At 42.9% G+C, this 57,671-nt stretch carries 52 protein-coding genes and 1 pseudogene (1 of these 53 running past the window's edge); 27 read left to right on the top strand and 26 right to left on the bottom strand.

Annotation, left to right across the window (positions count from 1 at the left end):
• The 5 genes from B2866_RS13005 to sohB form a co-directional block, all read right to left on the bottom strand.
• A protein-coding gene (locus B2866_RS13005) for an SDR family oxidoreductase (protein WP_296195093.1) crosses the window boundary here: on the bottom strand, positions 1-544 show its 5' portion. It extends 326 nt beyond the left edge of the window; the window shows 544 of its 870 coding nt (coding positions 1-544); it begins with the start codon at positions 542-544; its stop codon lies off the left edge, out of view.
• 251 nt (positions 545-795) lie between these two features.
• Complete coding sequence (locus tag B2866_RS13000) at positions 796-1,554, bottom strand: histidine phosphatase family protein (RefSeq protein WP_296195089.1); 759 nt, start codon at positions 1,552-1,554, stop codon at positions 796-798.
• A 90-nt stretch (positions 1,555-1,644) separates the two neighbouring features.
• Complete coding sequence (locus B2866_RS12995; RefSeq protein WP_296195087.1) at positions 1,645-2,940, bottom strand: phosphotransferase family protein; 1,296 nt, start codon at positions 2,938-2,940, stop codon at positions 1,645-1,647.
• 140 nt (positions 2,941-3,080) lie between these two features.
• Positions 3,081-4,331, bottom strand: a complete 1,251-nt coding sequence (locus tag B2866_RS12990; RefSeq protein WP_296195195.1) for an acyl-CoA dehydrogenase family protein — start codon at positions 4,329-4,331, stop codon at positions 3,081-3,083.
• A 308-nt stretch (positions 4,332-4,639) separates the two neighbouring features.
• A complete protein-coding gene (sohB, locus tag B2866_RS12985) occupies positions 4,640-5,620 on the bottom strand; it encodes a protease SohB (protein ID WP_296195085.1) in 981 nt (326 codons plus the stop codon).
• Positions 5,621-6,043: 423 nt separating this feature from the next.
• On the opposite strand from sohB, the gene aspS reads away from it, so the two are divergent.
• The 10 genes from aspS to B2866_RS12935 all read left to right on the top strand — a co-directional run bounded on the left by aspS (position 6,044) and on the right by B2866_RS12935 (position 17,263).
• The gene (aspS, locus tag B2866_RS12980) at positions 6,044-7,870 is read left to right on the top strand and encodes an aspartate--tRNA ligase (protein WP_296195192.1); all 1,827 of its coding nucleotides are present in this window, start codon (positions 6,044-6,046) and stop codon (positions 7,868-7,870) included.
• Positions 7,871-7,937: 67 nt separating this feature from the next.
• Complete coding sequence (locus B2866_RS12975) at positions 7,938-8,897, top strand: lysophospholipid acyltransferase family protein (RefSeq protein WP_296195082.1); 960 nt, start codon at positions 7,938-7,940, stop codon at positions 8,895-8,897.
• A 151-nt stretch (positions 8,898-9,048) separates the two neighbouring features.
• The gene (locus B2866_RS12970; RefSeq protein WP_296195079.1) at positions 9,049-9,849 is read left to right on the top strand and encodes a glycosyltransferase; all 801 of its coding nucleotides are present in this window, start codon (positions 9,049-9,051) and stop codon (positions 9,847-9,849) included.
• Positions 9,850-9,878: 29 nt separating this feature from the next.
• Positions 9,879-10,727 carry a hypothetical protein gene (locus tag B2866_RS12965; RefSeq protein ID WP_296195077.1) on the top strand — a complete coding sequence of 283 codons (849 nt, stop codon included), beginning with the start codon at positions 9,879-9,881 and terminating at the stop codon, positions 10,725-10,727.
• A gap of 263 nt (positions 10,728-10,990) precedes the next feature.
• Positions 10,991-11,689, top strand: a complete 699-nt coding sequence (locus B2866_RS12960) for a putative nucleotide-diphospho-sugar transferase (RefSeq protein WP_296195075.1) — start codon at positions 10,991-10,993, stop codon at positions 11,687-11,689.
• Positions 11,690-11,830: 141 nt separating this feature from the next.
• Positions 11,831-12,925, top strand: a complete 1,095-nt coding sequence (locus tag B2866_RS12955; protein WP_296195073.1) for a glycosyltransferase family 8 protein — start codon at positions 11,831-11,833, stop codon at positions 12,923-12,925.
• 243 nt (positions 12,926-13,168) lie between these two features.
• Positions 13,169-14,779, top strand: a complete 1,611-nt coding sequence (locus B2866_RS12950; RefSeq protein WP_296195071.1) for a glycosyltransferase family 39 protein — start codon at positions 13,169-13,171, stop codon at positions 14,777-14,779.
• Positions 14,780-14,839: 60 nt separating this feature from the next.
• Positions 14,840-15,943 (top strand): glycosyltransferase family 2 protein, encoded by a 1,104-nt coding sequence (locus B2866_RS12945; protein WP_296195068.1) that lies wholly within the window; start codon positions 14,840-14,842, stop codon positions 15,941-15,943.
• Complete coding sequence (locus tag B2866_RS12940) at positions 15,936-16,385, top strand: GtrA family protein (RefSeq protein WP_296195067.1); 450 nt, start codon at positions 15,936-15,938, stop codon at positions 16,383-16,385. Before B2866_RS12945 ends, B2866_RS12940 begins: the two co-directional genes overlap by 8 nt.
• A complete protein-coding gene (locus tag B2866_RS12935) occupies positions 16,382-17,263 on the top strand; it encodes a ChbG/HpnK family deacetylase (RefSeq protein ID WP_296195066.1) in 882 nt (293 codons plus the stop codon). Before B2866_RS12940 ends, B2866_RS12935 begins: the two co-directional genes overlap by 4 nt.
• Before the next feature lie 129 nt (positions 17,264-17,392).
• On the opposite strand, the gene B2866_RS12930 is transcribed toward B2866_RS12935, so the two are convergent.
• Positions 17,393-18,322 carry a branched-chain amino acid transaminase gene (locus B2866_RS12930; RefSeq protein WP_296195063.1) on the bottom strand — a complete coding sequence of 310 codons (930 nt, stop codon included), beginning with the start codon at positions 18,320-18,322 and terminating at the stop codon, positions 17,393-17,395.
• 305 nt (positions 18,323-18,627) lie between these two features.
• Positions 18,628-21,477: a bifunctional [glutamate--ammonia ligase]-adenylyl-L-tyrosine phosphorylase/[glutamate--ammonia-ligase] adenylyltransferase gene (gene glnE, locus B2866_RS12925; protein ID WP_296195060.1), complete on the bottom strand. Its 2,850-nt coding sequence runs from the start codon at positions 21,475-21,477 to the stop codon at positions 18,628-18,630.
• 326 nt (positions 21,478-21,803) lie between these two features.
• On the opposite strand from glnE, the gene tusD reads away from it, so the two are divergent.
• The 4 genes from tusD to B2866_RS12905 all read left to right on the top strand — a co-directional run bounded on the left by tusD (position 21,804) and on the right by B2866_RS12905 (position 23,455).
• Positions 21,804-22,247: a sulfurtransferase complex subunit TusD gene (gene tusD, locus B2866_RS12920; RefSeq protein WP_296195057.1), complete on the top strand. Its 444-nt coding sequence runs from the start codon at positions 21,804-21,806 to the stop codon at positions 22,245-22,247.
• 94 nt (positions 22,248-22,341) lie between these two features.
• A complete protein-coding gene (locus B2866_RS12915) occupies positions 22,342-22,665 on the top strand; it encodes a hypothetical protein (protein WP_296195053.1) in 324 nt (107 codons plus the stop codon).
• Between the two features lie 86 nt (positions 22,666-22,751).
• Positions 22,752-23,105 (top strand): hypothetical protein, encoded by a 354-nt coding sequence (locus B2866_RS12910; protein ID WP_296195050.1) that lies wholly within the window; start codon positions 22,752-22,754, stop codon positions 23,103-23,105.
• Positions 23,105-23,455: a TusE/DsrC/DsvC family sulfur relay protein gene (locus tag B2866_RS12905; RefSeq protein ID WP_296195189.1), complete on the top strand. Its 351-nt coding sequence runs from the start codon at positions 23,105-23,107 to the stop codon at positions 23,453-23,455. Before B2866_RS12910 ends, B2866_RS12905 begins: the two co-directional genes overlap by 1 nt.
• A 110-nt stretch (positions 23,456-23,565) precedes the next feature.
• Here the strand turns inward: B2866_RS12905 and B2866_RS12900 are convergent, their stop codons facing one another.
• A complete protein-coding gene (locus B2866_RS12900) occupies positions 23,566-24,138 on the bottom strand; it encodes a tRNA (cytidine(34)-2'-O)-methyltransferase (RefSeq protein WP_296195047.1) in 573 nt (190 codons plus the stop codon).
• Between the two features lie 253 nt (positions 24,139-24,391).
• On the opposite strand from B2866_RS12900, the gene B2866_RS12895 reads away from it, so the two are divergent.
• Positions 24,392-24,532 (top strand): entericidin A/B family lipoprotein, encoded by a 141-nt coding sequence (locus B2866_RS12895; protein ID WP_289050264.1) that lies wholly within the window; start codon positions 24,392-24,394, stop codon positions 24,530-24,532.
• A gap of 70 nt (positions 24,533-24,602) precedes the next feature.
• Here the strand turns inward: B2866_RS12895 and hemW are convergent, their stop codons facing one another.
• Positions 24,603-25,910: a radical SAM family heme chaperone HemW gene (gene hemW, locus B2866_RS12890; protein ID WP_296195037.1), complete on the bottom strand. Its 1,308-nt coding sequence runs from the start codon at positions 25,908-25,910 to the stop codon at positions 24,603-24,605.
• 284 nt (positions 25,911-26,194) lie between these two features.
• Here hemW and B2866_RS12885 point away from each other — a divergent pair, with 284 nt between their 5' ends.
• The 5 genes from B2866_RS12885 (at position 26,195) to accC (ending at position 31,867) form a co-directional block, all read left to right on the top strand.
• Positions 26,195-26,686 (top strand): EVE domain-containing protein, encoded by a 492-nt coding sequence (locus B2866_RS12885; RefSeq protein WP_296195034.1) that lies wholly within the window; start codon positions 26,195-26,197, stop codon positions 26,684-26,686.
• Positions 26,687-26,835: 149 nt separating this feature from the next.
• Positions 26,836-27,876 carry a hypothetical protein gene (locus B2866_RS12880; protein ID WP_296195033.1) on the top strand — a complete coding sequence of 347 codons (1,041 nt, stop codon included), beginning with the start codon at positions 26,836-26,838 and terminating at the stop codon, positions 27,874-27,876.
• 348 nt (positions 27,877-28,224) lie between these two features.
• Positions 28,225-29,592 carry an MATE family efflux transporter gene (locus B2866_RS12875; protein WP_296195030.1) on the top strand — a complete coding sequence of 456 codons (1,368 nt, stop codon included), beginning with the start codon at positions 28,225-28,227 and terminating at the stop codon, positions 29,590-29,592.
• A 326-nt stretch (positions 29,593-29,918) separates the two neighbouring features.
• Entirely contained in the window at positions 29,919-30,347 is a 429-nt protein-coding gene (gene accB, locus B2866_RS12870) for an acetyl-CoA carboxylase biotin carboxyl carrier protein (RefSeq protein WP_296195026.1), read from the top strand.
• A 158-nt stretch (positions 30,348-30,505) separates the two neighbouring features.
• Positions 30,506-31,867, top strand: a complete 1,362-nt coding sequence (gene accC, locus B2866_RS12865; protein WP_296195023.1) for an acetyl-CoA carboxylase biotin carboxylase subunit — start codon at positions 30,506-30,508, stop codon at positions 31,865-31,867.
• A gap of 113 nt (positions 31,868-31,980) precedes the next feature.
• Here the strand turns inward: accC and B2866_RS12860 are convergent, their stop codons facing one another.
• Both B2866_RS12860 and leuA read right to left on the bottom strand, forming a co-directional pair.
• Entirely contained in the window at positions 31,981-32,598 is a 618-nt protein-coding gene (locus tag B2866_RS12860) for a hypothetical protein (protein WP_296195018.1), read from the bottom strand.
• A gap of 288 nt (positions 32,599-32,886) precedes the next feature.
• A complete protein-coding gene (leuA, locus tag B2866_RS12855) occupies positions 32,887-34,671 on the bottom strand; it encodes a 2-isopropylmalate synthase (protein WP_296195014.1) in 1,785 nt (594 codons plus the stop codon).
• 228 nt (positions 34,672-34,899) lie between these two features.
• Between leuA and B2866_RS12850 the strand changes: the two genes are divergently transcribed.
• A complete protein-coding gene (locus tag B2866_RS12850) occupies positions 34,900-35,388 on the top strand; it encodes an Lrp/AsnC family transcriptional regulator (RefSeq protein WP_296195011.1) in 489 nt (162 codons plus the stop codon).
• Between the two features lie 49 nt (positions 35,389-35,437).
• Here the strand turns inward: B2866_RS12850 and B2866_RS12845 are convergent, their stop codons facing one another.
• The 5 genes from B2866_RS12845 to B2866_RS12825 form a co-directional block, all read right to left on the bottom strand.
• Positions 35,438-36,787 (bottom strand): YbfB/YjiJ family MFS transporter, encoded by a 1,350-nt coding sequence (locus B2866_RS12845; protein ID WP_296195008.1) that lies wholly within the window; start codon positions 36,785-36,787, stop codon positions 35,438-35,440.
• Between the two features lie 116 nt (positions 36,788-36,903).
• Complete coding sequence (locus B2866_RS12840) at positions 36,904-38,259, bottom strand: ABC1 kinase family protein (RefSeq protein WP_296195006.1); 1,356 nt, start codon at positions 38,257-38,259, stop codon at positions 36,904-36,906.
• Positions 38,260-38,326: 67 nt separating this feature from the next.
• A complete protein-coding gene (locus tag B2866_RS12835; RefSeq protein ID WP_296195004.1) occupies positions 38,327-39,121 on the bottom strand; it encodes a HesA/MoeB/ThiF family protein in 795 nt (264 codons plus the stop codon).
• A gap of 102 nt (positions 39,122-39,223) precedes the next feature.
• A complete protein-coding gene (gene prmC, locus B2866_RS12830) occupies positions 39,224-40,132 on the bottom strand; it encodes a peptide chain release factor N(5)-glutamine methyltransferase (RefSeq protein WP_296195001.1) in 909 nt (302 codons plus the stop codon).
• 65 nt (positions 40,133-40,197) lie between these two features.
• Complete coding sequence (locus B2866_RS12825) at positions 40,198-42,114, bottom strand: AmpG family muropeptide MFS transporter (protein ID WP_296194997.1); 1,917 nt, start codon at positions 42,112-42,114, stop codon at positions 40,198-40,200.
• 474 nt (positions 42,115-42,588) lie between these two features.
• Here B2866_RS12825 and B2866_RS12820 point away from each other — a divergent pair, with 474 nt between their 5' ends.
• The 3 genes from B2866_RS12820 (at position 42,589) to B2866_RS12810 (ending at position 45,048) form a co-directional block, all read left to right on the top strand.
• On the top strand, positions 42,589-43,518 hold the full coding sequence (locus tag B2866_RS12820; RefSeq protein WP_068408688.1) for a LysR substrate-binding domain-containing protein: 930 nt from the start codon (positions 42,589-42,591) through the stop codon (positions 43,516-43,518).
• Between the two features lie 327 nt (positions 43,519-43,845).
• Positions 43,846-44,847 carry an LLM class flavin-dependent oxidoreductase gene (locus B2866_RS12815; RefSeq protein ID WP_144296907.1) on the top strand — a complete coding sequence of 334 codons (1,002 nt, stop codon included), beginning with the start codon at positions 43,846-43,848 and terminating at the stop codon, positions 44,845-44,847.
• A gap of 48 nt (positions 44,848-44,895) precedes the next feature.
• A complete protein-coding gene (locus tag B2866_RS12810) occupies positions 44,896-45,048 on the top strand; it encodes a hypothetical protein (protein WP_190295496.1) in 153 nt (50 codons plus the stop codon).
• Positions 45,049-45,167: 119 nt separating this feature from the next.
• Here the strand turns inward: B2866_RS12810 and B2866_RS12805 are convergent, their stop codons facing one another.
• The 6 genes and pseudogenes from B2866_RS12805 to ispF all read right to left on the bottom strand — a co-directional run.
• Entirely contained in the window at positions 45,168-46,127 is a 960-nt protein-coding gene (locus tag B2866_RS12805) for an AEC family transporter (RefSeq protein ID WP_144296906.1), read from the bottom strand.
• A gap of 223 nt (positions 46,128-46,350) precedes the next feature.
• On the bottom strand, positions 46,351-46,554 hold the full coding sequence (locus B2866_RS12800) for a ChaB family protein (protein WP_191690910.1): 204 nt from the start codon (positions 46,552-46,554) through the stop codon (positions 46,351-46,353).
• A gap of 192 nt (positions 46,555-46,746) precedes the next feature.
• Entirely contained in the window at positions 46,747-48,642 is a 1,896-nt protein-coding gene (gene mnmG, locus B2866_RS12795) for a tRNA uridine-5-carboxymethylaminomethyl(34) synthesis enzyme MnmG (protein WP_289048286.1), read from the bottom strand.
• Between the two features lie 258 nt (positions 48,643-48,900).
• Complete coding sequence (locus tag B2866_RS12790; protein WP_296194981.1) at positions 48,901-49,449, bottom strand: hypothetical protein; 549 nt, start codon at positions 49,447-49,449, stop codon at positions 48,901-48,903.
• 201 nt (positions 49,450-49,650) lie between these two features.
• On the bottom strand, positions 49,651-50,001 hold the full coding sequence (grxD, locus tag B2866_RS12785; protein ID WP_068408679.1) for a Grx4 family monothiol glutaredoxin: 351 nt from the start codon (positions 49,999-50,001) through the stop codon (positions 49,651-49,653).
• Positions 50,002-50,218: 217 nt separating this feature from the next.
• Positions 50,219-50,695, bottom strand: a pseudogene (gene ispF / locus B2866_RS12780) (2-C-methyl-D-erythritol 2,4-cyclodiphosphate synthase); the annotation flags it as partial.
• 289 nt (positions 50,696-50,984) lie between these two features.
• On the opposite strand from ispF, the gene mnmA reads away from it, so the two are divergent.
• Positions 50,985-52,211, top strand: a complete 1,227-nt coding sequence (gene mnmA, locus B2866_RS12775; RefSeq protein WP_296194976.1) for a tRNA 2-thiouridine(34) synthase MnmA — start codon at positions 50,985-50,987, stop codon at positions 52,209-52,211.
• Between the two features lie 10 nt (positions 52,212-52,221).
• On the opposite strand, the gene B2866_RS12770 is transcribed toward mnmA, so the two are convergent.
• Together B2866_RS12770 and B2866_RS12765 are read right to left on the bottom strand one after the other, a co-directional pair.
• On the bottom strand, positions 52,222-52,995 hold the full coding sequence (locus B2866_RS12770) for a hypothetical protein (protein ID WP_296194973.1): 774 nt from the start codon (positions 52,993-52,995) through the stop codon (positions 52,222-52,224).
• Positions 52,996-53,133: 138 nt separating this feature from the next.
• On the bottom strand, positions 53,134-53,490 hold the full coding sequence (locus B2866_RS12765) for a hypothetical protein (protein ID WP_296194967.1): 357 nt from the start codon (positions 53,488-53,490) through the stop codon (positions 53,134-53,136).
• A gap of 197 nt (positions 53,491-53,687) precedes the next feature.
• Here B2866_RS12765 and purB point away from each other — a divergent pair, with 197 nt between their 5' ends.
• Positions 53,688-55,079 carry an adenylosuccinate lyase gene (gene purB, locus B2866_RS12760; RefSeq protein WP_296194964.1) on the top strand — a complete coding sequence of 464 codons (1,392 nt, stop codon included), beginning with the start codon at positions 53,688-53,690 and terminating at the stop codon, positions 55,077-55,079.
• A 145-nt stretch (positions 55,080-55,224) separates the two neighbouring features.
• On the opposite strand, the gene B2866_RS12755 is transcribed toward purB, so the two are convergent.
• Complete coding sequence (locus tag B2866_RS12755; protein ID WP_296194962.1) at positions 55,225-55,416, bottom strand: NF038104 family lipoprotein; 192 nt, start codon at positions 55,414-55,416, stop codon at positions 55,225-55,227.
• Between the two features lie 158 nt (positions 55,417-55,574).
• Between B2866_RS12755 and B2866_RS12750 the strand changes: the two genes are divergently transcribed.
• On the top strand, positions 55,575-56,747 hold the full coding sequence (locus tag B2866_RS12750; protein WP_296194959.1) for a cupin domain-containing protein: 1,173 nt from the start codon (positions 55,575-55,577) through the stop codon (positions 56,745-56,747).
• A gap of 82 nt (positions 56,748-56,829) precedes the next feature.
• Here B2866_RS12750 and B2866_RS12745 read toward each other — a convergent pair whose 3' ends face one another.
• Entirely contained in the window at positions 56,830-57,306 is a 477-nt protein-coding gene (locus tag B2866_RS12745; RefSeq protein WP_296195180.1) for an amidohydrolase family protein, read from the bottom strand.
• Positions 57,307-57,671 lie beyond the last annotated feature (365 nt).

The following is a 57,671-nucleotide window of genomic DNA, read 5'->3' as shown; positions in this document are numbered from 1 at the left end:
CTGACATACTTGATATCACCACCAGATGACCGCTATTTTGGGCCCGGAAGATATTCATCGCTGCTTCACATTGCGCAAGCGCTGAGATGAAGTTGATCTCTACGGTTTTGCGATTGGTATCAAAGCGCCCTTTGCCAATCCGGCGGCTATCGCCAACGCCAGCATTGACTACCACGCGATCGATATGACCAAAATCCGCTGCGAACGCATCAAATACGTCGAATATCGCATCGTAATCACTGACATCTAAGACGCGATATTCAATACGAATATCAGAATACTGAGCCGTTAGCTCGGTTTTTAGGTTCTCTAAACGCTCCGCACGGCGAGCACAAATAGCAAGGTTATAACCAAGTTTTGCAAATAACTTTGCCATACCCTCACCCAATCCTGAGCTTGCGCCAGTGATTAAAATCGTTTTGCCACGCCCAACCTGCTGCTTATTTAAACCTTTCAGATAGCGCGCCGGCTGAATGGCACTAAATAGCTGATTTTTATGGTGGTTAGCGCTACTGGTCACTAAGTTTATTAATTTATTTTTCATAAACCATCCTGTTGGTATTCATATAAATGACGTCGACTGTCTATCATAGCGTAAATCTATAGAGTAAGTTTAGCAGTTATAGTGTAAAACAAAGACGCAAGCTACTTAAAGCTGCGTAGAATCAAACTACTTTTACGCGGTAATGATTGATTTTAAAACCATAAAAAGCGGCTACCTAGCTACAGTAACCGCTTTATGATGTTTTTAAGTAGCTTCTTAATTATGGCTTTAAGATTTCATTTACTACTTTTTTAGCGCCAAGTCACAAAGCGTTTGCCCTCAGAAAATAAATGACTGTATTCGTTCAAAGACAACAGGCGACTCCGTTCATTTTTAAGCGTCAGCGATGTCACGCCGGTGTTAACCAAGCTTTTATTGATTTGATACGCGGTCGAGCTGCCTTGTTGCAACAACTGCGCGGTTATCGCAGCGATGATACCGCCTGAGGTAAACACCAAAACCGTACTATCAACGCCTAACTGCAAATTAGCAACTTGTTGACGTACTTGCTCAAGCGCCTGCTTGGCACGCTCATTAAACTGTAGCCAGCTTTCGATATAATCACTGTCGTTTTCGCCCGCATGCCAACGCTGCATTGCATCATCAAACAATTCTGCCAGCCGTGTGACTGGCACCTCGGCTTTAGCAATCTCAGCGGCAATTGCCACACGGCTAGCAAAAGCAGGATTAGATTTTATCAGTACATCTTTATGATTAAACTCATCAAACTGCGGCAGTACATAGCTATCAGGCTCATCTAAATTGATGGCAGCCATGCTTGGTTTTTCGTTACTCTCGCCAAAAGATGACTGATAACGTTGCCAAAAATGGCGGGCAGAATCCTGCTGCCTAACCAAACTACCGCTAAAAATTGCATCGATTCGGCGCTGGGTCGTTGCATAATGTTGTCCCAGCATTTGCGCCTGGATACTACCAAGCTCTGAGAGTTGGTCATAATCCTCTTGCCCAAATGACGCTTGACCATGACGTGCTAAAAGTATGGTTGTCATAAAACATTGCCTTATTAATCGTACTTTTTTAAATTTTTTAGATTGAATCAACGGCTATAAATTTGTGCATTTGATATGCGTTTAAAGCGCTTATTCTTTAGCTTTAGAATGACTTTGTCCAAAATAACTTTTTGGTAAAATGCCCTTGATAACCGTTTGAATCGGACTTGGCAGTTGCTCGATCATCGACGCATCGACGCCCATATCTTGCAGGTGTGGTTGCACGTGGCTTATAAATAAAGCCTCGCCTTCATACTGAGCAATCAGCTTAAGACATTTAGCATGTAAGACATGGACGATAATCCAAAAGTTCTTAAAAGCTGGATTGCTGGTTTGTTTATTATAATAACGATAATAAATCTGCTGCACGATGCCTGCTAGACGGAACAGCCCAAACACTTCATAAAACGTCCAGTTGTCTATCTTAAGACCGGTCTTTTCAAGATAATAGGCCACCACTTCATCGCGGGTCATCATACCTTTTAAGTGCGTTGGCTGGCGGCGAGATTGCTGCATGATGATGTTATCATCTTCTTCAATCCAGTACGCTAAAGCGCTGCCCAAATCCATCAAAGGATCACCCAAGGTAGCCATTTCCCAGTCAAGCACACCGATGACCTTGGTTGGATCATCAACCGCCAAAACCACATTATCAAAGCGCCAATCATTGTGAATAAGGCAGGTTTTGCTATCGGCAGGCGTATGTTTACCAAGCCATTGTCTTACCAAGGCAAAGCTTGGCACATTGGGCGTTTTGGCTTTGACATAACGCTTATCCCAGCCTGACACTTGGCGCTCGCAGTAGCCCTCGCCGCGTCCAAGATTTACCAAATCAGGGTGCTTGGTATAATCGACTTCATGCAATTCAATCAAAGCGTCGATGACATTGGTACATAAGACGCGCGTTTGCTCTGGATCTAAATCAACGCCTTTTGGCAAATTGGCACGCGGAATGATACCTTCCATACGTTCCATGACATAAAAATCTGCGCCAATAACGTCTTCATCAGTACAGAGCGCGACCATTTTTGGTACGTACGGATAAGCGTCCTTTAAAGCTTTTTGCACGGTATATTCGCGCACCATATCATGTGCCGATTTGGCTTTGGTGCCTTTTGGCGGACGGCGTAAAATTAAATCTTGACCTTTACCATCATCGTTATTTTTACTGCCATACTGCAAACGATAGGTCCAGTTTGAAGCGCCACCTGAGAATTGAGTAACGGTTGGCTGACCTTCTATATCAACGCCTTGCTCGCGTAACCAGTCGCTGACTGATGTGGCGTCGAGCTCTTCACCCTCGCGCACTTCGCCGCCTTTATCTAGGACTTTATTAACGGTTTGATTGTCAGCATCAGTATGGTTGGCATGATGTTCAGTTGCCATAAGACATTCCTTATCGTGTGGTCGTTTATTTTTTACCAGTTACTTGTTGTTTATAAAAGCTTAAGAGTTAAAAATTCACTATCAAATAATCGATAGTGAATTTTTGGTCATGCAATTTAAATGACAATTTAGCCGAGTTTTTAAGACTTAGCAGGTTTAGACGAACGGCTAAAACCTTGGCGTTTTAATTCTAATTTGGCAATCATGGTTTTATGTACTTCATCAGGACCATCGGCTAAACGTAGCGCTCGTGCTTGGGCAAAGAAAGCAGGCAACATCGTATCTTGACAAACACCCATGCCACCGTGGATTTGAATCGCCATATCAACCACTTCTTGCAAAACAGTCGGTGCAACGACTTTAATGGCAGAAATTTCAGTTAGGGCCGCTTTGGTCCCCTTCGCGTCCATTTTTTGCGCCGCGTATAGTGTCAATAAACGTGCTTGGTCAATTTTGATACGGGCGTCAGCAATACGCTCAAAGTTACCGCCTAATTGCAGTAGTGGCTTGCCAAAAGCGGTACGCTGCATACCGCGCTTAACCGCTAGCTCAAGAGACTTCTCAGCAGCACCAATACAGCGCATGCAATGGTGAATACGACCTGGTCCTAAGCGACCTTGTGCAATCTCAAAGCCCATACCTGGGCCACCGATAAAGTTACCAGATGGCACACGCACATTGTTAAAGCTGACTTCGCCATGACCGTGCGGTGCATCATAATCACCAAACACTTTTAACATACGCTCGATGTTAACGCCTGATGTTTTTGCTGGCACCAAGACCATCGAATGCTGATGGTGACGGTCTTTATTCTCATCAGGAGTATAAGCCATGACAATCAAAACATCGACGGCAGGGTCACCAAGACCCGATGACCACCACTTACTACCATTGATAACAATCTCATCGCCATCGACAACAGCAGTCGCCTGCATATTGGTTGCATCACTTGACGCCACATCCGGCTCAGTCATACAAAACACCGAACGCGTTTTACCTTCTAATATCGGCGTGAGCCACTTGTCTTGCTGCTCCTCTGAACCATAACGCCATAACAGCTCCATATTTCCGCTATCAGGGGCATTACAATTAAAGACATAAGGCGCGAGCAAACTGCGACCGGTGAGCTCGGCAATCGGTGCATAATCGGTAACCGAAAGCCCAGCGCCAAGCTTATCATCAGGCAAAAACAGATTCCATAAACCCGCCTCGCGTGCTTGTTTACGTAGACTCTCGTACTTTTCTGGCCAATGCCATTTGGTCCAATCGCCGTCTGGATTTTGCGCATGACAATCCGCCCAAAACTGTGCTTCTATTGGTTCGATTTGGGTTTCGATAAATTCTTTGACTTTGGTATGCATGGCTTGACCATGTTCGCTGGCGGTAAACATTAATGTGTCGGTAGACATAGTTGACATCCTTTTCTTTACTGATGATTAATGGCTCTTATAAAATTCACATCAAGATTCTATATATCAATACTTTATATATCGAGATTTCATAAAAAGATTAATGAGACTTTATAGTGTACGTGCGTATACTCTGTTTTATCTGTCCCATTTATAACACAGCATTTGGGATTAAACAGCAAAAAAGGCGCGACCCGCTAGGACACGCCTTTTACAAAATACAAACAATGCACGATTCAGTGTTGGAATGTTAAAACGCTAACTATCAAGCAACCTCATGATATTTAGACTTATTTTAGGATATTTAAACGAGTGTCTAAATCAAAACGTGCCAATGCATCTGGTAGCTTATCAATCGCCATGCTGAGTGTTGCTTCTGCGGCTTGTGACAAACCCAATTTTTCAGCAAGCGTTGGCTTTTGACGTGAATGCAGCGCATACACTTCATTATTTTCCATACGCTCTAAAATATAACTGTCAGAGGTTTGCAAGCTATCAATTAGGTTAAGTTTTAGCGCATCTTCCCCATACCAATGCTCACCAGTAGCGACTTTAGCGACATCCAATGTTGGGCGATAGGTATTAACGAAGTGTTTGAATAACTCGTGCGTCTGCTCCAGTTCTTCTTGATATTTAGCGCGGTCTTCGGCGTCATTTTCACCAAACACGGTCACGGTACGTTTATAATCACCCGCAGTAAACATCTCGTAATCAACATCATGACTTTTGAGCCATTTATGAAAGTTTGGTAATTGCGAGACCACACCGATTGAGCCAATCACCGCAAAGGGTGCGGCAACGATATTGTCGGCGACGCATGCCATCATATAACCGCCACTGGCCGCGACTTTGTCAACACAGACGGTAAGCTTTAGACCGGCATCTTTTAAACGAGCCAATTGTGCCGCTGCCAAGCCATAACCATGAACCAAACCGCCTCCTGACTCTAAGCGTACGACAACTTCATCGCCTTTATTAGCAGTACTGATGAGTGTGCTAATTTCTTCGCGTAAATGTTTCACCGCCGTGGCTTTGATATCGCCATCAAAATCAAGCACAAAAACTTGCTGCTTTTCTTCGCCATTTTTCTTTTTACTTTTACTTTTTACTTTTAATGCTTGCTTGGCTTTTTTCGCCATGGTCTTTTTAAGTTGTTTAAGCGCCGCTTTACCTTGCGTCGCCTCCATCAGATCTTCACGACGTTGCTTTTGGCTTTTATTGAGATGAATAACTCTTAGCTCAACAGGATTTTTAGAAGGATGAAAAAGCATAAGCAGGATTCCTTGATAGTTGAAATAAATAATTTTAATAGATAATTGAAGTGGTTTTAATACGGTCTAATAAGTTAGCTTGATATGCGCACAGTGGCTAGTATTTTCAAGCAAAATGACAATATTTAACCCAAGACAAATATTACTGAATAAATACGTCTACTACTGATACGTCCCTGCACTTCGTTTGAACACTACTGATTGGACGCCACAGGTTGTATAACAAAGGCAGATTAGGCATAATATGCGTTTACACCAAATTTTCTGCAGCCAACGTGATGACCATTTGTCTTATATCGCGTTATTCGTGCTTTTTTAGCTAAATGCTCAAAGGCACGGCGCTTATATTACACGCTAGCGGCTGCATTATTATATTTCGAATTGGGCTGACAACTGGATAATTATATTATGACGCAAAGCACTATGACGCATAGCGAATACCGAGACGAATATTGCGGCGCTGTAACCGAAAGCTTACTTGAGCAAACCATTAGCATCGTAGGCTGGGTACATCGTCGTCGCGATCACGGTGGCGTGATTTTCTTAGACATGCGTGACCGCGCGGGTATCTTGCAGGTCGTCGTTGACCCAGATACGCCAGAAGCGTTCGCGACTGCTGATGCGGTACGTCCTGAATATGTTTTAAAAATTACCGGTCGCGTTCGCCGTCGTTACGAAGGTACTGAAAACGCTAATATGACCAGTGGTCAAATTGAGCTATTGGGCAAAGAGATTGAAGTATTGGCGAAATCTGAAACACCGCCTTTCCCATTAAATGATGAGAAAACCACGGTATCAGAAGATTTGCGTTTAAAATATCGCTACCTTGATATGCGTCGTCCGCAAATGCAAGAGCGTATGGTTTTTCGTGCTAAAGCCACCTCAACGATTCGTCGTTATCTAGACGACCATGGTTTCTTAGACGTTGAAACCCCCATCTTGACTCGTGCCACACCAGAAGGCGCACGCGATTATCTGGTGCCTTCACGCACTCGCCCGGGTAACTTCTTTGCCCTGCCGCAGTCACCACAGCTATTTAAACAGTTATTGATGGTGTCAGGATTTGATCGTTATTATCAAATCGCTAAGTGTTTCCGTGACGAAGACTTACGTGCTGACCGTCAGCCTGAATTTACCCAAGTCGATATTGAGACTTCTTTCTTAAATGAAGAAGAAATCATGAATATCAACGAAGGTCTTATCAAACATCTATTTAAAACCATGCTGGATGTTGAGTTTGAAGACTTCCCACGTATGACTTACGCGGAAGCCATGCGCGACTATGCCTCAGACAAGCCTGACTTACGTATTCCATTAAAACTGGTCGACGTTGCTGATTTAATGAAAGACGTTGATTTTAAAGTCTTTGCTGGACCTGCTAACGATCCTAAAGGCCGCGTTGCTGCCCTACGTATCCCTGGCGGCGCTTCGCTCAGCCGTAAGCAAATCGATGCTTATACCAAGTTTGTTGGTATTTATGGTGCGCGTGGTTTGGCTTATATTAAAGTCAACGACGCCAGCAACATCAACAACGGCGTGGATAAAGAATCTGGTCTACAGTCGCCTATCATCAAAAACATGACTGATGACGTATTGGCAAGCTTGATTGAGCGTACGGGTGCAGAGAGTAATGATATTATCTTCTTCGGTGCTGATAAAGCCAGTGTCGTCAACGATGCCATCGGTGCGTTACGTCAAAAAATTGGTCTAGACTTAGACATGCTGACCTGCGAATGGGCGCCTCTTTGGGTGACTGACTTCCCAATGTTTGAAGAAACGGATGATGGACGCTGGACGTCAATGCACCATCCGTTTACCAAACCAAAAGGGTCTGTTGAAGAATTAAAAACCAATCCTGAATCAGCGCTTTCTATCGCTTATGATATGGTGTTAAACGGTACTGAAATCGGCGGTGGTAGCTTACGTATCAATACCCTTGAGATGCAAAAAGCGGTATTTGAAGCGCTAGGTATCGATGAGGCTGAGGCCGAAGAGAAATTTAGCTTCTTACTTGATGCCCTAAAATTCGGTGCGCCGCCGCATGGTGGCTTAGCCTTTGGTTTGGATCGCCTTATTATGCTGATGGTCGGCGCAAGCTCTATCCGTGACGTGATTGCCTTCCCTAAAACCAAAACGGCTGAAGACCCATTGACGCAAGCGCCTGCGCCGGTAGATAGCAAACAGCTACGTGAACTTGGTATCCGTGTACGCGAAAAGGCTCAGCCTGATACCAATAAACCTGCACAATAAATGGTTTAGTCATGCGCAGATATTCTTTATATTGCCCATTATGTGATTCATCACCATGTGAATGGTCATGAATCCATATCATATCTTCAAATTCGTGCCACTGTCTGTTTTGCAGATGCTGGCACGTTTTGTTGCCTGGATAATACTAAAGATGCCAAACGTTAGCATTATGCGTACTGTGCGTATCAATATCGCATTAGTTGCGCCGTCGTTATCTGCTCATCAAAAACGCGTATTAACCAAAAAGATTATTTATCATCAATGTTTAACCAGTATCGAATCTATTAAAAGCTGGGCGATGCCACCGCAGTGGAGCATTGCCCAGATTCGTGACGTGCATAATAAAGAGTATTTATCAGAAGGGCTTGCCAATCCTAATGGTATGCTGGCGATTGTCCCGCATTTGGGTACGTGGGAGATGATGAACGCGTGGCTTAATCAGTTTGGCGCGCCAACGATTATGTATAAGCCAGTTAAAGGTGAGCTTACCAACGACTTTGTACTGCAAGGTCGCTCGCGTCTTAATGCGACACTGGTTCCGACCGATGGTAGTGGCGTCAAAGCGGTCTTTAAAACCTTAAAACAAGGCGGTTTTAGTATTGTGTTGCCTGATCACGTTCCTGAACCTTCAGGTGGCGTAATTGTGCCCTTTTTTGGTATTGAAACCTTAACCAGCACATTGGCGTCAAAACTTGCCAGTAAAACCAAGTGTGCGTTAGTTGGTTTATCTTGTATTCGCCGCGATGATGGACAAGGTTTTGACATTTATTGTTATAAGTTAGACGACCCTGCGCTATACGATCGCAATACTGAAACCGCTGCTCATGCGCTCAATATTGCCATGCAGCATATGATTGAAGCCCATTACAGTCATTATATGTGGGGTTATCGCCGTTTTAAACAAATTCCTTTATTAGACAACCCTTATAGGGCTGACGAAAAAGCTTTGGCTGATTTTATCAACGACAATATCCAAAAACCTGCCTTACATACTGATAAGCAAGTTTCTAATAATCCTGAAGTTTAATTCTAATGAGCAACATTCGTACAATCAGTTAAGCATCTAGAAATATCGTTAATGATAGCTATGCTAATATGAGCAAGCGGTCATCTATTAGGATATTTTTTGACTGAATAGTGACTGAGCAACTCTTCATTAACTTTAATATGAGTACATTATGGCGACTGACGTAACCAGCCTTTCATCGACCGAGCAAATACAAACCGATCATAGCACTGCCGAGCAGCGTTATATTATTTGTATGAAATGGGGCGATAAATATGGTCCTGAATACGTCAACCGTCTTTATAATATGGTCAGCCGTCACTTAACCCTTGATTTTCAGATGGTCTGTCTCACCGACGATAGTATGGGCATTAACCCTGCAGTTGCTTGTTACCCCATACCTGAAATGGATTTACCAGCAGGCCCTGAACGTGGCTGGAAAAAACTGACCACTTTTAAGCCAGAGTTATATGATTTAAAAGGCGTTGCCTTATTCTTAGACATCGATATCGTTATCGTCGATAATATTGATGCTTTTTTCACTTATAAAGCTGAGTATGAAGACAGCGTGATCATTATTCGTGACTGGAAAAAGCCATGGCGCATGATCGGTAATAGCTCGGTTTATCGTTTTAACATCGGTATGGGTAACTATCCTGATTTGCTCGCAAACTTTGAGCGCAACTTTGAAACTATTCGCACACAGGTTCGTCATGAGCAGGCATATCTTTCTAACTATCTGCGTGAGCATCATCACCTAGAGTACTGGGATAAAAACTGGTGTGTCAGTTTTAAATATCAGTGTATGGCACCTACTCCTTTAAATTTCGTACGTGCTCCGACGCTACCTGATGGCGCAAAAATTGTCATTTTTCATGGTGAGATTAATCCGCCAGACGCCATTAAAGGTGGCGGTGGTAAATGGTATCGTCATGTGAAGCCTAGCCCTTGGTTGCAAGAGTATTGGGTGTAATTAAGTTATAGAAACATCTGGAACCAAACATGGAACTACCTCCTAGCGCCACCTTTAATATTGACAATCAAAGTGTCTCTATTTCTGCTTTTGATGCAAGAGAAGCCGAACAAAATCTTCATCAGCAAGCAGTCAATATTATTGCTTCTGGGCCATCGATTGCAGATTTAGCATTTGCGGACTTAGTAGATACGGCAACTATTTTTGTGAATGGTAGTATTAGCCTAATGACTCAATACAATTTTGCCAATATAGTCGGTTATGTCATTAGTGATGCGCGCTTCGTCAAACATCAACCAGATATTCTAAACAAGTACTACACAGGCCAGCCTTTATATTCCACTCTGGCAGTGTTTGAAGCATTAGCAATCGCTTGTCCAAACATCATAAGCAAATACCATAACGCAATGCATATTATCTATCCTGCCGATAGACCTTGGACCGTGAAAACAAATCAGTCTTGGTTTGGTAGACTGCTATCAATACCATTCTCACCTAATAAAAAAATACCATTAGCATTATTAGCCGATCATCCCAACTTTGTTATCAGCATGCAGCATAAGCCTGCGCCTATCGGTCTGTCTTTAGATATAACGTATGGATTTATAGAAGCAGGAACAGTAGCGTACGTCGCAGCCCAGTTGGCTTATTCACGTCACGCTGGTGCGATTCACCTATATGGGATTGATTTATTGAATAGTGACCAACCTCGATTTTATGAGAATAAAGACGATAGCGCGCCTTGTAAATTAGATAAGGCAATCACTGATCGGATTGTGCCGTCTTTTAACCTGCTGGGTAAGACTTATAAAGAAAATAACGTACCTGTTATAAATCATTCACCAGTCTCTCAAGATCTATTCAATGAACTGAATTGATTACTTTTTTATTCTCTAAATGAATTATTAGACAAGAAATTTTGCTCAGATATAAGCTTCGATCAATATATAAACATTTACGAATAGGGTTTGTATTAAATGACAGCACCGAGTGGATGGCAAAGAAAAGCGATTTTACTGTTTAGAAAAATCTAAATTAAGAATTGTTAACAATACTACTGGATATATTTGAAATACTTATCTAATATAGCGCCGAAAAACCTTATCATTCATGTTTTATTATTAAATCTATAGAGCTTTCCATGACTTCAGCTTCAACTCCATCGTCTTTTGAAAAAATCAGTGCTTCGGATAGCTTTATCGTATGTTGTTTTTATACCGATGGTTATCGCAGTCATGCTTTAAATCTAAAGCAATCACTCGATGAATTTAACCTCAATTACTACTTTAAAGAAGTGGAAGATGCAGGTTACTGGGAAGCGAATACTCGCATCAAACCACACTTCATTTTAGAGTGTTTAAAGAAGTTCCCTAATAAAAATATTCTGTATTTAGATGCCGATGCACTGGTCAAAAAACCTTTAGATTATTTTAATAGTATTAATGCTGATGTCGCATTTTATAAGACTAAAGGGATGCCAGGTATGTCGCACGACTACCTGGCTAGTACTATGTTTTTTAGCAATACTGCCAATACTATGGCTTTAGTAGAACAATGGATAACCGAACAAGTAGACGGCAAACAAACACAAGTGGACCAAGACAGTTTGGATGTCGCTATGGAGAAACTTGGCGACACTTTAACCGTAGAAGCACTCAATCCCGGTTATATAAAAATATTCGATAAAGACTATGATGGTGAGATCTATATTGAACAATATCAAGCCAGCCGTGGTCATACTAAACTTAAACGGCAAAAGATACGGCGAAGAAACAGAGTGTTAATACTTTTATTTTTATCAATCATTTTAATATTAGCAATATTTTTTATCGTGTATTAACTTCTAATTTATTTTTTTATCAAACCTTTAATTTAATAAACTTTTTCTTTTCGTTACAAGCATTATTATTTAAAGAGAACTAACATAACTGGTAGTTATTTAAATCTATAAGTAAGACAACAATTAACGGTTTTCAATTCTATGAACGTATCTGCAACGATTTCTAACCAAATTGGCGAAGCCAAACATACTAATACCATAGCTTTCTGTGTTGATGATAACTATCTACCGTATGCTTTATTTGCTACTGAACAGTTTATAAACCTACATCCTGATTTGCCATGCGATATCTGCATATGTATGCCAGATATTAGTAGAGTACCTAAAAGCTTAAAGAAAAAACAGATTCGTTTCATTGAACTAGCAATCAGCGGTATAGACTCTCTTCCTGTAGGCCGACTCAGTCTCGCCGCTTATTATCGTCTATTTTTGCCACAGATTTTTGAAGATACTTATGAGTATATTATATATTTAGATGCAGATACGTACATTAGAAAGCCTTTCTATCCTGATTTATTGGAGCACGTAAAAAACTTTAAACCCAGTTTTTGCGTAGCAGCAGCCTCTGACATCATGGAGTTAAAATTCCGCTCTTCATTTAACGGAAAACAAACGAGAGTAGATAAAGTAGTCGATAAATATGTCAAATCTTATCATGAATCTAATCATATCTATCGTAATTCAGGAGTGTTAGTTTTTAACACAAAGAACTATGTGAAAGCTGAAGTGCTATCTAGAGTCTTCAACTATGCAATTGACAATGCTGGTAGCTTACAATGCCACGATCAAACTGCACTTAATAGAGTCTTGCTTAACGAAATTGAACTACTACCATTTGACTTTAATTGGCAAATAAATAAACTTACTTATAAATTTACAGACACAATAGACCCTTATATTATCCATTTTATTAGCAATAACAAACCTTGGCTCACAGACAATAAATATACCTCTAAATACCAGTTTTTCTATAAAGACTTCCTACTCTCTAACTTTCCTGAAATTACACCAGAGATATTAACGCTGTTTGACCAAAGGCGTAAAAATCCAAAGTATAGTAATCCTATTAGAGAATTTATCTCAAGAGAATGGCAACGCTTTAAGAGCCATCTATCAGAAAGCTTTATGCAAATATCAGGTTTTGAAAAAGCAAAAGACAAGTATAATATTATAAATATATTAAGCGACGAACCATTTTTAGTCTCTAGTAACTCCCTGACGAGGGAAAAGCATTAACTCTATACAATATCAATACTAAACAACTATCAAATTGAAGCCATTATTTTTGATGATTAACAGTACTCTCTTCAATTAATCGTATAATCACATTCTTTTTAGTATTAACAGATTCTAAAACTCATAATACAACAGATAAAAATCGTGCCCGTCTATGCCTATTCATCAATTGTCTCTATAATACGGAAAAACTTATAAACCAGACTTACTTTAAGTTGGTTGTATTATTATAAGGCTTGTATTATGACACCCGCTGAACAATCGTCCTCTTATGCTCAGCCTATAAATAATGGCATGGATATTACCCCTAAACAACAACCTATAGAATCTAAGTCTTGGCGCGGGTTTGGGTTATTTTTAATCGCCTACTTTTTAATTTGGTCTATCACTCCAAGCTTTCTAGCCAGCAGTGTACCCTTCGATGTTAGCGAGGGTATAAATTGGGGCAGCGAATGGCAATGGGGCTATTATAAGCATCCCCCATTATCGTCATGGATATTATACAGTTTTTATCAACTGTTTGGTCATGTTGGTCCTTATTTACTCAGCCAATTATCTGTCTTACTGACCTTAATTCTAATTTATCAGTTAGGTAAAAAGATTTGGTCACCGACCACCGCTCTAATTGGTAGCGCGTTAACTTTAGCGGTTCTGTACTACACTTACCCTAGCCTTGAGTTTAATCACAATGTCGCTCAGTTTCCCATTTGGGCAGGGTTGTACTTAGCGTTTTATCGATCTTTGACTCAAAATCGTCTCAGAGATTGGATATTACTGGGTGTGCTCGGTGGACTTGGCATGCTGACTAAGTACACCGTGATATTTTTACTGATACCAATGGCCTTGTATTTAGTGTTGCCGAAACAATGGCCACTTTTAAAACAACCAAAACCGTGGATAGCGGCTTTTGTTATGTTGGCCATCTTCGCACCGCATTTATATTGGTTAGCAACGCACGATTGGTTGCCCCTTAGTTATGCCAGTGGACGCTCGCAAGAGGTTGCTGCCGGGGCGTATAACATCAAGCGGCATTTTAGCTGGATAGGATTTATCATTGCTCAGCTTGTCGCCCATATTCCGCTATTTATCATGCTTGCTTTTAATCGTAAACGTTTATTAAAAACTCATGATTACAAGCACAGCTTACCGCAGGACGCAGCACTGCTTTGGTATATGTGGCTATCGCCAATGGCGGTATTGGTTATTTTAAGCTTGGTATTTGGGGTGGGCTTGCGTGATATGTGGGGTATGCCAATGTGGGCATTGTCAGGGTTGCTCGCTGCCTCCTTGATAGCACCTGCCACTCAATTATTAACCGCCATCAAACTAAGTAAAGCTCTAATTATTTGGTTGTCCCTTGTCACCGTACTAATGGTAGTATATGTGGGCTTCGGCGACAAGATTCGTCATAAGCCTTCTCGTATGCAGTGGCCGGAGCAGGCATTGGCAGTTCAAGCACAAACCACTTGGCAATCATTGAGTAGCTGTACGCTTGATAGCGTTTCAGGTGATCGCTGGCTTAGCGCATTAGTCGCGATGAATAGCAGCTTTCCCTCACAAATGATATCTGGTCCTGCCAGCCACTCGCCCTGGATGAACACTCAGCGCCTACAAGAGAATGGTACGTTAGTCATGTGGCAAGAGGGCGAAGAAGATATCGTACTGCCGCTGCTTGATGATGTTGATGATGCTATTGCCACTACTGAAGTAGACACCAGCCATAACAACGCTAATGCCTTAATTAAGCAGCAGGGTCAATGGCAGATTAATTGGCGTGACGGCAAGATAGAAAAACCGTTACTGATAAACTGGGTGGCTTATGTCCCAAGTCGCTGCTTTCAGGATTCAAAATAAAGCCTTATTTTTCAGTGGCTGGTAAATAGCCATTTATATGAATAAAATAATTGAGTGTTTATGCTAGATCAGTTGTCACAATCTCGCCCTTATTTGTCGATTATTATGCCTGCGTATAATGATGCTGAAGCCTTACAAGCCTTTTTGCCAGAAGTCTTCGCCTTTACGCAGACAATACGCGCGCCAGTAGAGATAGCATCGGCCGAGCAAAATATAGGGGGCTCAACAGCAATAATAGCAAGCTGTGAGATTATTATTGTTGATGATGGTAGCCGCGATAACTTAGTCGAGGTAGTCACACAGCTAATACCTACTCGTCCAGCAAATACAGAATTAGAGCTCATACGTTTATCGCGTAATTTTGGTAAAGAGCCTGCACTCAGTGCTGGTCTAGCAGCTGCGCGAGGTGAGATAGTTGCTATGATTGACGCCGATGGACAGCATCCTTTACCAGTACTCACGCAAATGTTAACGATGATTGAGCAATCCGATATTGATATGGTCGCCGGTATTCAGGCCAATCGCCCACATGAAAGCCGGCTTGCAAAAACTTTAAAAGGCAGTTTTTATCACTTCATCCAGGACAGTCAGCGTTATGAGATTCGTCCTAATGCTGGTGATTTCCGGGTGATGAATCGCAAGGTGCTAAATGCTTTACGCTCATTACCCGAGCGCCAACGTTTTATGAAAGGTTTGTATGCTTGGGTTGGTTTCAATACTGTCTATTTGCCCTTTACCGCTGCCAATCGCGATACTGGTGAAAGTAAATTTAACTATGGCAGTTTGTTTGAGTTGGCACTTGTAGGTATTACCTCCTTTTCTCAGCGACCATTGCGACTGATCTCACGCATAGGTTTTGCGGTCTCTGCATTGGCTTTTTTATACGGCTTATATATCGTGATAGATACCTTAATATTTGGTAGCGATGTCGCAGGCTGGGCAACGGTTGCCGCAGGAATTATGTTCTCTACTGGTATACAACTGGTTTGTATTGGCGTGATTGGCGAATATGTCGGTAGGCTCTATGAAGAGGTTAAGCAGCGACCACTGTATTTAATCGATGAAGTCATCAATAGCAAGTCTGCGCATACTACTCATCAATACGCTGATAGTTACCTACAGGCGACGACCAAAAGTGCAATGGACAAACCAGCTGATGAATAACACAGTAGAAACGCAATCGAATTCTATGCAAGCCCTTTGGTTTTTAGCCGTTGGTGCCAGTGCGGCTTTGGTGCATTTTTTAGTACTGGTCAGTATCGTCAATTTCACGACTGCCACGCCAGCATGGGCAAACGTAGGCGCTTTTTTAATTGCTTTTGTCGTAAGCTTTTTCGGGCATTTTTATTTTACCTTTAAACAATCAGAGTATTCAGATAACAGTATTCGGCCAAACAATAATCATATTCATAAAAAAAGGCATCTTCCTGCTTTAGGAAAATGGTTTAGTAGTTCCGCTGCAGGCTTTATTGCCAATCAAGGCTTATTCGTTTTAGGGCTACGTTGGTTTGGCGAGCAGTATTATATGCTGATATGGCTACTAGTCACGGGGGTCATAACAGTCATGACCTTTGCCTTGGGCAAATTTTGGGCGTTTAAATCATGAGCCATCCTCATTATCAAAAGCAAACTGCTTCGCTCTCTAACACTGCCCGCTCTGTGATTATTAACGTTGATGATTTAGGACTGTCTACTGCCGTCAACGATGCGGTCATTCATCTTGCCGAACTTGGGCGTATTGGTGCTAGCAGCTATATGGTTGGCGGTACAATTACGGATAGCAATATCAATCGTCTGAACCAACTCAATGTCGATATTGGCTTGCATTTAGATTTGACGGGGATATTCCCATCTGCCCTACGTGGTTCATTAAAATCAATCATTATTGCAAGCTACTTGCGTCATTTTAATCCCATGCAAGTAAGCGATGTTATTAAACAACAATTAGACGGATTTGAAGAGCGCTTTAATCGTGCGCCCATTTTTATAGATGGACATCAACATATTCATCAGTTTCCTGTTATTCGTGAGGGCTTGATTAAAGAGCTAACTAACCGCTATAGTGATGAGATAGCAAAAGACATGCTGAGCGCACGCGTCACTACACCGCTTATTAATGACGTAAAGTCTTGGATCATTTATATACTAGGTGGTTATGCTTGGCGAAAATCTTGTCAGCATCATCAAATCCTAACCAATGATAAATTTGGTGGGGTTTATGGTTTTGATGCTGATCGTCAGCAATTAGCAATGTTATGGGAAAAGTGGCTGCAAAGTGCACCGTGTCATACAGCTAACGTATTACCTACACTGATTATGTGTCATCCTGCCATTCCTGACAGTGGAAGTGATAGCTGGCAGGATGAAATCAAAGGGGCTCGTGAAATTGAGTATGAATGGTTAATCAGTGAAGACTTTGAAGAGTTATTAGCTCAGTATGAAGTAAAATTGATGCGCTGGTCAGATATAACATTAACCTCTTGAACCTTTAATAATTATCAAAGTCATAATAAAAGTGACGTAATGATAAAGAAAAAAAGCTAAGACTCATCAAGAATCTTAGCTTTTTTATTTGTACGATATGGTTTTAAAAATGAAATGCAGCTTTAAAAATTAATCAATAAAGCTTAACCAATCCATATACTGCTCATTACGGCCATGTACTACATCAAAGTATAAGGTTTGCAATTTCTCAGTCAATGGACCACGACCCCCATTACCGATGACACGGTCATCGTATTCACGAATAGGCGTCACTTCAGCCGCGGTACCGGTCATAAAAATTTCATCGGCTAAATAAAACTCATCACGAGTGATACGGCGTTCAACGACTTTGATGCCTAAATCATCAGCGAATTGAATGATGGTACGACGGGTAATGCCGTCAAGCGCACCGCCGCCCAAATCTGGGGTATGCAGTACACCATCTTTGACTAAGAACAAGTTCTCGCCCGCGCCTTGGCAGACGTAGCCTTGTGGATCCATCAAGATGGCTTCATCATAGCCATTACGCGTGACTTCTTGGTTGGCCATGATAGAGACAGGATAGTTACTTGAGGCTTTTGCCTTACACATGGTCACGTTGGTCATATGATGGGTAAATGATGACGTTTTTACACGGATACCGTTTTTGATACCCTCTTCACCAAGATATGCGCCCCAATGCCAAGCAGCAACCATGGCATTGATACTATTGCTACGTGATGACAGACCCAATTTTTCTGCACCAACCCAGATAAGCGGACGAATATAGGCTTCTGCCAAGTTGTTTTGCTTGACAACATCTTTGTGTGCTTGCTCAAGTGTTGCAGCATCATAAGGCACATTCATTTGGAATATTTTTGCAGAGCCCAATAGACGCTCAGTATGTTCTTTTAAGCGAAAAATTGCCGTGCGATTGTCAGCTGTTTGGTAAGCACGTACCCCTTCAAAAACCGCCATACCATAGTGCAAGCTATGCGTAAGCACATGAACCTTGGCATCTGGCTGTTCAATCATCGTGCCATTCATCCAAAGCTTACCTTCTTGTGTTGCCATATTCATCTAATAGTCCTTATGCTAGCGCTGACGTCTAACTTTTCTTGTTGAGTGTTAATGGTTAAATAAGTATTTTAATTAAAATTGCCTGCTGACACTGAGTGCCTATTTTTAGATGCAATTTCAGATGCAATTTTTCTATCTGCAAATTTAAGGTGCCAGTGATTATAGCACCGGCACGAGAGGCAAATACAATATTTTAGTTTATCACTGCATGGCTTTTATTCATATACCATTCGTTACAATGGCTATCAAAGCCCTACGCTTATTGCATTGAGCCTATAACGTAGCATCATTGTTTTATAGCAGGATTATTCAGTAGATTCTACACCCATCAAATGTTGCCACTGCGATTGTACTAAAGCGCGTGTTTCTGTCCAAAGCGATTCATCCACCAATAACGATTGCTCAGATAGTGCCAATTGATGGGTCGCGGCGCGGATACGTAAATACGCATCGGTCAAATCTTGGCAAACTTCTACTTCCCAAATACCAAGCGCGGCAACTTCTTCAAAAATACGTACGTTATCACTCCATTTGGTCAAGCTTGGATGTTCATGCGAATAAGCCAATACTGCAAACTGCGCCAAAAACTCAATATCGACAATGCCGCCCGCATCTTGCTTAAGGTGGAACTTGCCCGCTTGCTGCTGGTGCTGACTGGTGCCCAGATGCTTTTGCATTTTAATACGCATACTGGTGACTTCAATACGGACTTGCTCAATGGTACGCGGTAGCGCCAAAACGGTACGGCGAATGTCACAAAAACGCGCCGTAACCCGTTTATCACCGCAGATAGCCCGCGCCCGTACCAATGCTTGATGCTCCCAAGACCACGCTTTCTCAAGCTGGTAGGTTTCAAACGCATGACAAGAAACCACCATCATGCCTGCATTGCCCGAGGGACGCAGGCGCATATCGACTTCATAAGCACGGCCATCACGGGTTTGGGTATTAAGGTATGTCATGAGCTTTTGCGCCAAGCGGGCCGCAAATTTCATGCCACTGACCGATTTTTCACCCGTGGTCATGCCCTGCTCTTTTATTTTATGCAAAAACACCAAGTCTAAATCGGACGAATAGGACAACTCAAGCCCACCAAGCTTGCCATAGCCAATAATAGCAAAACCGCAATCTGCTTCCGTGACCGGATCGCCATCTTGACCAATCGGATAGCCATAGCGTTTGACGATTTCGGCAAAGGCGCGTTCAAGCGCGGCCTCGAGTACCACAGCGGCAATATAAGTCAGTGAATCTGACACTTTCATGATTGGGCGTTCTGCCAATACATCACTGGCAGCCACTGCCAACACTTGATTCTTTTTAAATAAACGCAGTACGCTAAGTAGCTCCTCTTCATCGTTCGGCTCTACGCGCAATAATTGTTGACGCAAGATATCCCGCAGCTCCCGCTTGTCTGGCAGATATCGATAGCGCTGCTGCAAAAAGGTATCTAAAAGTACCGGATAATGCGCCAACTCCTTAGCAATCCAAGGGCTCGCTGATAACATCGGAATCAGCTCAACGGTGGCATTGGGGTTTTCTGCAATCATCACCAAATAGATAGAGCGGCGGCAAATGGCTTCTAGCAAATTTATTAAACGCGGCAAAGCGGTATTAGCAAGTTGCTGCTGTTCTTCATGGACAAGGAGCGCGTGTACAATCACAGGATAAGCATCGTCCAAGCGTTCACGTGCTTCGTCGCTCAAATTTGCCACCATTTTTGACTGCCAAAAACCTTGTAAACGCTCACGATTTTCTTCAGTTAATACCTCATTTAAGCGCGCAATCTGCTCGTTTAACTGTTCAGGCTCAAACTCATCATCGTCTTGATCCGGTATCTGCCGTTCGGTAACCATACGCTCAAACGGTACATTGACATGATAGCGGTGCTGATTAAGTGTCGCTAATAGCCCTGCCCAATCATCAAAGCCAAGGGTAATTGCCAAATTATGCTGCCACTGCGAGTCATGCGGTAAGCGCTGCGTCTGCTGATCGTTAATCGCTTGAATACCGTGCTCAAGGCGTCGTAAAAAGCGATAAGCCGCTTGTAGCTCTTGATAAGTGCTCTCTTCTAAATACTCAAGTTGACACAGCGCCTGCATCGCCGCCAAACAAGACTTGACCTGTAGCTGCGGATGCCGACCGCCATAGATTAACTGAAAGGCTTGGACGATAAATTCAATATCTCGAATACCGCCTGCGCCAAGCTTGATATTATCCAAGTCTTCACGCTGAGCGACTTGATTTTGAATAAGTGATTTCATCTCTCTGAGGGCTGAAAAGGCACTATAGTCAACATAATAACGAAACACAAAAGGTTTAATCAGCGCTTGTATGTCGTCAAAAAACGGCTGCTCGATGTGCCCAACCACGCGGGCTTTGAGCCAAGCAAAACGCTCCCACGCTCGCCCGTGCTGAGCAAAATACTTTTGCAATGCTGATAAATGAATCGCCAAATCACTGCCATCGCCCCACGGACGCAAACGCATATCGACCCGAAATACGAAACCATCAGCAGTATTATTATCGAGCAGTCTAATAATACCTTGTCCAAGCCGGGTCATAAAACGCTTGTTATCAATACTGCGTGTGCCTTTTGCTTTGTCACCGTCTGTTTCACCACGCGCCTGATGAACAAAAATAAGGTCGATATCACTGGATAAATTGAGCTCATGCGCGCCAAGCTTACCCATTGCCATAATCGCCATATCATCGACTTGCACATTCCCCTTCGCATTAATAAAGGTCGGCTGCCCATATTGCGCAATCAGCTGCTGATAGGTATAGTCTTTGGCGAATAAAATGCAGCCATCCGCGAACTCAGACAGCTCATCGGTCAATTGCTCAAGCTCAATCATGCCCAAGGCATCTTGCCAAATCCAGCGCATCATTAGCAGCATACGTAAATGCCGTAAGCCGCTCATTACTTTGTCTTCATGGGCAAGCTGATAATTCTCATCCAACGTATAATCTTGAATCAGATCATCAATTTGCTGGCGCGTTAACGTGCTCTGTAATGGATAGCTGCGCAAAAACGTCTGGCAAGCGCCCGTTCGACTTTGCCAAACCTGATAAGCAAACTCGCTGGCAGTCTGTAGCACTTGTAGCTGCTCTGAGCTAGGCTGAAAGCCTGTACTACTAGGCATGGTAGATAGCATAACGACGACAACTCCTTGCAGCATAAAGCTATAAAAACCACATCAATCGCAAAAATTATTTTTACAATATTAACGCGGCTGTAAACAATCTTATTTTAGGATTTTTATAGTAGCATAAATCCTAAGCCATGCTACTGACAGCACTTTACTGACTAAGAACTGACGAACATAAGAAAGTTTTGCGAATAATGCTACAATAGCCAATACTTAAAAGACTTCAAAACTTAAGCCTTAAAATCTTGACTCCTAAAAGCCTTGTGGCTTGAAAGTCTTAAGGTGCTGTGCTTTTTTCTCTATACTCATTCATCATAAGTGACACCGCGATTATGACGACCACAACCCCGCTATTATTAATTACTGCTGATCCCAGCCATCCGCTGGCACATCTTGCGCTACGCTATGCGCGTACTTATCTAGCAAGCGCTGACACAAATAATAATGATGAGACCGATAACAGCGATAATAATGAAAACGTACCTACGCCATTGCATGTTTTTTTCTATGCCGATGCCGCCAATACCGCCAATCGCTTGCGCTGGCAGTCAGCAGACCAGATGAATATTACTAAAGAATGGCAAAAACTTGCTGAGCAATATCAATTGACGCTGCCCGTTTGCGTCAGTACGGCACTTAGCCGCGGTATTTCAGATAGCGAAAATAGTACACGCCATCAATTAGATAGCGAAAATCTGGCCGCTGGTTTTAAGCTGGTTGGACTGAGTGAGCTTGCTATGATGATGCAAGGTGACTGTCGTTTGCTGCAGTTTTAATAAGCGTTTTGCATGCCAACTCACTGTCAAAACAGCCAACTTAACAATAACCAGATTAAATAGCGGTTGGCGATAATCAGATTAGGAATACATCATGAAACTACTCATTCGCTTGCATACGCCTACCGAGATGATAAGTTATGAAGGCTGTGCGTTGGCTTTAACGTTAGCGACTTTTGGTCATGAGGTGCAGCTGTATTTGGATGCGCCGGTCTTTGGTTTTTTAATGCAGCCTGCATCACGTTTGCATGGCATGATTCAGTCGCTTGAGTTATATGATATGCCAGCCGCTTGGTTACCTGACGATGTGTTTAGTGGTTGGATTATGGGTATGTTACCGGCAGATTTGGCGACGCAGCTGACCTTGATACCAGAGGTGGTAAATTCGCAAGAATTTGACCAGATTTTGGTCTTTTAGTAGCAGCTTTTAGGGCTAGGACGAATCTACATTGTTACTATTTATTTTAGTACGACTATAAATACAGTAAGTAAGCGGACACGATTATGGCAACTTTATATCAATTACATAGCAGCATGGATACGCTCAGACGCAGCACAGAACAAATGGCATCGACGTGGCGTGCGGGTGACAGCATTATATTATTGGGCACAACGGTCGCTTTTATTGACTGGTTTAATGCTTATTTGGAAGACCTTGAGGACATCGAAACAAAAGATGTTGCTGCTATTTATGCCCTGAGCGAGGATGTGGCACAGCTCAATAATAATACAGCGGCAAAACTGAATGTATCTGCCAAATTAACGGCTATTTTAAGCGATGATGAGTGGGTCGCCTTAACTCAAAATACTCATGCGAGTGGTGCTATCTTTGATAAAGTGGTAACAATTGCTTTATGATGAATTCTAAAGATGATATTACGCCTGCTGAAACGGTCGCAGTTGCGTTAGACCAAGACGGGCATTTATGTGACCATACGATTTGGACACCTGCGATTGCGCAGCAACTTGCTGGCACTCTAGATGTGACTCTACATGCTGAACATTTAGCCATCTTACAGCAGGTACGCGCATTTTTTGTCAAATTCAATCACGCGCCAGCGACCCGCCCATTGATTAAATGGCTACAGCAAACCTTGCCTAAACATGACATCAGCAATCAAAAGCTCCAGCAGTTATTTAATACGGGTTTGGTTGCCCGTCATGTCAATCGGCTTGCAGGCTTGCCAAAACCGCCAAATTGTTTATAAAGCATGTGGTTTATAAATAAGCAATAAAAAGCGGTTAAAGAAAATTAAACGACTAATTTTCTTTAACCTCTTTTTATTCCAATCACACTGCTAGCTTCTTTATCTCTGCTCTATTTTGGGTCATAAACTGCCAAGGTGTCATAACCGATACTGCGACCTTCATCGCCGTCAAACCCTTGCTGTCGCCAAACCTCATACAAGCATATTGCCACGCTATTAGACAAATTTAAACTGCGCGAATCCGCAAGCATTGGTAAGCGTAGCCAATTATCAGCGCCGATATCGGTACGGATATCCTCTGGCAGCCCTGCCGTTTCAGAACCAAAAACCAGCGCAACATGATTTAATGATGGGCTATTAGACGCACTACTATCTAAATGCTGAGTTGTTTGCCTGCTAAAATCATAGTCATAAAACGGTTTACTCAGCTTGGTCGTCAGCGCGGTGATAATACCGCAACCAGCCGCTTGTAGCGCTTGCTTGGTCATTGCCCAATCGTCATGTACTTGCAGATGAGCGTATTCATGATAATCGAGACCTGCGCGGCGTAGCTTCTTATCATCGAGCTCAAACCCTAACGGCCTGACTAAATGTAACTGCGCCCCACTATTGGCACATAAGCGGATAATATTGCCAGTGTTGCTAGGCATTTTTGGCGCCACCAACACGATATGAATGGTCATACAAACTCCATAAATGATTTAAGCGTTTTGTCTAAACGTATATAACAGACGTAATCAAAAGTTACAGTTTACTGCCAATAATTACATTTTGATACTGGGCACTGATTTTAACTTTGATTATCATGACCCTAATGGATAGCGAGATAATTTAAAAACATTGTCCTTGTATCCTGTAACCCCTCAGTGAAACTTATGTAAAACGCTAAGTTCCATTGTTATGACTTATAACACTCTATCTTTTTGAGGAAAAATTATGAAAAAATTAGTTATCGCTTCTTTGACTGCTATGTTTGTACTAACTGGTTGCAACACTTTTAAAGGTCTAGGCCAAGACGTATCAAGTGCTGGTGGCGCTGTCACCGGTACTGCACAAGACGTACAAAACAAAATCTAAGTCTGAGCCTTTTTAGACTTATATTAAGGAAGCTTATCATTTGGTAAGCTTCTTTTTTTATCTGCCCACTTTATAAAAATACTCTTAATATCTGATTAAGATACCTTCTACCCAATGCTGTTGGCTGTAGGTGCTCATTATCATCTATCAATAGTCCTTGCTTAATAAGTTGATTGACCTCCAAATCGATACTCTCATAGCTCAGCCCTGTCCGATCTTCGAACAATGACCACGCCACGCCTTCATGCAAGCGTAGAGCGTTAAGCATAAACTCACTAACCAGCTCATCACTCGCAATTGCCTGCCAGCCTACCATTTTTGGCGTTTTGTGCTGGGCTGCTTCTTGGTAGCCGATATAGTCTTTGGGCATACGAGATTTGCTAAAGCGATAAATACCCGTCTCTGCTAATACCTTTTTCAATACCTCATCAGACACTTTATCAGCCGTTAATGTTTGATTTCCATATTTATCATCAATGGTGACTTTACCGTGCGCGCCCGCCCCTATTGCCAAATAGTCGCCAAACTGCCAATAATTGACGTTATGACGGCAAGGTTTATCAGACGCGCCTGCCCAAGCCGATACTTCATAATTGTCATAGCCCAAACGTTCAAGCAATGCCTGACCCGCTTGCTCGATATCCGCCAAGCTATCTTCATCGGGTAAAATGGGCTGACTGCGATAAAAAACCGTATTTGGCTCAATGGTCAACTGATACCAAGAAATATGTGTAGCCCCTGCCTCATGCGCCATTTGTATATCGTTCAGGGCTTCACTCATCGTTTGCTGCGGTAGCCCATGCATCAAATCGACGTTGACACGTTCAAATCCAGCGTGACGAGCGGCTTTAATGGCTGATAACGCTTGGGCTGGATTGTGAATACGCCCCAGCGTGGTGAGCTGGCTGGCAGCAAAGCTTTGTACGCCAATCGACAAACGATTGATGCCTACGTCTAAATACTGTGCAAATGGTGCATGCTCAAGGGTGCCTGGATTGGCCTCCATCGTCACTTCAATGTCACCTGCAAACTGAAAAATCTCACGCAAACCATCAAATAAACGTTGATACTGGGCAATGGGCAGTAGCGACGGTGTACCGCCACCGATGAATATTGAGCTGATTTCTCGCCCTTGTGTTAACGCTTGCTGTGATGCTGCATCAAGTAATAGCGTATCGACGTATTCACCATACATAGACAGCTGACTGTCCATCGGCAGCTCATGCGAATTAAAATCACAATAAGGACATTTTTTCACACACCAAGGAATATGGATATAAAGCGCCAACGGAATATCTTTTACCGCAAAAGCACTGTGCTGGTTACGATGAGGCAAATCAAGATCGTTGGGAGTATGAGAGGATTTGATATTTGACATAAGCGGACTTATCTATAAAGGAGTAGCTGCGGTCGTCAGCAGAAAGTAGCGCTAGGATAACGGCTGGGCGCGCTAAAGAAAAGCCTAATCAGCATAAATTGGCCATAAAAGTATTGGGAACAATCGGCGTTTGCAGCAATAGCTGATAGTGGTAATGCTAGATAAGCTCGATAACTACAAAGAATAGAAATGAACACACAATGAAAATAAATGATGAGCAGCTTTTAAAGCCATCACTATTAAATCGTTATGATTACACTAATAATTTTACAAGGATAAAAACCATGGCATATTGGCTTATCAAATCCAATCCCCGCTGTTTTAATATAGAAGATTTACAACGTGCAGGCACTGAGATGTGGGATGGGGTACGTAATTACCGCGCCCGCAACTTTATGCGTGACGATATGAAAGTTGATGACAAAGCATTTTTTTATCACTCTAGCGCCAAACCTTCTGGCGTCGCTGGTATCGTGACTATCAGCAGAGCTGGCTACCCTGACCCAACTCAGTTTCACCCCGAACATCGCCATTATGATCCTAAAGCAACTGAAGATGAGCCGCGCTGGTACATGGTAGATGTGACTTTTGAGCAGGCTTTTACGGATATACTGCCATTAGCGCAGCTTAAATTTTTGCCGGCGCTTGAGGACTCTTTATTGCTAAGAAAAGGCTGTGAGCAGCTGACCATTTTGCCGCTTGAACCCAAGCATTGGAACACGATTATGGATATGGCAGAAGAGCTAAATCTGTTGCCAGAGAATGATAGGATTTGACGGTAACGATGGCGTAAGAATTTTTATGGTATGAGTGCACATTTATCCACGCACATACCTGATAGATTTTGCTATATTTATGCACAGAAATTATTTTTTATTTACGCTTCTCTCTTATTGTTATAGCAATCGACCATCAGGACTCATTTATGAGCGCACCCAAGCTACTATTATCTGTGTTAACCGCCAGTATCCTCAGTATAACCCTCAGCGCCTGCGGCAGTGATGGCGATAAAGTTAAGAAAGAATATGATCGCGTAGAAGATCAGGTAAAAGACGAATACGATCGCGTGGAAGATAAAATCAAAGAGAAATATAAAGAGGTCGAAGATAAGTTGAGCGATGATGAGAAATCCATGGCTGAGATTTTGGAGTCGGTCTTTTTACCAGAGGAATCGCTTGATAAGTTCTTGGATAAACTAACGCCAGAAGGTGGTCGCGGTGGTCTTTATGTGGGTCACTTTGTTGAGATTGATGATGGTGACGACAGCGATATTGATATTGGTGCGGTATACTTTGATATCAGTAAAGATGGCGCTGGTAGTGTTGATGGTAGTTTTAGTTATCAGCAGCAAGCTTGCCAAGAAAACAATGTGCTAGGTATCAATTCAGCAATTAAAGTCGACAACTATATCGCTGGTAAAGTAACGGGCAGCCTTGATACATTAAAATTTCTAGATATTAAGTATGTCAGCGATTTAGGCATAGAGACACCAAACCTATTAACGACTTTTGCTGGTAACTTTGCAAAAAATGAAGCAGGTGCGCCTTGGAAAGGCAGTTTTGAGTACCAAGACGGTCTGGGCGGCAAAAAGTTATCAAGTGGTCAAGATAATTGTAATGTCAGCTATACCATTAGCGACCGCTCTAACTTTAAGACTTACCCACTTGATTATCAACTTGGCAAGCTAAACCTAGATATTACCGGTAATGGTAGTCAAAAAACGGTTACTTGGCAAAACCCTAGCCATACTATGCATATCTTGGTGAGTCAAATTGATGTTAATAAAGCAGAATCGGGCGCTAACGGTTATGTTCAGAATCTACTATTGAGCAATCTTGAAACCCAGTTTGCGCCTGTTATTCCCGATCGCTCAACCAATTATGCGATTGTCGTACAAGCATTCGATGCAAATAACAGCTTGATTGGCTATCAAGCTCTGGTGCAAGATTTACCTGAATCGTTATAAATAGTTGCTTTTATCTTTACTGCTATTCTAGCTAAAGAAGAGCCAAGTATGAACAAACATTGCTAAAACGCTGACCTCATGCTTTAGCTTATTTGCTATTTTTTCTGATGATGACCCCTCAATTCTACTTATGGATTGACGGGTCATTTTTCATTTTGGTCTTAGCTGTTTTATTTTTCAAACTATATATCTGTTGTTATTAACAATGAGTAAAAATGGACTTGCTCATATTATTTATCGGAGTATTATCGTCGCACCAATCCTATTTCACTGTTTCGCTATTAACTTGTTGATGGCAGCATTTGCTCATCCACAATAATTACTGCAAAGAATAAAAAGTTGCTCATTATGTTTTTCCCATTATCCTTTAGAGATTTTAAAAGTTACAGCTTACGCTTAGGCGTACTCGCCCTCCCCATCTTAATTACCCAGTTTTGCCAAGCAGCGCTTGGTGTCGTCGATGCCATTATGGCCGGTAAAGTCTCCGCCCTTGATTTGGCGGCCGTGGCTGTCGGCTCCGGTATTTGGCTACCACTGTTTTTATTGGCGACCGGTATTTTGATTGCCACCACGCCGCTTATCGGTGAAGCCATCGGCCAAAACAATCATAGCCAAGTGCCGCATATTACCCAGCAGTCGTTATGGACGGCCGGCGTGATTGGAATTCTTGGCTTTATCATTGTCAATCTAGCGCCCAACATACTTGGGGTAATGGGTGTGCCTGACACTATCCAACCTATCGCTGCTCAGTATTTACATGGGGTATCGTTCGGTTTTCCGGCAATTGCAGTCTATGCAGTGCTGCGCAGTTATTGTGAAGCGCTTGGCCGACCTGAGCCGGTGACGGTTATCAGTATCATCGGACTGCTTGCCGATATTCCGCTTAACTATATTTTTATACATGGTCTATTTGGTATGCCCGAGATGGGCGGCGCTGGTTGCGGGGTAGCAACGGCAATCGTACTTTGGATTAATGTCTTGCTATTAGCGACATATACTAGCTTTACCAAGCGTCAGCAGTTTGCCAGTACGCGCTTCTTTTATGCTTTTGCCAGCCCTAACCGCACGCAAATTAAAAAATTACTAAAACTTGGCATTCCGATTGGTATTTCTATCTTTTTTGAAGCCAGTTTATTTAGTTTAGGGGCACTAGTTATCAGTCCGCTCGGTGAGATTGCAACCGCTTCGCATCAAGTGGCATTATCCGTGACCTCGCAGCTGTTTATGATTCCCATATCAGTTGCGATGGCGCTGACCATTATGATTTCTAACCGCTTTGGTGAAAAAAATCTGATGGCACTGCGTCAAGTGTTAACCACAGGGCTTATATGGACGATTATTATTGCGCTGACGTCTATGCTCGGCGTTTGGTTATTTAGGCCGCAGTTGGCGGCGGCATTCACCGACAATCCTGTGGTACGTGCGCAAGCCATGCACTTACTTATTTTTGCTCTCGCTTATCAGTTATTTGATGGTTGGCAGGTCAATGTCGCCGGTATATTGCGCGGTATGCAAGATACGACTGTACCGATGTGGGTGACGCTGTTTTGCTATTGGCTGGTTGCTTTACCGCTCGGCGTCTACCTGGTGCGCTTCACTGACATTGGTGCGCAAGGGTTTTGGATGGCGCTCATCACAGGGTTATTCTTATCGTCTATATTACTAAGTCTGCGTCTGCGCTATCAGCAAAAACGCTTAGCGACATTATGGGCGTGATGCCGTCATAAGCTGTGTTCAAGCATGGCGTCCAGTAATGATTTAATCATTTTTACTGTCGAACGGTATAAGTCGTTCAATGAATGACTATTCAAACGTAGCGTCTAGTAACCGTGACTAGCGCTACTTTGTCACATCGACTATGATAAATCATTGAGCATTTCTTACGCTTAAGCATGCTTACGTCATAATATGTAAAAAAACTCAGTTAACAACTGTACATCGATTGCTCATTGGCGTGAATATAGGTATCATTAGCAATTACCAATACAATATTTAGTTACACTATTTTTTTCTAGAAATTAGTACAAGGCAAAATTAAAATTATGGATATTGAAAAAATACGCACCCTGATCGCACTCATGGAAGAAAGTGAACTGGTTAATTTAGAAATCAGTTCAGACGACGAACATATTAGTTTGACTCGTCACTATGATGCGCCGGCACCGACGATGATGGCTGCCCCTACTGCAGGTGCTGCGCCTGTCGCTGCCGCAGCAAAAGCCGCCGTCAAAGCTGGCAGCGTTGAAACCTCGCCAATGGTGGGTGTTTATTATTCAGCGCCAAGTCCTAATGATCCGCCATTTGTAAAGGTTGGTCAAAAAGTACAGGCAGGCGATACGCTTGGTATCATTGAAGCCATGAAAATCATGAATCCTCTTGAAGCGACTCAAAGCGGCGTTATTGACGAGATATTGGTGAATAACTCTGAAGTGGTACAGTTTGGTCAGCCAGTCATACGCTATAAAGCGTAACGCTATCTAGCAACCTTTACTTTGTAATGATTGAGACCTCGTTATTCTTCATCGACATCAGCGCTCGATTTGTCTAAATTTGATGTAGCGCCGTTTGCTGTTACGATGTCCAAAATAGCGAGGCTATCAATGACTGCCGCTTCGACAAGGATGACCCCATGATAAAAAAACTCCTCATCGCCAATAGAGGTGAGATTGCCCTACGTATCGTTCGAGCTTGCAAAGCGCTTGGTATAGAGACCGTTGGTGTTTATTCAACGGCGGATGCCAATTTAATGCATTTGCGCTTTGTTGATGAAGCAATCTGTATTGGCAAACCTAACGCCAACCAAAGCTATCTCGATATTAGCACCATTTTGACCGCAGCTGAAATCACCGGCGCTGATGCCATTCATCCCGGTTATGGTTTTTTGGCAGAAAATGCTGAGTTTGCTGAACGCGTCGAAGAAGCTGGTTTAACCTTTGTCGGTCCCAATGCTGACCACATCCGCTTAATGGGTAATAAAGTATCAGCCATTAATGCCATGAAAAAAGCGGGCGTACCAACAGTCCCCGGTTCAGTTGGTGCCGTCACTTTGCATAACGCTGAAGAGCAAGCGCGTAATATTGGCTTTCCCCTCTTGATTAAAGCTGCTTCTGGTGGCGGTGGCCGCGGTATGCGCGTTGTTGAGCGTTTTGATGAGCTTATCGGCCAAGTACAAGCTGCCAAGCAAGAGGCTGAGCTGTGGTTTGGTGATGATACCGTTTATATGGAGCGCTACCTTCAAAATCCGCGCCACGTAGAAGTACAGGTACTGGGGGATGGTAATGGCAATGCCATTCATCTATATGACCGCGACTGCTCATTGCAACGTCGTCACCAAAAAGTCTTAGAAGAAGCGCCTGCTCCTGATATCCCGGACGATGTACGTCAGCCTATTTTAGATGCCTGCGTCAAAGCATGCGAGCTGGTCAAATATCGCGGGGCGGGTACCTTTGAGTTTTTATTTGAAAATAATGAATACTTTTTTATTGAAATGAATACTCGGGTGCAGGTTGAGCATCCAGTCACTGAGATGATTACCGGTATCGATGTGGTCGTTGAACAGCTTAAAATCGCGGCTGGTTACGGTTTATCGTATCGTCAAAGCGAGATTGAAATTCAAGGCCATGCCATAGAGTGCCGTATCAATGCCGAAGATCCAGCGACCTTTATGCCTTGCCCAGGTACGGTCAATCAGTTGTTTGCCCCAAGTGGCGCGGGCGTGCGTTTTGACTCGCACCTCTACCCAGGTTACGAGATTCCAAGCTATTATGATTCATTGATTGGCAAGCTGATCTGTCATGGTCAGACGCGTCAGCAAGCGATATCTAAAACCCTGCATGCGCTTGATGAATTGGTGATTGAAGGTATCAAAACCAATATATCCTTGCATCGTGATGTGATTTTAGCGGATGATAAATTTGTTAATGAAGCGCAAAACATTCACTACCTAGAAAGAGAGTTGTTAACGAATAACAAAGACAAGGCGAACTCTTAGTCTTTTTTTAAGAACAAAACCAACAAAAAACCGCTACCTGAAAAGATAGCGGTCTTTTTATATATTCAGATTTTACAAAGAGATGCTCAAATCGTATAAACAACAATACAATGCTAAGGTAATATTCTGGTGAAATTCATAAAGCATTCTGTTCCTTCAGGGTCGGCACACCACTGCATTTTATTGCCATCATGATTTAAAAATGCTATTAATGCCTCGCCAGTTTGATCTACCTGATTGCCCGAGCAATCGACCTCATTATTGTCATAAACCGTTTTCAGCGCAATAATCGGCAAGCCTTCATCACGATGGGTGACTAAGTAGCGCCCGTAAGTCCATTCTTTACCGCTGACCGCCCACATCTCATTATCGGCAGCAAAATTATAAATTTCCCGACATTGATTAGACTTAGTGGTTGCGGTTAGCAGGTTTTTACTGCTACTTGGCTGCACCTTGACGATACGCTTTTCATTTTGGGTCAACACGCCGCCTTCAGCGTCAGCGCTTACTTTTGGCTCATCAATTTTACCTGCCGGCAACTTTGGCGCTGCTTGCTTGGCTTGCGCTTCTTTGGTCATGGTGATACCACTGTCTAAATCTATCTCCCATTGCCCAGCAATAGCGGGACTGATATGAGTGGTAACGGTAGGTTTGCTAACCGCTTCACCATTTGCTGGCAGTGACGCTAAAATAGATGCCAATGAAAATGAAACAAAGGATATAGGTTCCATAATTAACCTTTTTTAATATTATAATAATTAAATGATACGTACATTAGCGTAAGTCTTAGACACTAAAAACACAAGTAACATTATGCTATCAGTCGTACGACTTTGACCAACCATGACCTCAACCTAAACCTTCATCAATACCTTCATGTCCAATATTATTTTTAAAAATCACCTACCAAATATTAAGTGTATATACACAAAAATAGCGCCATGGCTAATTTGCAAAAGCCATGGCGCTATAGACTAGCATCTTAAACCGAACTATTTTAGCATCAGCTAAAGGCGATATTAAGCAACAACTGGGCTAGCCGCTTGAGCAAAGGCGGATAATGCGCCTTTAAGCATTGCTGATACGGTGCTACTACAAGTGCCAATGCCTGAGTAAACATCACCGTCGACATTTAACTGAATGTAAGCCGCGGCATTGGCGTTGGTTTTGTTGTCATTATTGGTATCATCATCGATGCCATTACCGCTATTGTGCTGCGGATTAATCGCATGCTCAGCGTAGTTGATGACATGGATAGATTTACCCGTATGCTGGGCAAGTCCGTCAATAAACGATGACAAGGGACCGTTACCCGTACCATCAATAGTGATGGTGTCGCCATTCATCTGTACTTGACCGTTAAAGTACACTTCGCCACCTTTATTATTGACACTATAATCTAAAAGCTCAAAACTGCCTTGCTGCAGATAAGTATTTTCAAAGGTTTGTAAGATTTCATCATTCTGCAATTCACGAGCAGCACTTTCCGCCTGTTTTTGGACCACGCCGCTAAAGTCAATCTGCATCCAGCGCGGCAAATTAAAGCCATAATTGCGCTGTAAGATATAAGCAACGCCGCCTTTACCAGACTGGCTATTGATACGAACCACGTCTTGATAGCTGCGACCAATGTGCGCCGGATCAATCGGCAAATAGGCAACATCCCAAACGTTATTGGTTTCATCTTGATGTTTTTCATTGTAATCAAGAGACTTTTTGATGGCATCTTGATGCGAGCCACTAAAGGCGGTAAAGACCAACTCGCCAACGTATGGATGACGCGGATGTAAGGGCAAGTTATTACACTCGCTCACCACTTGTACAATCTCACTCATATTACTAAAATCAAGCTCTGGGTCGATACCTTGACTAAACAAGTTCATCGCCATCACCATGATATCCATATTACCGGTACGCTCGCCATTGCCAAGCAAGGTACCCTCGATACGATCGGCACCAGCAAGCACGCCAAGCTCGGCAGCAGCCACCGCACAGCCACGGTCGTTATGCGTATGTAAGCTTACCGTGACATGCTCACGCTTAGCAATATGACGGCAAAAATACTCTACTTGGTCGGCAAATACGTTTGGCGTTGATGCTTCAACCGTCGCTGGCAAGTTTAAAATCACTTCTTGGCCGTTTTCAGGCTGCCAAACCTCACAAACCGCGTCACAGACTTCGACCGCATATTCAGTTTCTGTTTGGCTAAAGCTTTCAGGCGAATACTGGAATACCCATTCTGTTTCAGGATATTTGGCTGCGTATTCAACCAATAAATTAGCGCCAGCAATGGCAATCTCTTTAATTTCTGCTTTATCTTTAGCGTATACTTTTTCGCGTTGTACGCGGCTGGTTGAGTTATAGACGTGCACGATGGCACGCTTCGCGCCTTTTAATGACTCAAAAGTACGGGCAATCAAATGCTCACGCGCCTGCACCAATACTTGCAAGGTCACATCGTGAGGGACATGATTTTCTTCAATCAATTTGCGGGCAAAATCAAACTCTACTTGCGCCGCCGACGGGAAACCAATTTCAATCTCTTTAAAACCAACATCGACCAAGGTTTTAAAAAAGCGCATTTTTTGTTCAATGGTCATCGGATCAATCAGCGCCTGATTACCATCACGCAGGTCCACGCTTGCCCAAATTGGTGATTTCTCAATCGTTTTGCTCGGCCAAGTGCGATCTGTCAGCACAGGTGCAAACGCAAATGGACGATATTTACGGAAATCAAAAGCGGCATTTTTTGGGGTGATTTTTGCAGAGGTGTTGTCTACAGAGCGTGTTGCTTGATTAGGCATAATCAATCCTTAGATAGCATAAAGAGCTGAGTTGAAGTATAGGTTTTAACTGGGCAACTAACGACCAAGCACTCTTTATCATACGAGATAATAAAAGTTTATGCCATTATAATAACAAAGTTTCTATGCTAGAAATCAGCTTTATTTTACCGAAATCCATGTTGATTTAGTGATAAAAGTCATTATTAAAGCTATAATTAGGTCATTTCACTAAATAGATGATATTCGATGTTAAATAATCATACGGAAAACTCTTTACCCATAGATATTGACGATACCGACAAACAGATATTACGCTTATTACAAACCCAAGCACGTATGAGTATTACCGAGCTTGCCGAACGGGTCCACTTATCGGCGACCCCTTGCGCCCGCCGTATCAAACGCTTAGAAGATTCAGGCATCATCACTGGCTACCATACCCAAACCAATGCGCAAAAACTCGGTTACCCTCTGGCGGTATTTATCGCGATTAGTATGGATCGTCATACTGCAGATCGCTTTGAGCTTTTTGAAGAGAAAATCCAAAGTTTCGATGAGGTGGTGAGCTGTAGTATCGTCACCGGTCGAACCGAAGATTACTTAATTAAAGTGCGGGTGCGCGATATGGCACATTATGAAGAATTTTTATTGCATAGGCTCAATCGCATCGAAGGCGTCGCCCAAGTGCATACCAGCTTTGAGCTACGAGAAGTATTTAACCGTAGCGTGGTTTAGTTTGATGGTTAATGTGGCTGTGGCTGTTTCCCTTCATTAACTCTAGTTATCAATTAAACGAGGACTGCCGCTGGTTTTGACGCTGAAAAAAGAAAACTAAAACCAATCCTATTAATAAACCGCTAGCCGCGACCAATAAACCGGCGTTAAAATTGTCCTGTTGCCCGGCAAGCGCCACCGTGACCAACGGTCCCATAAACTGCCCTACTGCATACGCCAAAGTTGCCAGCCCAATTAATAAATTTGAGTAAGCGGGATTGATATTTTTAATCAAATTAAGTGTCATTGAAACCATACCGACAAAGGTCAAACCTAAAATCACCGCATTACCGTACAAGCCAATAGCGCCATCAAACCATATCGGTAAACACATGCCAAATGCCTGCAATAACGTTAACCCCATCAAGGTTTTACTCTCGCCAATACGCTTGGCAAGTGCGCCCCAAATAGGGTTCGATAGCATGGCAAAGATACCAACCACGAGCCAGACCAGTAATCCTGCATAGCTTTGCGTCGTCAGGCGCTGCGTGGCCATTACGGGCAAAAAAGTCGCTGAAGTAATATAACCAAACCCCGCCAGCACATAACTTGCCGACAGTAATACAATCGCCTTGCTATGACCAGCGGCCGCTTCATATAACGAACGTTTAAAATTACGATAAGCTTGCTGTATAGATAAGCGCTGATTGCTGCGGTTTAATTTAACAGGCTGTGATTTAAGAGATGATAGCTTAGAGGATTGTCGCTTAGGACATTGTAAGTTAGAGGACGATAATTTAGATGTTGGTAAGTCAGGTGAAATCAGATTTTGCGGTCTAATAGCATAAAGCAGCCATAATAACGGTAGACTGATAAGCCCTGCTACCAGCCAAATGATATCGAAATGATAGCCGAGTGTTAATAACCACCATGTCAAGACGGCAGAGGCGCTGATACCAACGCCAATACCAGCATAATGTAAGGCTGAAAGTACCGAGCGGCGCTCATGATTAAAGCTTTGAATCACTAGCGATGAGCTTAAAATCATCGCCACCCCACTGGCGATACCTGATAACAGCCGAATGACATACCAGCTATTCAATGACAGGTTTGGCACCACCAATAGCATGGTGGTAACGATGCTGACTGCTGTCCATGTTATGAGCATTTGCCATGTCAAACGCTGAGGCACAAACATCGCAATGAGTGCGCCAATAAAATAACCACTATAATTGACCGAGGCCAGCCAACCTGCAATGACCGTCGTTAACGATAATTGCGTCATGATATCAGGTAAGGTTGCGGTAAATAAAAACCGCCCAAACCCCATAACCACCGCCAAACAATACAACCCTATGCAAGCAATTGCTGTTTGATTGGTAATAATAGTAGCAGCACGGCTTTTAAAAGCAGTCATCATGACAGAGCCATTTTGTGGCAAGAAGCACACAATCCTTTGTGTTAAAAGCAGTCAAAAGCAGTGATACATAACCAATTAAAAATAGAATAAAAGAGTTATAAAAATAATGCTTATTATTAAGAGATATTTCGGATTGAACGACTCGCCTGCTGAGCTACTTCTGTTTGTCCTAGCATTTGCACCCGTTGATCGCTAAACATATCCATATCGGGAGCAAGCGTGCGCATAAAGCGATCAAAATAGAGCATCTGCTTGGTCAATAAAGCAAAATCACGTGGGAAATGAATGCCATGACGTTTACCGACCTCGACAATCTCTAACATCATTTTATTTAATTCATCAGCTTGCTCTTTACTATTAAAAGGCACGCCACTGGTAAAGGCTTTGTCTTCTGCCATAATGGTTTTCATCATACGCTGCAAGTCATTGCCTAGTGCAGCGACGTCAACTTGGTTGCCGCCGTGGGTCATTTCCATATCAACCATATGGCGCGCCATTGCTTGATAATCACTGTCTTGCATTGCCTGCATCATACCCATACAAGCGCGCCAACTCTCAGCTTTCAATTTACCAACGATACCAAAGTCCAAGAAGCCAATACGACCATCGGTTAATAGCATTAAATTACCGGCATGCAAATCCGCATGGAAACTATTACACAGCATCAAACTGGCAAACCAAGTATTAAGGGTATCTGCCATCACTTGCGCCGGATCATTACAATACTGACGCATGGATGCTTCATCTACCATAGAGACGCCGTATAAGCGGCTCATAGTCAGCACGCGCTTGGTAGTCAGCTCCTCATAGACGGTCGGTGCAACGACGCGTGTATTTCCTGATATCGCTAAAAACTGCTGAAAATCACGGATATTTTGCGCCTCAGCAATAAAATCGGTTTCGGCCAGCATCCGCAAACGAATCTCATCTATAATTGGCGCAATACTGGCAAAGCGCATCGAAGGCATTATTAGCTCAACCAATTTGGTCACGCCATGCAAGACGCCCAAATCCGTTTGCATAATGGTTTCAACGCCTGGTTTTTGTACCTTTAATACCACTTCATCGCCATTATGCAATCGCGCGGCATGAACTTGGGCAATAGACGCTGAAGCGAGTGGTTTTTCGTCGATATAAGCAAACATCTCCTCAAGCGTCAGGCCAGTGGCGACCAGCTCTTCTTTTAATACCTGTTCAATATAAGCATAAGATAGTGGCGTCGTTTGATCCAAACAGCTTTGAAACGCTTCTACATATTCGCGCGGGAATAATGATGGCGTACTGGCGATAAACTGCCCGATTTTGATATAAGTCGTACCTAATTGTTCAAAGGTTTCCTTTAGCAGCATCGCATCAGGTTTTTCACCTCTTGCGACTCTAAGCGCTGACAAACCAGCAACGCTTGCGGTTTGGCGAACACGATTAACGACATTAAAGGTATGCTTTAATAAATGCGGACGATGAATTTTCATAAAAAACAACTATGGTAATAAAAAGGAGATTATGAGGATGCAGAGACTGAAAAGGGTTAAGTATTCGCTAATCTTTAGTACAAATCGGACAGTGCGCATCTTTACGATAGCCCATCAGCCGTTGCTGCATCTGGCTACCATCCCATATTAACAGCTTATTTGTCAGTGGATTTTTGGTTAATCCTAGATATTGTAGCGCTGCATTGGCTTGCAAGTTACCCATAATAGGGGGCGTGGTGGCGAGTACCCCTGAATTGGCACAAGTACGTTCATCCGCTGCCGCATCCTCTGTTACCGAACCAAAGACGCAATGATAGCAGCCGGTATTTAAGTGTGGCTCATATAGTGCCAATTGTCCTTGCATGGCTATCGCTGAGGCGGATAATAACGGAATCTGGTAACGCACACTAATGCGGTTGATGATATCGCGAGTGGCAAAATTATCCGTGCAGTCTAAAAGTAAGTCAGGCTTACCAGATGCCATCTCAAGCAGCTCATAAGCATTGTCTTCACTCAATCTGGCCACTGTCCCACGCGCCCTAACCAAAGGGTTAATTTTGGTCAGCATATGAGCTGCCGTGAGCGCCTTAGGTTTGCCGATATCTTCAGGTAAAAATAGCGTTTGGCGTTGTAGATTACTGGCTTCAATCACATCATCATCAATCAGCTGCACTTGCCCAAGCCCTGCCCGCACTAACATCTCAGAAGCAGGACAACCGAGACCGCCCGCCCCAATCATCACGACTCGCGAGGCTTTCAAACGTAGCTGCGCATCGATATCCCAGCCATCAAGCAAAATCTGCCGCGCATAACGCAGCAGTTCTGCATCTGTTAGCTGCCCTGTTTCTTTAGAGTGCGTCATACTTTCTACCACTATTTTTTACCACAAGTTATAAGCAAAATATCTATTATTGAAAACCTATTCTTAAAGACTCACCTTTAAAAACTTACTCTTAAAAACCAATTATAACAGCCGACCTAAAGTCACCCTGTCATTACCGCCAAAGTCCTGCACAGTATGAACAGACTCAAAGCGATTGTCCAAAAATAGCTGACGAACCGCTAAACCTTGATCAAAACCATGCTCAATTGCTAAAAGCCCACCTTTACGTAAGTGTTGCGGTGCCTGCTTAACAATAAGCGCTATATCGGCAAGTCCATGATTGGGGGCGCTTAAGGCGCTAATCGGCTCGGCGACCAGTCTTGCTAAATGCTCATCTTCTTCATCAATATAAGGCGGATTAGATACAATCACATCAAATAATGGCTCATTCTGAGCAGACAGCACCTCATACCAACTGCTTTGGATAAACTTAATATCAGCAGCAACCTCATTTACCACTGCATTATGCCTAGCCACTTTTAACGCCTCTAGCGATAAATCAACGGCAACCACTTGCCATCTTTCAGCCTTATTGTTTGGCTGACGCTTATTTAACTCATGCGCGAGGCTAATCGCTATACAGCCTGAGCCAGTGCCTAAATCTAAGAGGCGCTTTGGTTTATTATCGTCATCGTTGCGGTTTGGTTGAGAGTTTATCCAAGCTAAAACTTGTTCAATCAGTACCTCAGTATCGGGTCTCGGTATCAATGTATGCTCATTGACTGTAAAATTCAGCGACCAAAATTCTTGCTGTCCCGTTAAATACGCCAAGGGCGTGCCCTGCTGCATCTTAGTCACACCCGCATAAAATTGCGTAAGCTCGCTATCGGTCAGTTGATAGTTTTCATCCGTGATTAAAAAAGAGCTTGGCTGCTCAATGACAAACAACAACCAATCAGTGAGCCAAAACGAGGGCAAATGACTGCTTGCAGCTGCATTCGTCAATTGCTGAATTTTTTGTTTTATTTGCCCAATGGTAGCTGCTTTCATAGATAACTCGTAAAATTACTGTTTACTAAATAAGCCTGTTGAACTGGCTATATGTCATGCATTAACTACTCTGAAGCGCGGGGCGGCTCTTTGGTATCCGTTAGGTTTGGATTGGCTTTGGTTAACTTATCGCCAATACCGCTGCCGCCTTCACCATCGCTATCGCTATCGCCATAAATATCGTCGTTATCACCAATAACGATATATTTATCAACAAAGTAAATCAGCGCTAAAATTGGAATACCAATCGCAAAGGTAAAAATAAAGAAGAACGGATAGCCCATACTATCAACGATAGAGCCCGAATAGCCACCCATGACTTTAGGTATCAAAGTCATCAATGAAGAAAAAATAGCGTATTGTACCGCGGTAAAACGGATAGAAGTCAATGCCGATAAGAAAGCAATAAATACGGCGCTAGCAAGACCAGCGGCTAAGTTATCAAAAATCACCGCCATATACATAATTGGCAAGCTGCCAGGATTATAAGTCAGCACCACAAATAATAAATTGGTCGCACAAGCGAGAATGGCGCCAATCATCATGGCGTGCATGATACGAAAACGCTGCGCCAATAGTCCGCCTAAAAAACCACCAGCGATCGCCATAATGACGCCAACCAGTTTGACCGCATTGGCAATATCGGTTTTACTAAAGCCCATGTCTTGATAAAAGACGTTTGATATCACCCCTGCCACAATGTCTGAGATACGGTACAAACCAATCAAGGCCAATAACAATAACGCCTTTTTACCATAGCGTCTAAAGAAATCTAAGATAGGCTCAATCCAGGTCGCCATCGCAATTTCTTTTTTCACTAAACCAACTTTAACCAAGGCATAACCCGCTGCCAGCGCTACGGCTAAGCTTGTTAGCAAATGCAGCGTCTCACTGATAAAGCTGACAAACACGCCATCAAACTCGGGCAATCCTTGCCCTATCAAAACATAGGCGGCGATAAATGCGACGACGGCAAAGACAAACAATAAAACCAATCTGACATAGTCTTCGCGGGTTTCAGCCACTAATGGCGCTTTATTGATAATTTTAGGTTGATTAATCATAAAATAAAGCAGCAGCAATGGCGCACAAGCAACCAATGCTAAAAAGTAGAACTTAATGCTCGGCATGGCTATCAGCGGTATCAGCGCAATGCTACTATCAAAAACTTTATTAATCAGAATATTGACAAGATATATGGCGCTAAACAACAACGCTGGTATTAATAGTAACGCTGAGTAAATCAAGAAAACTTTGAGGTTGTTTTTTTGTTTATTATTTTGCAGAATCTCGGCGGTTGGCTCATAACTGGCAAAGGTGGTCAATATGCCTAAAGTCATCACTCCGGCCATAATATAATAGGTATTACGCCACGCTTCATAACTATAAAAGCTTTCCGTCGAACCAAAATAATCTGCTAAATACAGCGCACCTGCCCCAGCGACAATCATACCAATGCGGTAACCTGACACATAAATAGAGGACAAAATAGACTGCATCGATGGCGGTGCCAGCTCAATGCGGTAAGCATCAATAACGATATCTTGGGTAGCAGAAGAAAAGCCCAGCAAAACCGCCGCACCCGCCATATAAACCAAAACGTCTTCACTAATAGGATTGACCGTCGCCATCAAAAAAATGGCCAATACAATCAGCAGCTGCGATACCACCATCCAGCTACGGCGGCGACCCAACCATTTGGTCAAAAAAGGCACTGGCAGCGCGTCGATTAATGGCGCCCAAATAAACTTAAATGAGTATCCCAATGCTGCCCAACTGAACATGGTGACGACACCGCGGTCAATGCCTGCTTCTCTTAACCATAACGACAGACTGGAAAAAATAAGCAAAATAGGAATACCGGCCGAAAACCCTAAAAACAGCATGATAATAACGCGCGAATCTAGATAAGCCTTGGCGGCTTCAGCCCATGATTTTTTGGCAATCGGTTGTTCAGGCGTTACAGGTTGGACAGCAGACATAATCACTCACCAAAAATTGAGATAAAAAACACAACTGCGCACAATTTTTATCAATCATTTCTCAGTAATACAGATAAAAAGGATCGATAAAAATTGCTCAGCGTTGTATAAAAACCATCGTTAGCACAAAATTGAATTATGGTACTTGAGAACGCTAACCTTGACTAGATGTTTTTGCATTAACTTAATAACCATAGCATTTGGCAACATATTTTATTTCTTTATGGTAACGTCGTGTATCAATAGCTCACCTAAATATTAAGACGATCTTTTTTTCATCGTCTATTGCCCCAAGCCCCTATTGTCAATTTAAGAAAAATAAATTATTCTATATTCCTAATCAGTATAAATTCATAGCCATTTATTATATACCAGAATAATAGCTTTGATTTACACTAGCGACTTATTGAATACTTGTAGGTTTTTATTTTTATATACAGACGAGGTTTGTATATTTATACATAGGGTTAAATGATGGCAATCGACGTAGTGGTCAATCAGCGGCATCTACAAATCCAACTTAAGCAGTTGGAAACAGTGTGGCATACGGTAATCAATGGCTATAATTTAAGTCAAGCAGCAACTGTGCTGCATACCAGCCAATCGAGTCTATCAAAACACATCGCGGCACTTGAGAACCAACTTAAAACTGAAGTGTTTGTGCGCCAAGGCAAACGTCTAACAGGGCTGACGACCATGGGCACAGCGCTCATGCCGCATATTGAGTCTATCTTTGCTGAAATCCGTACCATTGAAAATCTCAGTTTAGATTTTAATAACCCGAATATTGGCACACTGACAATTGCAACCACGCACACGCAAGCGCGTTATGTATTGCCAAAAGTGGTCAAAGAATTTAAAGATCGCTTCCCTAAAGTTAATTTAATTCTGCAACAAGCAGATCCCGAGACTATCGCCCAGATGGTTATTCGTGGGCAGGCGGATATTGGCATTGCGACCGAATCTTTGTTGCACAACGATTATCTACGCTGCTACCGTTATTACGACTGGACGCATCGGGTCATTGTACCAAGCGACCATGAGCTGGCAGGTTTAGAGTCGATTGATTTACCAACCCTTGCCAGCTACCCGATTGTCACTTATCACGGCGGCTTTACGGGACGCGGCGCTATTGATAAAACCTTTAGCGATGCAGGACTTGAGCCTGATATTGTACTCGCAGCCCTTGATGCCGATGTGATTAGCACTTATGTCGGCCTGGGATTGGGCATTGGTATTATCGCTGAAATGGCATTTGAGCCAAGCCATTATCATAATTTAACCGCCATTCCTGTCGATCATTTTGGGCGTTTTACCAGTTGGATGGCGGTACGTGATGATGCAGAAATCCGTCAATACGGACGCGCCTTTATGGAGCTATGCCAAAAGCAATTTAGTCAGTAGTTATTAACTGAGCCAGTAGCTTTTTAAAGAGTAGCTTTTTAAAACTCAGCGCTTAAGCAATTCATAATAACTTCAAGCATTTAGCTTAATCATCGTTTTTCTGATAAATACAAACGGCACCCTTATCAATAGATAGCGGTGCTTTTTTGCTCTTATAAAAGTGGCAAATTATTACGATTTGTTATTATCTTAAGTACTAACCTTTATATTCTCTACAACTGCCCCATCATATGAGCATTGAATCATCAGCCTGCTTTTTATTCCTGATATTTAAAAACTAACTATAAAAACGTCGTTGCAAGGCGACCGCATAAAAATAGGTGAATCATGAGCAACACAATTCCATTATCATTTTTAGACTTAGCACCCGTTCCCGAAGGCAAAACCATTGCTGAAGGCATTGCCCAAACCGTTGCTATCGCGCAGCAAGCAGAAAAATCTGGCTTCAACCGCTATTGGATGGCCGAGCATCACAATATGCCGGGTATCGCTAGTGCGGCGACGTCGGTGCTGTTATCGCACATCGGTAGCCAAACCAAGCGCATACGCATCGGGGCTGGTGGCGTCATGCTGCCCAACCATGCACCGCTTATCATTGCTGAGCAGTTTGGTACCTTACAGGCGTTATACGGTGACCGTATCGATTTAGGTTTAGGCCGCGCGCCAGGTACCGATGGTGCAACATTTCAGGCGCTGCGCCGTCAAATGCAAGATGCCGATCGTTTCCCGCAAGACGTCCAAGAGCTTATGTATTTCTTAGGTGATGGCACCGATGACAGTCCTGTGCAATCATTCCCAGGGGCGAAATCTAATATTCCTATTTGGATACTGGGCTCGTCTCTTTTTGGTGCCACTCTAGCAGCGCATTTAGGCCTACCCTATGTGTTTGCCTCGCATTTTGCGCCGCAGATGATGGCACAAGCGATTAATGCCTATCGCGAACAGTTTAAACCATCAGCGCATCTAGATAAGCCTTATGTAATGCTGGCGGCTAACCTGCTACTGGCTGACGACGATGCAACGGCGCATTATCACTTTACCTCAGCGCAGCAAAGCTTTGTCCGCTTGCGCCGCGGTGAGCGTGGACAAATGCCTATGCCAACTCATGATATGGACAGCATCTGGAGCCCTGCGGAAAAAATGATGGTAGACAACGCTTTATCGGTGTCATTTGTTGGTTCTGTCGAAACGGTCAAACCAAAACTGGCAGAATTTATCGCAAAGTATCAACCAGATGAGCTAATTGTCACCGCCAATGTTTATGACCAGGCAGCACGTCTGCGTTCACTGGAACTTACATCTGAGTTAAACTTGTTTACTTTACAATAACCCGCGCCGCTTGCATAATTATTGATAAACCTTAAGGAGATTATGGTCATGGAACCTTCTGCCTTTATCGGCTCATCAATATTTTTATACATCGTCGCTTTTATTGTGGTCTTGATTATTGGCGGTTATTTGACGTATCGTGTTAGCCCTAAACGCAAACATCGCCGCGTGAATAATCATGATAAAGACAATGTGAGATAACGACAATAAATCTTAAAAGTCCCCTTTTCTAATTTAAAAAGGGGACTTTTTTATAACGACTGTTTTTATTTTTATTAAAAGCGAAAGCATTTCTCATATACCTAACATTATTATCGATGCTATATCCACCCTAATCCGCGTAATATCGCCGCACCAATCGCCATACCAAACATTGCCACCACGGTGGTAAATGCTAAAATATTGGCCGCCAATATATCATTACCGCCCATGGCTTTCGCCATCACATAACTGGCCGCCGCCGTCGGTGACGCCACCATCAAAAACAGCACACCCATATGCACGCCTGATAAGCCAAAACCCAATCCGACTGCGATAGCGATTATAGGCGCAATCACAATACGTCCAATACTGGCTTGCATGGATAAACCTGACGGATGCAACATCGACTTTAAATCAATACTTGCACCCGCACAAATCAGCGCCAACGGCAATGCCACCGCTGCCAATAAGTCGCCAGTCGTATGAATAACCCCGCTAATAGGCGGCAGCGGCAGGGCTTTATAAGCAAAAGCTGCGACCAAGGCGATAATTAACGGATTGGTAAACAGTTTTTTGACAATCATTATGCTACGACTGACCCATGTATCGTCGGCGCTTTTGGACACCCGACTTAAGGTAATGACCGCTAAGATATTAAACAATATCGTCACCACGCCCATATAGACGGCACCAATACTTAAACCCTGCTCTCCATAAGCGTTGGCGACGGTTGCCAGACCGATAATCGCCATATTACTGCGAAAGATACCTTGTACAAACACCCCTTGGTCGGCAGGCTTATCGACAAAAGCCTTGGCATAAATCTCTGCGCCTATAAACAAAATAAAGGTCACAACAATACCAGCAATGATTAAAGTCATTTGTTTGGCATAATCGACCTCGCTATCAACCACGCTAAAAAATAGTAAGCACGGTAAACAATAATTAAAGACAAAGCTGGATGCTTGATCGATAAAAGCTTGGCTTGCCTCACCGCGCCTTTGCATAAAAAAACCCAACCACATCAAAACAAGGTTGGGCAATACAATAGTGATAGCAAAAATAATAGCAGCGGTCATAAATAAGCTCAGGTTATGAATATATCCAAAGCTATATTGTTAAATAAACAGCAATGGTGAGTAGGTATTTTAAAATGGGTTAGCTCAGATAACGGAAAGCTATTTTATTATAGTGTATATAACGCCGCTATTGCTGATTTGAATACGAGGGCGTGTTCTCAATTCAATCGATATATATCTAAATGGGCTAAAAATGATTAAAATTTTAAAATGAAAACACGCCCTAATCAGACTTTTTCACCCACTTGCCGTCCGAGTTTTTCTCATAACTGTTTTCGACAGCGGCCCATGCGGTAGCAAACCAGCGTGATTCATCGTCATATTGTTTACTGGCGCTATTGAATGCGGCCAAAAAAATTTCTTGCGCGTGCTTAGGCAGATTACCTTTTACCGAATCGGGCAGTTCAGATAATTTATCGTAAGGCATATCATTACTCCTTGCTAATTATTTTTCTTTTATCCTACTCTTAAACGAGCACGTCTTAAATTATCAAGTTTTAAATCAGGAAACTGTTTTGAAATTGTTAAGGTATTTGCCATAAAAAAGCCCATAACGCTTTGTCATTACGGGCTTCTTTTATAATCATAGGTTAAAGCTTTAAGATTTGCTAAACCGTTATTACGAGTTTAACGCCGCTTGGGCTTTCTTTTGTTTTTTGACGGTCATCGCCAATAGCTGAATGGCAGCAGGCGTGACCCCGCTGATGCGTCCCGCTTGGGCAAGCGTGGCAGGACGAATTTGCGCCAGCTTTTGCACAATCTCATTGGACAATCCCGACACCACACTATAATCAAAATCCATTGGCAAGGCAGTATTTTCCAAACGCTTCATCTGATCGATATCTTCTTGCTGACGGTCAATGTAGCCGGCGTATTTAACAGAAATCTCAATCTGCTCACCGACTTGGCTATCAACCTCTGAACCAGTAATCGCCGCGATATCAGTAAAATGTATTTGCGGACGTTTTAATAAATCATACGCAGTCGATTCTTTAGACAGCACCTCGCCTGTCTGCGCCGTGACTTGCTGACCTAAAGCATTAGCAGGAGTTGCCCAAATGTCTTTAAGACGCGAGGTTTCGGTAGCAATGGCTTCCATTTTTTCTTGATAGGCTTGCCAGCGCACATCATCTACCAAACCAAGCTTGCGACCCGTCTCAGTTAAGCGCTGATCAGCATTGTCTTCACGCAACAGCAAGCGATATTCGGCGCGGCTGGTAAACATACGATATGGCTCAGTGGTGCCATGTGTAATCAAATCATCGACCAGTACGCCAAGATATGCTTCATCGCGGCGCGGCGTCCAAACGTCAAACTCACTGTTTTCACAGGTGACCAGTGCCGCATTAGTACCGGCTAATAAACCTTGCACGCCCGCCTCTTCGTAGCCTGTCGTACCATTGATTTGACCGGCAAAGTACAAACGGTCAATCGATTTGGTCTCTAAAGTTGGCTTTAGATTTTGCGGATCAAAATAATCATACTCAATCGCATAGCCGGGACGCGTGATATGCGCATTTTCTAAGCCTTTCATACTATGGATAAAGTCTAATTGCACATCAAACGGCAAGCTGGTTGAGATACCGTTTGGATATAGCTCATGCGTGGTCAAACCTTCGGGCTCAATAAAAATTTGATGACTGTCTTTATCAGCAAAGCGGTGAATCTTATCTTCAATTGATGGACAATAACGTGGACCTACCCCTTCGATTTTGCCAGAAAACATCGGTGAGCGGTCTAGGTTTTCACGGATAATGTCATGGGTACGGGCATTGGTATGGGTAATATAGCAATTGACCTGTTCAGGATGCATGGACACATCGCCCATATAACTCATCACTGGTAGCGGTGTATCACCTGGCTGCACTGTCATGACACTAAAGTCAACGCTACGCGCATCGATACGCGCTGGCGTCCCTGTCTTTAGACGTCCAACGGGCAATTTCAATTCACGTAAACGGTCAGCAAGCTTGATAGAAGGCTGGTCGCCTGCGCGCCCCCCTTTTGAATTCTCAAGACCGATATGAATGACACCGCCTAAAAACGTACCTGAGGTCAGCACCACAGTTTGAGTGTTAAAAATAATACCGGTTGCCGTCACAACCGCTGTCGCGCGACCGTTTTCGACTAAGATATCATCAGCCGCTTGTTGGAATATATCCAAATTTGGCTGATTCTCTAAAGTATGACGAATGGCAGCTTTATAAAGAATGCGATCCGCTTGCGCGCGCGTGGCACGAACGGCAGCACCTTTACGACTATTTAACACGCGAAACTGGATACCAGATTTGTCAGTGGCCAATGCCATGGCGCCGCCAAGCGCATCAATCTCACGCACCAAATGCGACTTACCGATACCACCAATCGCAGGGTTACAGCTCATCTGCCCCAGCGTCTCGATATTATGCGTTAAAAGTAAAGTTTGCGCCCCCATACGTGCGGCCGCCAGAGCAGCTTCTGTGCCAGCATGACCACCGCCGATCACTACCACGTCGTAATTTTTTGGGTATTGCATGTATGCCTCACTTGACTCTCAACGCAACCGTGAGCCAGAGGCTATGGTTAAATAGCATGGCTGCCGGTAAATAAACGTCAGTCGAATTTAAAAAGAGATAACGACTCAGATGAGCCATTAAAGATAGGTTAGATAGCTGGTAATTATAACAATTTTTTGCCGCTTAAAAAACGTTATACGAAAAACTATTCAAATTAACTATTATTGCAATTAACGATCAAGGCACATCAATAGAAGCTTGATGAACCTAGGTGGGATTTATTTACCAGGGCTGAGCGGTACAATACGGTCGGACTGCCCACTTGCCAGCATATGGTGGCTGCCATAACCTTCTGGATTAATCTGCAAATAGGCATTCATCTGCCCAATAGCATCACCGTCATTACTGGCCAAGATTTGCTCTTTAATCATCTCAACCGGCGGCAACGGCAAGTTTTTTAACAGTGCCAAACGCTGAGCGTTATCGCCTTTATTAACCACAAGCTCGATAAGTTGACGCGCATCGATGGGTAAATCTGGGGTATTTTGCGCCAATAATGCCAAATGATAGGCACCGGCAGCATCTTGATCAGCGACGATACGCTGCTCAATAGCAATATAAGTCGCCTCGGTTGCACCGCCTGCCACGCTTAGCTGATGGATACATTTAAGGGCAGAATTTGGCTCACTGCCCGCCATATCGATTAAACGGGTTGATTCGTTTTTTAGATACTCGCGGCGTTTTTCGATAGCCGCTTGTTCAGCCGCCTCCTGCTGCTCCGTTAATTCTGTGTTTGGCAATTCCGTGTTTGCTAAGTGATTACTCATATAACTCTCGCTTTTAGGCAAAATATATTTATCTTGGACACTATATGGGGCTAAAAGCGATAAAAACAATAAATTGCATAGACAATAAAAAACCCGAATAGCCTTTCTTCATAAAGTAGAATGGCTATTCAGGTTTACTTTGCTGCAATTTCTAAATGATTTATTGAGGCTTATTAACTGCCCAATAAAAACGCTTAATCATTAAGCAGCAGGACTATTGGCTTCAACCAAAGGTTTTAGCTCGCCTGATTGGTACATCTGTAAAATGATGTCTGAACCACCCATCAATTCACCGTCAATCCATAATTGCGGGAACGTTGGCCAATTAGCAATCTTCGGTAACGTAGCACGAATTTCTGGGTTTTCTAGAATATTAACATAGGCAAACGGACGGCCAATTTGGGTCAAAACCTCAATCGACTTAGCAGAAAAACCACACTGTGGAAACTGCGGCGTGCCTTTCATATAAAGGATGACTTTATTGTCTTTGATTTGATCACGAATCAGCTGTTCAACATCGTTTGCAGCAGTATTTGGGGTTTGCTCACTCATAAAAGCTCCTATTTATTAAAACTATTATCAAAAAGAGATATGTCACGCTAAATTTGGCCTGTGGCTGCTACATGGGGCGATTGCCGTTTATTGCAACCCTCATCACTGACTACTAAGCCATTAGGGATTAAACATCAGGCATATTAACATCTGAAACGTTAACATCAGAAATAGTATTGCTAGCCATATTGTCGTCAGACATCATCATATTTGGTACCAATAATACCACGGCATTGGCCATAATACCCTCTTGGCGACCAGTAAAGCCCAGTTTTTCAGTCGTTGTGGCTTTAATGCTGACATTACTCACAGCTGTTTGCAAGTCACTGGCGATATTTTCACGCATTGCCAAATTATAGGGTGCCAATTTTGGGCGCTCACACATCACAGTAATATCAGCATTCCCTAAAGTATAACCGGCAGCTTGGACTTTACCATACACATAACGGAGTAGTACGCGCGAATCCAAACCAGCGTGCGCGGCATCGGTATCTGGGAAATGTTGCCCAATATCCCCAAGTGCCAATGCACCAAGCAGCGCGTCAGCAAGCGCATGGAGCACCACATCGCCATCAGAATGCGCAAGCAAACTATGGGTATGCTCTATCGGCACGCCAGCCAGTATCACATATTGCTGCTGCTCGCCCGTATTATGAAACGCATGGACATCGATACCTTGACCAATTTTTATCATTATTATTCCAAGTGAATTACTAAGTGAATGAAGGGTGATTGAAATAATTTAGAACTACTATCTAAATTTCTAAAGCGCTTTTAGGCAACTTGAGCTTGCATAGCTCGCCACCGCTTACGATTAACTGTTATAATATGACGCTTATTTTATCACAATACCCCGACCAAAATACCCCGTCCAGAAAACGAGATGACCTTATCAGTTGCCTAAGTTTATCACTCTTAGTCGTTTTATTGATAAATAGCGTCATTCCACACTTTGGATAAGGTATAAATTGTTGAGCAATTCTATGTCAGCCACGCCAAAAACCGCAAGTCTACCCGTTTCAGATTCTTTTAGCGTCCATCGTCCTTTGACGCTTGCCGATATCGAAAATCCTAGCAGCAAGCACGTCATCGTTGGTATGTCAGGCGGCGTTGACTCTTCCGTATCGGCTGTTTTACTCCAGCAAGCAGGCTTTAAAGTGGAAGGTCTGTTTATGAAGAACTGGGAAGAAGATGATGGTACCGAGTATTGTACGGCGATGGATGACCTAGCAGACGCGCAAGCGGTGTGTGACAAAATCGGCATCAAGCTGCATACCGCCAACTTTGCGATGGAATATTGGGATCGCGTGTTTGAGCATTTCTTGGCTGAGTACAAAGCTGGCCGCACCCCAAATCCAGATATTTTATGCAATAAAGAAATCAAATTTAAAGCGTTTTTAGATTATGCATTGACCCTTGGTGCTGATTATATTGCCACCGGTCACTATACGCGCCGCAGCCTGAACTATGAAAATAGCAACGGCGAAACCGTCGCCCAGCTCTTGTGTGGACTCGATAACAATAAAGATCAAAGCTACTTCTTACATGCGGTCGGCGGCGATAAAATCGCTAAAACGCTTTTCCCCGTTGGTGAGCTTGAAAAACCAGTCGTGCGTCAAATCGCTGAAGAACATGACTTGGCAACAGCTAAAAAGAAAGACTCTACTGGTATCTGCTTTATTGGTGAGCGCCGTTTTAAAGACTTTTTACAACAGTACTTGCCGGCGCAAAAAGGCGATATCGTTACCGACGACGGTCACGTGATAGGTCAGCATGATGGCTTGATGTATTATACTTTAGGTCAGCGCGGCGGCATCGGTATCGGCGGCGTCAAAGACCGTCCAGAAGAACCTTGGTTTGTACTCGCAAAAGATTTGCACAAAAACCGTTTGATCGTCGGTCAAGGTCATGAGCATCCGATGCTCATGAGTAATGAGCTGCAAGCTTATAAGCTTGACTGGGTTGACGGATTGCCGCCTGCCGATATTTTTAGCACGGAAGGTTTACGCTGTATGGCAAAATCTCGCTATCGTCAGCCCGATCAGGCCTGCCGTGTTTACGCGCTAAATGATGCCGGCTCTGAGGTTCGTGTGGTATTTGATGAGCCACAACGTGCCGTTACTCCTGGTCAATCAGCAGTATTTTATATCGATGAGGTGTGTCTTGGTGGCGGTGTAATTGCCTCTATTGATGCGCCTTGTGGGTTTTAATTCTTAGGTTTTACTCAACTACTAAGTAAACATTATAAGTCAATTGAGCAATTGGCTGAAGCTCTGAGGTAAATTGATAAAAGCGAATATCATAGCTTCCCGGCGTCCAGCCATCATATGGTTTAAAACTTACCCAATTCTGGTTACTGTCGGCGATAATATTCTTTTTCTCAAATAACAACACTTGTCCTGTTTGATTGTTGACCCATTTTACAAAAACAAAAGGGCTGGAAGGTACCTTCCCATCTGTGTCCAAATGCGCAAATAGTTTAGTATCTTTATTTAAGGTTGACGTATCTAAAGAGTTTGGCGGCATTACTTGACTTAAAGATAATTTGACATCGCCTACTAAGGGTTGATTGTCATTTGATTTGTATAGCTCTTCGACAGCTCGCTGGGCAAACCGTCTTTTATCTGAGATAACATCACTAGCGCCTTTTGCCATAAATTTGTCAACATACTGACCTAAGACGTAAGCCGGCATATCATTAACGATGCTTAAAGCTTGCTGCTGTGAGTAGTCGTTAATAGAAGGAGATAATCTCTTTGCGTTTGGATCAGCTGATAATTTTCCTGTTGCTATATTATTTGCGTAATCCTCTAACTCTACTAAAGTATTGCTTGCTTGATTAGAGCCATTTTGATTATTTATGTTTATAGGGATTTGTTGTTTTGTCTGTATAACCCGATCCATTTGCTGTTTGGTCATATACAAATAGGTGCTTAAAATACCGAATAAAAAGGCAACAAGAACAGATGAGATAAATAAGGTTTTGTCTTTCATAAGATATCATTGGTTTAATACTATAGTTGATTGAGTTGAAGGCTTCTGATTATAACTTTTAGAATATAAAAAAAGCATCCACTACCCGTGTGAATGCTTTTAAAAATAAATCGACTTATCTTTTTAAGCCGATAGATATTATTTAGCACATTGAACTATGTAACCATTAAAATTAAGGCTGCCAGCAGATATTCCTCCTGAGACTTTAGAGCCTAAAGTAACAGTATTACCCGAACATTCGTAGCTGCTCTCTTTACCACCATTAACATTAGGAATTGCGAAAGTACATGTGCCCTCTCTAGGCACATATACATTTTTACCTTCAGATTTACATTGGGCAACAGTAGGCTTAGGAGGGGTCGTAGGTTTTGTATTAGGATTCGTAGGTGCTGAATTAGAGCCAGTGTAAGATGAACCACTACTATCTGAATCACCCCCACAAGCAGTTAAAAACAAAGTAGAACCTAATAATAAGACGCCCAATAACTTATTCATTGTTTGTTCCTAGTTTGATATGAGTTTGAATTAATCCAGCAATATATCACTAGATATTTATTAAGTAAACATTGTTTTACTAATGTGAGATTTACTTTTTTAACCTACTGTTATTTATAAACAGGTTATAATTGTGCCACTAAAATTTCTGTACTGTGTTATTTACTATTTTATTTACTGTTAAATGAGGCTTGTTTATGACTCTACTTACCGCACTCTCCCCAATCGATGGCCGTTACGCATCTAAAGCCGACAGCTTGCGTCCTTACCTATCGGAATTTGGTTTGATTAAAGCCCGCGTTACCGTCGAGATTCGCTGGTTACAGTCATTGGCGGATAATAGCGCGATTGGTGAATTAGCAGCGTTTGATGCCGATACCAATGCCTTTTTAAACAGCATCGTTGATAATTTTAATGAAAACGACGCGCAAGCCATTAAAGATATCGAAGCGACCACCAATCACGATGTCAAAGCGGTTGAATACTTTATCAAAGACAAATTCCGTGGTAATCAGCAGTTAGAAGATAGCTTAGAGTTTATCCACTTTGCTTGTACCAGTGAAGATATCAACAATCTATCATATGCATTAATGCTAAAAGACAGCCGCGAAATTGTCGTTGCTAAAATGCAGCAAGTGACCGATAGCATCGTTGACTTGGCGCTTACTCATGCTGACCAGCCAATGTTGTCACGCACGCATGGTCAAACCGCTAGCCCAACGACGCTTGGTAAAGAGATGGCTAACGTCGCTTATCGCTTAGCCCGTCAAATCAAACAAATCGGTCAAGTTGAGCTACTCGGTAAAATTAACGGCGCGGTTGGTAACTATAATGCGCACTTCTCTGCCTACCCTGATGTTGATTGGCAAGCACACGCTGAGCAATTTATTGACCAACGTCTAGCGCTAACCTTTAACCCGTACACCACGCAAATTGAGCCGCATGACTATATCGCTGAATTGTTCGATGCGGTCAAACGTTTTAATACCATCTTGATCGATTTTAACCGTGATATTTGGCAATATATTAGCTTAGGCTATTTTAAGCAGCGCCTAAAAGACGGTGAAGTAGGTTCTTCTACCATGCCGCATAAGGTTAACCCCATTGATTTTGAAAACTCAGAAGGTAACTTGGGCGTGGCGAATGCGATGCTTGCTCACTTAGGTGAAAAACTACCGATTTCACGTATGCAGCGCGATTTGTCCGACTCTACCGTACTGCGTAATATCGGTGTTGGACTGGCACAAAGCATGATTGCCTATGATGCGTGTTTAAAAGGCGTTGGTAAGTTAGAACTAAACGCTCAGCGCTTAAATGACGATTTGGATCAAGCACAAGAAGTATTGGCTGAGCCAATCCAAACGGTCATGCGTCGCTACCGCGTTGAGAACCCGTACGAGAAACTTAAAGCTTTGACCCGCGGCAATGCCATGACGCGTGAAGCCATGCTAACTTTCGTTGAAAGTGATGAGTTGAATGCCGTCAGCGATACCGATAAAGAACGCCTTCGTGAGCTGACGCCTGCGACTTATACTGGTAATGCAGCTGAGCAAGCTCGCACGATTAAAGACTGGATTGCTAAGATTTAATCTCTGATCAAGCTTGAAGTAGCTAGCGGACATATTTTGAAATAAATATAAATGAGTAGGACTGCCTATTCATTTATATTAAGAAAAACATTAACCTTACCTACTATTACTTGTCTTAAAAGACAGTTAGTTAATGGGTAAGGTTTTATTTTTTATCTTTTTTATCATCGTCATCACTATCGCCCGGTATGATGGCTTTGCCGACCGCGACTGTACCTTTGACCACGCCTTTGGTAGTTTTATAAGCGATTTTAGCCGGCACGGTTACAACCTTGTGCACACAAGCTTGTAATAAAAATACGCTGGCGATAATAACGATAAAATGTAATTTTCTCATAAACTTCCTACGATTGATGGGATGTTCTGGTAGTAGCTATTGATATTGGTACGGTAACAATTACTATCAGATAGGCGATAATCATAAACCATTAAAACTTTCCTATAAAGCATCTCTTGTTATTTCTCTTATACCCATTTTTAGATATGGATTTTTCAATGACCACAATCCCTCTTTGCTTGCCCGACTCTATCACGCCTGAGCAGTTTTTAAGCGAATATTGGCAAAAAAAACCGCTCCTTATTAAGCAAGGCTTACCGCAGCTAATTGGTATGTTTGAGCCAGATGATATGCTGGGTCTGGCGCTAGAAGAAGATGCTTTGGCGCGCCTGCTGACCCAAGCCGCTACTAAGCAAGACGGCCTAGCGCAGTGGCAACTTAAAAAAAGCCCATTGGCTGAAAGCGATTTTCATAACCTACCAGCGCAGTGGACGGTACTGGTACAAAACCTTGAGCAATGGTCGCCTGAGCTTGGGCAATTGTGGCAAGCGTTTGACTTTATTCCGCAGTGGCAACGCGACGATATCATGGTGTCTTATGCGCCAAAAGGCGGCTCCGTCGGCAAGCATTATGACAATTACGATGTATTTTTAGCACAAGGCTATGGCCATCGTCGTTGGCAGCTTGGCAAATTTTGTGATAAAAACACCGAGTTTGTCGCCGATGAGCCGATCCGCTTGTTCGATGATATGGGCGAGATAATCTTTGATGAGGTATTAGAAGCGGGTGATGTGCTTTATGTACCGCCAAAATTATCGCACTTTGGCGTCGCGCAAGATGATTGCCTGACTTTTTCTTTTGGTTGCCGTCGTCCGAACTTGATGCAAATTATCGACAGTTTGGCTGATATCGCTACCAACGACAGCGATTTATTTATACCAATGCTACTGCCTCAAGCGCTGCAAGCGTCGGGTGAATTGGCAGCCAGCAGTATCGAGGCGATTAAAGAGCAGCTACTACAAATGCTGCAATCTGAGCGCGGCGATGATATCATTCGTCAAGCAGTATCTGAAGTGGTGAGTAAGCGCCAATATGATGCGCTGGTGCCAGAAGAAACGCTAGATACTGATGAGCTTATGCAGGCCCTATCAGAAGGCGCGACATTACAAGCCGACTATAGCAATCGTTTGCTGTATAGCCAAACCAATGATGGCGTGACGCTATATGCCAATGGTCAGCGCCTTGATGGTTTGGATACTGCTGCGGTCGCTGTGCTAATGCGTTTGGCCAATGGTGAGCATTTACACAGTCAAGATGTTGAGGGTATTGACCCAGACGATTTGAGCGAATGGTTAGAGAATGGTTGGGTATGGTTAGATTACGCTGAGTAATATAATACCTATAACCACTCGCCAATTATGAGTGTTGTTTAAAAATTTACCTTGAAATAAGCTGGCTATTTGTCAGCTTATTTTATGCCGCGCCTTTTTTATAACGGCTGATGCCAGCGATAATGGTTTCTTCAATCACTCTATCGTCGCCATGCATCATCAGCACAAATAACTGCTCATCGAGTGTTTTCGTCTGCGTCATTCGGCGCGCGAGTAGCTCTGTCGCGCCCATGTCTATTATCAAAAAATCCGCCTCTTTATTCGGCATAAAATTACCGATTTTATCGTCTAATAATAGCGACTGGGCGTTACCTAAAGTAATCTGATACAAGCCTTGATACGCGGATAACGGTTTGTTTTGTAGTTGTTGCACTTTATAAGCTTCCGATAAGGTGGTCAGCATCGACAAACTGGTTCCGGCGCCTACGTCAGTGGCGATACTAACGCCGGTATGACGTAAAGTCTTAGATAAATCAAACAAACCACTACCTAAAAATAAAGACTGGCATGATAAGCTTGACTGATAGTTATACGGGTATTGAGTAAGCTGACTGCCTATCTGACTACTGACTTGCTCAGGCTTAATCGGTTTGCGGTTTGAACTTTTTAATTTACCAATCGTGTATGCGTCAATTAAAAAGCGGTCATAAAGGTTTGGGTATAGGTGAGGCTAACTACCCTATTGAAAAAACGGAGAATATAAGCATGGGTCACACTCCTTTTTTGCTTAAAGTACCTCAACATTCCGTGTTGAAGCTGTCTATTAGCATTCAATGAATAAATGCTGACTAAACGGTTAACTTATAATAGCACTAACTTTATTTAACTTACGGTGGTGTTCTAAAAAGTATGCTGACATCACACATAGCCATAATTGACATAAAAGAACACCAGATCGAATACTTTTAAGTGATTATCGAGCTT

Origin of the sequence: Psychrobacter sp. UBA3483, assembly GCF_002377905.1 — a bacterium.
GTDB lineage: Bacteria > Pseudomonadota > Gammaproteobacteria > Pseudomonadales > Moraxellaceae > Psychrobacter.
The sequence above is the reverse complement of the archived record's forward strand: the minus strand, read 5'-3'. Positions and strand labels throughout refer to the sequence as shown.

Bases quoted from the DNA above. Each gene is read 5' to 3' on its own strand.
- B2866_RS13000 (WP_296195089.1), bottom strand. From the start codon at position 1,554: ATGACAACCATACTTTTAGCACGTCATGGTCAAGCGTCATTTGGGCAA.
- B2866_RS12995 (WP_296195087.1), bottom strand. From the start codon at position 2,940: ATGGCAACTGAACATCATGCCAACCATACTGATGCTGACAATCAAACC.
- B2866_RS12990 (WP_296195195.1), bottom strand. From the start codon at position 4,331: ATGTTTACCGCCAGCGAACATGGTCAAGCCATGCATACCAAAGTCAAA.
- sohB (WP_296195085.1), bottom strand. From the start codon at position 5,620: ATGCTTTTTCATCCTTCTAAAAATCCTGTTGAGCTAAGAGTTATTCAT.
- aspS (WP_296195192.1), top strand. From the start codon at position 6,044: ATGACGCATAGCGAATACCGAGACGAATATTGCGGCGCTGTAACCGAA.
- B2866_RS12975 (WP_296195082.1), top strand. From the start codon at position 7,938: ATGAATCCATATCATATCTTCAAATTCGTGCCACTGTCTGTTTTGCAG.
- B2866_RS12970 (WP_296195079.1), top strand. From the start codon at position 9,049: ATGGCGACTGACGTAACCAGCCTTTCATCGACCGAGCAAATACAAACC.
- B2866_RS12965 (WP_296195077.1), top strand. From the start codon at position 9,879: ATGGAACTACCTCCTAGCGCCACCTTTAATATTGACAATCAAAGTGTC.
- B2866_RS12960 (WP_296195075.1), top strand. From the start codon at position 10,991: ATGACTTCAGCTTCAACTCCATCGTCTTTTGAAAAAATCAGTGCTTCG.
- B2866_RS12955 (WP_296195073.1), top strand. From the start codon at position 11,831: ATGAACGTATCTGCAACGATTTCTAACCAAATTGGCGAAGCCAAACAT.
- B2866_RS12950 (WP_296195071.1), top strand. From the start codon at position 13,169: ATGACACCCGCTGAACAATCGTCCTCTTATGCTCAGCCTATAAATAAT.
- B2866_RS12945 (WP_296195068.1), top strand. From the start codon at position 14,840: ATGCTAGATCAGTTGTCACAATCTCGCCCTTATTTGTCGATTATTATG.
- B2866_RS12940 (WP_296195067.1), top strand. From the start codon at position 15,936: ATGAATAACACAGTAGAAACGCAATCGAATTCTATGCAAGCCCTTTGG.
- B2866_RS12935 (WP_296195066.1), top strand. From the start codon at position 16,382: ATGAGCCATCCTCATTATCAAAAGCAAACTGCTTCGCTCTCTAACACT.
- B2866_RS12930 (WP_296195063.1), bottom strand. From the start codon at position 18,322: ATGAATATGGCAACACAAGAAGGTAAGCTTTGGATGAATGGCACGATG.
- glnE (WP_296195060.1), bottom strand. From the start codon at position 21,477: ATGCTATCTACCATGCCTAGTAGTACAGGCTTTCAGCCTAGCTCAGAG.
- tusD (WP_296195057.1), top strand. From the start codon at position 21,804: ATGACGACCACAACCCCGCTATTATTAATTACTGCTGATCCCAGCCAT.
- B2866_RS12915 (WP_296195053.1), top strand. From the start codon at position 22,342: ATGAAACTACTCATTCGCTTGCATACGCCTACCGAGATGATAAGTTAT.
- B2866_RS12910 (WP_296195050.1), top strand. From the start codon at position 22,752: ATGGCAACTTTATATCAATTACATAGCAGCATGGATACGCTCAGACGC.
- B2866_RS12905 (WP_296195189.1), top strand. From the start codon at position 23,105: ATGAATTCTAAAGATGATATTACGCCTGCTGAAACGGTCGCAGTTGCG.
- B2866_RS12900 (WP_296195047.1), bottom strand. From the start codon at position 24,138: ATGACCATTCATATCGTGTTGGTGGCGCCAAAAATGCCTAGCAACACT.
- B2866_RS12895 (WP_289050264.1), top strand. From the start codon at position 24,392: ATGAAAAAATTAGTTATCGCTTCTTTGACTGCTATGTTTGTACTAACT.
- hemW (WP_296195037.1), bottom strand. From the start codon at position 25,910: ATGTCAAATATCAAATCCTCTCATACTCCCAACGATCTTGATTTGCCT.
- B2866_RS12885 (WP_296195034.1), top strand. From the start codon at position 26,195: ATGGCATATTGGCTTATCAAATCCAATCCCCGCTGTTTTAATATAGAA.
- B2866_RS12880 (WP_296195033.1), top strand. From the start codon at position 26,836: ATGAGCGCACCCAAGCTACTATTATCTGTGTTAACCGCCAGTATCCTC.
- B2866_RS12875 (WP_296195030.1), top strand. From the start codon at position 28,225: ATGTTTTTCCCATTATCCTTTAGAGATTTTAAAAGTTACAGCTTACGC.
- accB (WP_296195026.1), top strand. From the start codon at position 29,919: ATGGATATTGAAAAAATACGCACCCTGATCGCACTCATGGAAGAAAGT.
- accC (WP_296195023.1), top strand. From the start codon at position 30,506: ATGATAAAAAAACTCCTCATCGCCAATAGAGGTGAGATTGCCCTACGT.
- B2866_RS12860 (WP_296195018.1), bottom strand. From the start codon at position 32,598: ATGGAACCTATATCCTTTGTTTCATTTTCATTGGCATCTATTTTAGCG.
- leuA (WP_296195014.1), bottom strand. From the start codon at position 34,671: ATGCCTAATCAAGCAACACGCTCTGTAGACAACACCTCTGCAAAAATC.
- B2866_RS12850 (WP_296195011.1), top strand. From the start codon at position 34,900: ATGTTAAATAATCATACGGAAAACTCTTTACCCATAGATATTGACGAT.
- B2866_RS12845 (WP_296195008.1), bottom strand. From the start codon at position 36,787: ATGATGACTGCTTTTAAAAGCCGTGCTGCTACTATTATTACCAATCAA.
- B2866_RS12840 (WP_296195006.1), bottom strand. From the start codon at position 38,259: ATGAAAATTCATCGTCCGCATTTATTAAAGCATACCTTTAATGTCGTT.
- B2866_RS12835 (WP_296195004.1), bottom strand. From the start codon at position 39,121: ATGACGCACTCTAAAGAAACAGGGCAGCTAACAGATGCAGAACTGCTG.
- prmC (WP_296195001.1), bottom strand. From the start codon at position 40,132: ATGAAAGCAGCTACCATTGGGCAAATAAAACAAAAAATTCAGCAATTG.
- B2866_RS12825 (WP_296194997.1), bottom strand. From the start codon at position 42,114: ATGTCTGCTGTCCAACCTGTAACGCCTGAACAACCGATTGCCAAAAAA.
- B2866_RS12820 (WP_068408688.1), top strand. From the start codon at position 42,589: ATGGCAATCGACGTAGTGGTCAATCAGCGGCATCTACAAATCCAACTT.
- B2866_RS12815 (WP_144296907.1), top strand. From the start codon at position 43,846: ATGAGCAACACAATTCCATTATCATTTTTAGACTTAGCACCCGTTCCC.
- B2866_RS12810 (WP_190295496.1), top strand. From the start codon at position 44,896: ATGGAACCTTCTGCCTTTATCGGCTCATCAATATTTTTATACATCGTC.
- B2866_RS12805 (WP_144296906.1), bottom strand. From the start codon at position 46,127: ATGACCGCTGCTATTATTTTTGCTATCACTATTGTATTGCCCAACCTT.
- B2866_RS12800 (WP_191690910.1), bottom strand. From the start codon at position 46,554: ATGCCTTACGATAAATTATCTGAACTGCCCGATTCGGTAAAAGGTAAT.
- mnmG (WP_289048286.1), bottom strand. From the start codon at position 48,642: ATGCAATACCCAAAAAATTACGACGTGGTAGTGATCGGCGGTGGTCAT.
- B2866_RS12790 (WP_296194981.1), bottom strand. From the start codon at position 49,449: ATGAGTAATCACTTAGCAAACACGGAATTGCCAAACACAGAATTAACG.
- grxD (WP_068408679.1), bottom strand. From the start codon at position 50,001: ATGAGTGAGCAAACCCCAAATACTGCTGCAAACGATGTTGAACAGCTG.
- mnmA (WP_296194976.1), top strand. From the start codon at position 50,985: ATGTCAGCCACGCCAAAAACCGCAAGTCTACCCGTTTCAGATTCTTTT.
- B2866_RS12770 (WP_296194973.1), bottom strand. From the start codon at position 52,995: ATGAAAGACAAAACCTTATTTATCTCATCTGTTCTTGTTGCCTTTTTA.
- B2866_RS12765 (WP_296194967.1), bottom strand. From the start codon at position 53,490: ATGAATAAGTTATTGGGCGTCTTATTATTAGGTTCTACTTTGTTTTTA.
- purB (WP_296194964.1), top strand. From the start codon at position 53,688: ATGACTCTACTTACCGCACTCTCCCCAATCGATGGCCGTTACGCATCT.
- B2866_RS12755 (WP_296194962.1), bottom strand. From the start codon at position 55,416: ATGAGAAAATTACATTTTATCGTTATTATCGCCAGCGTATTTTTATTA.
- B2866_RS12750 (WP_296194959.1), top strand. From the start codon at position 55,575: ATGACCACAATCCCTCTTTGCTTGCCCGACTCTATCACGCCTGAGCAG.